The organism is Marinobacter sp. BW6, assembly GCF_008107725.1.
Taxonomy (GTDB): Bacteria; Pseudomonadota; Gammaproteobacteria; order Pseudomonadales; family Oleiphilaceae; genus Marinobacter.
The window spans coordinates 461374-519044 of record NZ_VIRN01000061.1; the positions used below are offsets into that span (position 1 = coordinate 461374).

The window sequence follows — 57671 nt, forward strand, 5'->3', positions numbered from 1 at the left end:
CTTCAGCAGGAGCTGCTTGAGGTTATCCGCAAGTATGTCCAGATCAGTGACGACATGGTTCAGGTTGAAGTGGACCGAAACGAGAGTTGCTCGGTTCTGGAACTGAACGTCACGTTACCGGAGCGATAAACCCCGTGGTCTGTCCCTGAGCGGACAGGCCATGACTTACCAGCGGGCGAAGTGGTCCTCCATCAGGCCCCTCAGGTCCTTTACCTCAATTTTTCCGCCAGTCGCATCCGTCACCGTTCCATTAAACGTGCCCACGTACTGCCGGAAGTTGGATGCCAGCACCCAGGCGTTCAGTTTTTCCTTGCGAACACCAGCCGGGACAAAATGCAGATCAATCCGGCCATCCTCCGTGGTCACATGCCAGTCACTGCCCGGCTGATAGCGATCAAAACGGAACCTTGCTGCGCCCAACTTATGGCAGACGCCTTCCAGCCAGAGCGCATTTTCTGTCATCCCCGTTTCATTGACCCCGGCGGCCAGATTCAGCCCCAGAGATCTGCCATCCGGAAGCTGCCCGGCCAGGCAGGCCCAGTTCCAGGCGGTTTCCCGGCGCATGAAGCCGCAGCTCCAGTCAATGGTTCCCCGGGTCTGCTCGTCGCAGCGCCAGATACGGTGATCCCATCTCACTTCCCCTTCCACCGGCAAGCCCGCCGACTTGCGGGTAAACACCCAGCCATTGTAGCCGGCCGGGCAAACCAGCCGGAGCGGATCCCGATCCTCTTTCAGGGTAAGTTCGATACGGATACCACCGGGGGCCGACACCGTGATCGTTCGGCCATCAGCGGAAGGCGCGATGCGCACGGCAACCTCGCCCTTGCTGAACGTCGCCACACCTTCCTCCGGCAGTGGCTCGATGCGGGTTTGCCTGGCCAGTGGCTGGAGGAACGATTGCTCCATCATCTGGCCGGTCTCGAAGTCGTAGAGATAGAAAAACCCGCTTCCCAGCAGCTTTAGATCCACAACCGCCAGGCCAAAAACCCAGCCCGGGCCCATGGCGCTGACAAACTGAAACTGGTTGAAACGCCAGCGCCTGGCCAGCCTCGAACGGGGGCGATCCATCACCGTGCGCAGGTCATAGTCCAGGTAGTTGATCTCTTCTACCGCTTCATCAAGAAGTCCGGCAACCACCTGCCCTTTGCCGTTGATCAGTTTTTTTATGCTCATAGTCGTCGTCAGATCAGGCCAATTTAAGGGACGGATTCAACAGGTCGCTACCTGGTTCACAATCCACTGTTTCCGAAGCCATGACAGTAAAAGCCTCATGCTATGCTCGGCCCACCATCTGCAAGGGAGTGTACCCTATGAGAAAGAGCATGGCCCATGGCATTACGGGCTGGGCCTCGGTCATCAGCGGGCTTGTCTGTGCATTGCTGGTCTTTGCTGTTGCCGCCAGTGCACGGGCTGAACTGCCCAATGAAACCGACGAGGAATGGACGCTGCGCAAGGAAGCCGATCATATCCGGGTCTATACCATCGACCAGCCGAACTCCAGCTTCAAGGCCTTCAAGGCGGTGGCGGTGCTCGATGCCCCCATCGAAAACCTGATGGCCGTCATGGCTAACCCCGGTTCCTGTGTCGAGTGGGTGCATAACTGCACCGAATCCTATGCTTTCGGTGATGGCGAGTTCCATGATCGCTTTGCCTATTCAGTAAACGACATGCCCTGGCCAGTCACCGACCGGGACTATGTACTGCGTATCCAGACCCGCGGAGATCAGGCATCCAGTGAGATTGTCATGAACCTGAACGCCATGCCCGATCAGCGGGCGGAAAACAGTAGCCGGGTGAGAGTCGACCGGTCCGACACCCTCTACCGATTCACGCCGGAGGGTGACAAGACCAGGATGGTCTGGGTTCAGCACACGGATCCCAATGGTGCGCTACCGGGATGGCTGGTGAACTCCCTGCTGGTGGATATTCCCGTGCGCTCCATGGAAGAACTGGAACGCGTGGCCAGGACAGAGAAATACCGGGGATACCGGCTGGTTTACGACGAGCAAGGTCAACTGACCGGCATTCGGCGGGCCTCTCCCTGAGCCGCGCTACTTATGAAGGGATGACGTACGCGGTATCACGCGCTAAGCTTTACGAAAGGACTCTAGAAGGCAGCCCAGATTAATGACCGTTCTCGCTTACGAGATCATGACACCCAGCATAAAGGCCGTCCCCCAGTCCTGGACCATGGATCGGCTGGCTCGTTTTCTCACCGACAACGAAATAACCGGCAGCCCCGTCACCAATGACGAGGGCGAGATTGTCGGCATTGCCACTCTGAAAGACATCACCGAATTCCGCTGGAACGCCACTCGCTCCGATGCCGACAGGCATCTGACACCGGAGGAACGCGAGGAAGCCCGGCGTCTCCGGATGGTGATCTTTGAAGAGATGGGGAAGGTACCGGTAGAAGTCCGCGACATCATGACTCCCATCGTTTTATCGGTTGACGAGAAGACGCCGGTGCGCGACATTGCCAATATCATGATGCGCGAGCACCTGCACCGGATCTTTGTCACCAGTGATTCAAAAATTACCGGCATCGTAACGACTTACGATATGCTGAAAGTGATCTCGGATGAGGAACTCACGCAACGCTGCGCCGATAACGACTGAGCCACCAGAGAGGTAGCGCCACTTATGCCCAGAGCACCGCAAGCTCGCCGAAAGATGTACGTCCTCGATACCAACGTCCTGATCCACGACCCGAACGCCCTCCTCAACTTTGAAGAACACGATGTCATCATCCCGATGACGGTCCTCGAAGAACTCGACAGCCTCAAATCCGGCAAGCAGGCCGTGGCCGCTGACTGCCGTCAGGCCATTCGCAACATCGACAAGTTGTTGGGCGATGCCAGCCCGAAGGTTATCGAAAAGGGTGTCCCCATCGTTCGAGGCAAGAAGGCGGAGCCACTGGGAAGTCTTTCTATCCTGATGAGCACCGGTGACAGTGGCAATCATTCGCTGCCCGAACACCTGAACGACAACAAGATCATCAACACCCTGGCGGCACTCCAGAACCGCCATAAGTCCCGGGATATCATCCTGGTGTCCAAAGACATCAACATGCGCCTGAAGGCGCGCGGCTTCGGTGTGGAGGCTCAGGATTACCACAACGACCAACTGCTCGACGACATCGATCTTCTGCCCAAGGGCTACCGGGAGTTCCCGAACTCCTTCTGGGACACCATCGAAAAGGTAGAAACCGTTCAGCGGGAAGGCTCGACAGAACACATCCTGAAACGGGAAGGCGAACTGGCGAAGCTGAACATCAACGAATTTGTCGTGGATGAAATGGGCTTCGTCGGCAAGGTAGTGGATCTCACCGACACCCAGGTGATTATCAAGGACCTGCATCAGCACGACCTGATGAACGAGGAAGTCTGGGGTCTGGTACCCCGGGACATCTACCAGGCCATGGCCCTGAACCTGCTTCTGGACCCGGACATTCACCTGGTCAACCTGACCGGTTCCGCCGGCTCGGGCAAAACTATCCTGGCCCTCGCCGCCTGCATCGAGATGACCGTGGCCAGCAAGCTGTACAAGCGCATCATCGCCACCCGTTCCACCCAGGGACTGGATGAGGACATCGGGTTCCTGCCCGGTACCGAGGCCGAAAAAATGGAGCCGTGGCTGGGCGCCATCGTCGACAACCTGGAAGCACTCCATGAAGATGACGAGAACATGACCGCCAGCGTCGACTACATCCTCAGCAAGGTGCCCCTGCACTTCAAATCCATGAACTACATCCGGGGCCGCAGTTTCCAGCACAGTCTGATCATCATCGATGAATCCCAGAACCTGACGCCACACCAGATCAAAACCATTATTACCCGGGCCGGTAACGGCTCAAAGGTGATCTGTCTGGGTAACCTTGCGCAGATCGACACCCCCTATCTGAGCGCCCTGAGTTCGGGCCTCACCTACATGACCGAGCGATTCAAGCGTTTCCGCCACGGCGCCCATATTCATCTGCAGGGCGTTCCGCGTTCGCTGCTGGCGGAGTTTGCCGAGGCCAATCTCTAACCCCTCTTTGACCCCGTCGACGTTCGCCGGGGTCTGTTCAGCCATCGCCTAACATCGCTTGTGCGAATAACTTGAAGCACGTCACACAAGCAAACAATCCGAACAAGAATCAGAAAGGCGATGCTATGAAGAGGTCAATGCTATGCTCAGTTGCCGGCTTCGCGGCGATAACTCTGGTCGGCTGCGGGGGTGGCTCCCAGGAGACATCCATTCCACCAACAGCGCAGGCACAACAGGGGCCGCAAACAACCGAAATGGATGCCCCCGAGTTGTCCGCAACACAAACCAGTCGATCTGGCCGCCCATTGCCAACAGGCATTGCAGAGGCCACCGCCGCATCCTGTCAGGACGGCCAGAACCTCTCCGGAGGAAGAAGCTACCGGGTGGAAATGCCCTCCCGCGTTGACGGGGCAGCCATTGTATTCCAGGTGTTTGAACCCACTCTTTTTGACTGTCAGACCCGTCACCCACTCATTCTCCAGGGACATGGCTTCAGCGGCTCGCGCTCCACTGAAGCAGGAACCGACCCACTGGCCCCCATAGAACCGCTGGTAGACGCCGGTTACGCCGTCATCAGTATCGATCAGCGGGGACACGGAGAGAGTGGCGGCACGATCAGAGTGATGGACCCTGACCTGGAGGGACAGGATCTGGTGCAGATTGTCGACTGGGCAGAAGCCAACCTCGACTATCTCAAATACCAACAGAACAATCTGGTTCTGGGAAGTGTAGGAGGAAGCTATGGCGGGGGATTTCAATATCTGCTCTACAACGTTGACCCGGACAAACGCATTGATGCCATGGTTCCTCACATCACCTGGCACGATCTGACCTACAGCCTCAACCCGGGCGATGTAACCAAAAATTACTGGCTGGCTTTCCTGTCCACGGCCGGGGACAGCAAGTCAGGGTTAAGCATGGACCCATACCTTCGATCCTCTCTACTGGAAGGTATTGCTACCAGTCAGTTCCCTCAGGGAGCTCTGGATTTCCTTCACTACCATAGCCCGAGTTATTTCTGGCAGAACGAACGCAATCTGGAGCTGCTGGACAGTAGCAACACCGATAGCTATCTGCTCGAGCCCATCACCGCTGAGATTCCGCTGACGGCCGATGGCCGATACCTCGTAAAGACACCGCCCCGGGCTCCCTACCCGGTGGATGTCCTGATGTTCCAGGGGATGCGGGACAGCCTGTTCCCATTTAACGAAGCCGCGGAGAACTACCGCATACTTTCGGCTGCAGGGGGCGATGTGAGGCTACTTACCTACCCATATAGCCACCATTACCTTGCACCAAACGTTGGGCTTATTCAGGAGACGCTTGCCAACCTTGCCTTCTACAGTGGCGAGCTGCCCACACTGGCAGGCGCGGACCTCAATCCGCTCGCGAGCTGCGGCTCCATTGATGCAACCCAGGCCACGGTTGCCTGGTTCAACGAAAAACTTCTGAGCCGCGGAAATGCTGACAACGTTATCACCACAGGCCAACAGATTTGTTACACCCTGGCCCCGGGGGATGCCGTCTCAACACCGGATATCACAGTGGGTGGCATCTCCTATCCGGTCGGCCTCGATCTTCTGGTCACCAACACTCCTGTGTCCGTTCTGTCAGGTCCGGCCGGCACACTCCCAACCATCGTTCCTATGGCAACGCTGGATTCAGAGGCTGTCCTGGCAGGCATTCCAACTGCCACACTCACTGTGAGCACCGGTCTGCACGAGCTGGATTCGCAGTGTCTGGAAAGCTCTGATCCCGTCCTGCAGGCAGGAACATGCGATGCCATTGTGTTTGTCGGCGTTGGCGTCATCCGGGCAAACCAGCCTACCCCCGAACTCATCGACGAGCAGGTTCTGCCCCTACGTGGCCTTGGCGACCATGAAGTGGAGCTGACCGGGATTGCCGAGCGGCTTCAGTCGGGCGACCAACTGGTCCTGATGCTGTACGGGCAACATCCGACGTTTGCGGGAGCGTTCTCAAGGGATCTGGCGGTACCGGCAGTCCAGGTCTCAGGCAGTGCAGCCCTGCCGCTGCTAAGTGCCGATGGACAGCGCCCTTTACACTGATTTGATGAATGGCTGGACAGGCTCAATCCTTGAACTGGGCCTTGTCCAGCCCGTGTTTTCGCATCTTGTCGTACAGGGTTTTTCGGGCGATACCGAGCTGCACCATCGTGTCCTTGATACTGCCGTGGCAAGCGTTGAGGGCGCTGATAATAGCGGAGCGTTCAAAACCGTCCATCATCTCTGCCAGAGTCTGCCGGCCTGAAACATTAGCGGTATCCGAGGGCTCATTTTCATCCAGGGCTGCAGGCCCCAATAGCACATAGCGCTCTGCCAAATTCCGGAGTTCTCGGACATTACCCGGCCAGGAATGCTGCATCAGCCGGGCGGCCTGGCCGGCATCCAGAGGAATACTCTCGCGGTCATAGCGGGCCGCCGCGATAAGAACGAAGTGGTGGAACAGCATCGGTACGTCTTCCTTGCGTTCCCGCAACGGCGGAATGTCCACCTTGACAACGTTCAGCCGGTAGTAGAGATCAGACCGGAACTCGCCCTCGTCACTGAGCTTTTTCAGGTCGGCCTTCGTGGCAGCAATGATCCGCACGTCCACTTCCTGAACCTGATTGCTGCCCAGGCGCTCCACCCGTTGCTCTTCGAGCACCCGCAACAGTTTTACCTGCAACGGCATTGGCATGCTTTCCACTTCATCCAGGAACAGTGTGCCCTTGTGGGCATGCTCAACTTTTCCGATGCGGCGTTTTTCCGCCCCGGTGAAAGCACCGGGCTCATGTCCAAACAGTTCACTTTCGATCAGGTTCTCTGGCACCGCACCGCAGTTGATCGCCACGAAATTGTGGGTGCTGCGCCCGCTGTTCTCGTGAATGTAGCGAGCCAGCGCGTCCTTACCCGACCCGGTCTCGCCATGCAAAAGAATATTGGCGGAGATATCGAGAATCGGATCAATGGTGGCCATGACTTTGCGCATGGATGGCGAATCGCCAAGCATCCGGGGGCCGGGCCTGGCCAGGTGGCGAAGCTGGGCCTTCAGGCGCCGGTTTTCCAGGGCAAGGTGTCGCTTTTCGAGGGCGTGGCGGAGCAGCTCAATCAGTTCATCATGATCAAAGGGCTTTTCAATGAAATCGTAGGCGCCTTGCTGCATGGCGGTTACTGCCGTGCTTATGTCACCTTGCCCGGTAAGGATGATCACCGGGATGGTGTCATCTATGGCACGGATTCGATCCAGCATTTCCAGGCCGTTCATCTCCGGCATGTTGTAGTCACACAGAACCACACCGTCATAGTCTGCATCCATGTGTTTGAGCGCCGACGGCGCATCCTCAAAACAACTGACCGGCAGGTCCTCCAGGGTCAATGTTTGGGCAATGGCCTGGCGGATGTGTGGATCATCGTCCACAAAAGTTACCGAGGATCCTGTCATTCCGTGGCCTCCCGTTTCTTGAGGGTTAAGACAAATTCGGCGCCCGGGCCATCCATTCGGTTACGACCAATCAGGCTGCCACCGAGCGCATCGACGATCTGGCGTGAGATAGACAACCCCAGGCCCAGACCCTGTTTGACCGACTTGGTGGTGAAAAACGGCTCGAAGATCTGTTCGGTGTTGCCCTGCAACCCTGGCCCGTTATCCCGCACCAGGCACTTCCAGCAACCCTCCGTCTCCTCAATATCAATTCGCACTTGGGGATTTCGGGTCCCCTCCACGGCCTGCACCGCATTGGCGATCAGGTTTACCATGACCTGTTCGATCCGTATCAGGTCACCATGACATATCACCGGATGTTCCGGTCGATTCCATTGGATATCGATATCGGCACTGGATTTTTGCGCCACGATGATCTTGAGCGACGCGTCCACCGACTGCCGGAAGTCCACTAACGCCGGCGGCCCTTCGGATTTGCGGGCAAACACCTTGAACTGGCGGGTCAGCTCGGCCATTTTGTCGCACAGCGCGATGATCTCAGAGAGGTTAGCATCCACCATGTCTTCAGCACCCTTCTCCAGGAATCGCCGGCTATTCCTCGCGTAAGTCTGGATTGCCGTCAGGGGCTGATTCATTTCGTGGTTCAGACCCGCGGACATCTGCCCCAGTACAGCCAGCTTGGCCGCCTGAATCAGTTCCTGCTGGGTTTCCCGAAGCTCGGTCTGGGTGCGTTCACGTTCCTTGATCTCTTCCAGCAACTTGGTATTTGAGTTCTCAAGATCCGCTGTTCGCTCGGCCACGCGTCGCTCCAGTTGCTCCCCCCTCAGGGCCAGCTCCGCTTCCCGGCGGTATCGCTCGCGCAGGTAAAGCCAGGTCAGAAGACCTCCGAAAAACAGCGCAGCGCCACCAACCAGAAACCCAAGCCGGGTCCAGACCACAGATCGGGTGCTCACCATAACCTGAAGATTCCAGTCCAGCCTCGGCAACGGCGTTCGAACGCTGAGATATTCCTTGGCCTCTCCGTTTTCACGAATGCTGATGGCAGTGGAGCTCTCCGACACACCCCAGGGCTTACCCAGGCTATCGAAGTCGATGGGGTTCAGGTCCCGGTCCGGATACCGCTGACGGGAAGCTGCGTTCGCGGCCAGACCCCGATCTGAAAAGTTGCGGTACAGCCAGTTGGTTTTGCTCGCCAGAAAACTGATACCAGTATCATCCAGTACAACCATCTCCGCTTCCCGGAGAGAGGCTGGCCGGTCCCACTGGGACTCCAGTTGGTGAACCAGAATTTTCACGGCAACCACTCCCAGCAGACGCCCAGCATCGTCAATGACAGGGTGGGAAAAATACAGGCCCCGAACCCCGGACATCAGCCCCAGGGCAAAATAGATGGCCGAATCCCGGTTAGACACGGCTTCTGAAAAATAGGGGCGGAAAGCGTAGTTGCTACCAACAAAGCTGTCAGCCTGTTGGTAGTTGTTGGCAGCGATGGTGAGGCCGTTTACATCCATCAGGTAGACGTCGGAGCTGCCCACAATCGTGGCCATGCGTTGCATCTGCTCGTTCGCCTGCAAGATAACGTCCGGATTGTCCGGCTCGTTCAATGCCCGCTCAAGCAGAGGATGCTCTGCCATCAACTCCGGCACCGGGAGATACCGGTTCAATTCATTGGCAACCAGTTGCCGGTACCGAAAAGACTCTTCCAGACTCTCCTGTTCCACCTGCCGGTATCCGACCCAGCCACCAAGCAGCCAGGACACAACCAGTGTGGCAACGAAAACGAGAACAGCACCGATCCGGTAGGACATAGCATCCGGTTCCTGAAAAACCGTTGAAAGCCGCTAGAGTATAGCCAGGCTCCGGGCAGAACAACCGTACCATGAGCCCATGGCACGGTTATCCCACCGAGGATCCTCGCAGGCCCGGTCCTTTTACAGGGCACCTGCCGTTGCAAGGCGAGTTTTACGCTGCTTCTGGATGACAAACGCGAGGATTGCCAGGGCAATACCCGTGAGGTCTGTCCAGAGACCTCCCTCGATCATCAGCAACGCAGCCGCAATCAGGAGAACCCGGGTTATCCAGGAAGCGGAAATGCTCGCAAACCAGCCCAGCACTCCACCAGAGAGCATGTACACGCCAAAGGTTGCGGTTACCAGTGCCCTCGCGATCTCGAACCAGCCGGCTTCCATCAACAACGCGCCATTGTAGAAGAACATGAAAGGCACGATGAACGCCGCGATGCCGATTCGGAACGAGGCCACAGAGGTTTCCATCGCGTTGGCGCCGGAGATGCCAGCCGCGGCATAAGAGGCCAGCGCTACGGGCGGGGTGATCGCGGATACCACAGCGAAATAGAACACAAAGAAGTGTGCCGTAAGAGGTTCAATGCCCAGCTGGACCAGGCCCGGCGCTACCACAGAGGCAGCAACCGCGTAGGCCGCCGTGGTAGGCATGCCCATACCCAGCAGAATCGAGATGAACATGGCGAAGATCAGCGCCAGCAACTGGCTGGTAGCGGCAACATCCAGCAACAACACGGAGAAGCGTGCGCCGACTCCGGTCAGGGAGATAACGCCAACGATAACGCCGGCCGCAGCGCATACCACGATAATCTGGATTGCCATGTACGACGCAATTTCCAGCGCCTGCAGGATATGCCTAAGGCCCATCTTGTTGGGGGAGAGCCAGCTCACGACGGCGGCAGAAACGGTAGCCAGAGTGCCGGCCCGGATCACCGAGTAGCCCATAAACAAGGCAACAATCAGGATAATGATCGGCACGAACAGGTAGCACTGCTTCATCATGGTTCTGAGCTTCGGCAGCTCATCTTCACGCATGCCGCGCATGCCAGTCTTGGCGGCCTCAAAATCCACCATGAAGTAGACCGAGGCGAAATACAGGATCGCCGGAATGATGGCGGCAATGGCAATCTCGGTGTAGGGAATGCCGGTAATCTCCGCCATGATAAAGGCGCCGGCGCCCATGATCGGCGGCATGATCTGCCCACCGGTTGAAGCGGCAGCCTCGACTGCGCCGGCAGACTGTTTGCTATAGCCCACCTTCTTCATGAGCGGAATAGTCAACGAACCGGTCGATACCACGTTGCCCGCACTGGTGCCGTTAATCATGCCCATCAAACCCGATGCGAAGATCGAGACCTTGGCCGGGCCACCCCGGGAACGGCCGGCCGCCGCAAAGGCAAAGTTCACGAAGTAGTCGCCCACCTTCGAGGACTGCAGGAAGGCGGCAAAAATGATGAACAGAATGATGTAGGTGGAGGACACCGCCGTGGTCGGCCCGAGAATGCCGGCGTCGGTGTAGACCTGACTGAAAAACCGCTGCACCGAGAGGCCCGGGTAACCAAGAAAGCCGGGCAGGTAGGGACCAGCAAACACGTAGGCCAGGAATACCAGACCTATGATCACCAGGGCCATACCGGCGACGCGCCGGGTCAGCTCCATGATCAAGGCCGTGCCGGCAATCGCCGCGAACGAGATACCCACCGGCGCGAAGGAGGTGCCGGTCGACATCCGCATGGAGGTGTTATAGACGACAAGGAAATAAGCCGCTACGGCCAGGGAGCAGACGATCAACACAAGATCGGGAACACTGAAAACCGATCGCTCCCGTTGATGGAACCAGCTCATGACAATGCCGATACCGGTCACCGCCAGCAGCGGCCAGCCAAAGTGCCACACCTCCAGCTCGACCGGAATCCGCATGGCTCCGTCCTGGACCATCTGCCAGAACGAAAAAGTCTGATAAAGCACATAGAGGGCCGGCAGCATGGCGCCAGCACTGATCCAGGTTGTCCATCGGTGGCGGGCGCCGCCCTCTTCCGACGACACGAACCGGGCGCCGGCAAACAGCACGAACCCCAGCACCAGGGCGCCGGCAATATGAACAATCCGGAACGACCAGGTTTCCAGCGGCGCTATGTTCAGGGAATAAAGGTGGAAGGCTGAATAGGCGATCGCCAGCATGGCGACAAATTTCAGCAAGCCGCCTTCAAACAGCCGGCGGTTGGCTTCAACCGGTTCATCGTCCACGTTGTGTGCGAGTACATGGTCCTCGCCCACTTCGATATCCGGAAGATCTTTGGAGTTTTGTTCGTTAGTCATGACACACCCTGCTTGCAGGCAAATCGGGGCCAGAACCCTGCTGGCCATCATGTGCGGGGGACCGCCTGGCAGTCCCCCGCTTGAGCCCTGTTACTTGATCTGGCTGTCTTCGATCGGGTAACCGTTCTCGTTGAACCAACGCGCAGCGCCCGGGTGCCAGGGCAGGACGTTGTTCTTCGTGTAGTTCTCGGGTACCGAGTTACGGGCCGCCTTGTGGATGGAGACCATCTTGTCGTTGTTCTCCATGGTCAGCTTGGTGATCTCATACACGAAGCTTTCCGCCACGTCACAGTTGACCATCGCGAAGTTCCACATGGACACCACGCGGGACGGCTCTTCCAGAGACTGGTAGGTGGACGCCGGAATGATGAACTCGGAAACCGGGAAGTTGTTGATAATGGTCTCGGCCTCCGCATCGGTCATGCCGATGATGTTCACGTCGGTCTGGACTTCCAGCTGGCTGACCGCCGGAATGGGAATACCTGCAGCGAAGGCGACCACATCAATCAGGCCATCCTGGAGCTGACCGCCCAGATCGGACCAGCTGCCGTTGCGGCGTTCGAAGTCCACACCCAGGGCTTCCATCATGCGCGGAAAATAGGTGTCAGACGTTGAGCCCGCCGGGCCAAAACCGATGGTGGCACCATCGGGAATGTCGTCGATCGAGGTGATGCCGGAGCTGGAGAGCGCGGTCACCGAGAACGGCGTTTCGTACATCGGGAACATGGCGCAGACGTTGTCCATCTTCATCCCCGGAGCAAGCGGGCTATTACCCTCCATGGATTCCCGGGCCGGCCCCATGGTGGTCAGGCCGAACTTCAGGTCACCCGTGTGCACGAGCGCCATGTTCTGCACCGGGCCGCCGGTAATTTCGGCACCACCAGAGACGCCCAGGTTTTCAGCCACAAAGTTGGCCCAGCCGGAACCATAGGCAAAGTAGGTCCCACCCTGGCTGGCAGTACCAACGGTAAAGTTGCTCGGCCAGTCTGCACGGTCCTGAGCTGTTGCGGGGGTTGAGACGGCGAAGGTGGAGGCGAATGCGACCGCCATTACGGCTTGGGTTTTCATAGAGAATGCTCCCGTTTCATTTTGTTTGTTGGGTGCTCAACGAAGCCAAGACAGCTTCGGTGGGCAACCCAATCAGCAAGGAGCAGACCAGTTCTAAATTAACCTTTTAAAACAGAGCATTACTGAAATTAGGAGAAGGTTCAGGACAATAAAATGGGTGGATACCCACCCATCAGGACAAACCAATGGGTGAAGGCCGACACGTGGCAAAACAAGGGAGGATTACCTGTGCAGCGTTACCAACGCCCCTGCAACGTTGCCACAATACGCCGGCGACCGGCCCGGTCTCGGTGCTCACAGAGGTAAAGCCCCTGCCAGGTTCCCAAAGCCAGACGTCCGTGACTCACCGGCAGCGTCAGGGACGGGCCAATCAGGATGCTCTTGATGTGGGCCGGCATGTCATCGGGGCCTTCCATCACATGCTCGTAGTGCGGCGCGCTCTCCGGGACCATGACATTGAAGTGGCGTTCCAGATCGCCCCGCACATCCGGGTCTGCGTTTTCATTCACCGCCAGGGAGGCAGAGGTATGCTGGATGAACAGGTGCAGCAGCCCAACCTCGCAGTTGGTGAGATCTGGCGCCTGGGCAAGGATTTCATTGGTGACCAGATGAAAGCCCCGTGAAAGCGGCGCCAACTCGATAAACGACTGATCCCAGATCATGGTTTTCCTCTCGCTTATTTCTGTCGGTCATCCCAGGGGTGCACCGGAACCACATCGTCACCGACATCCCCTTCGTAGCTGCTACGGAAATAATCCATGGCTTTTTCCGCCTCACTGAGTTCGTCAAACCGGGCAACGTGGTAAATCGCCTCGCCTTCATTCACCAGTGGCAGGTTGTTCACGCAGATAACGATGCCCGAGCAGGGTGACACCACCGCCGTTTCCGACTCACCGAAGGGATCCGCCACCATGGCCAGCCGCTGCCCCTTACGGACCTTCTGGCCCAGGCGGGCAACAGGGCGCATGATGCCATCAATGTCCGCTCGCACCCATTGGGAGTTCGCGGCTGTTTCAGACCGTTTTCTCGGCGCCTTGGGTCCTTTTTTCGCCGGGATCATTTCGAGTTCACGCATCACCCGGATCACCCCTTTGACACCACTACCGATCACGACGTCGTCGAATCGCAACGCCTCACCGCCTTCGAAGGTGATCACCGGAATATCCTGTGAATCGGCATAGGCCCGGAGGCTGCCTTCACGCAACCCGGCATTGATAATGATCGGAGCACCAAAAGCCTCGGCCATACGCACGGTTTCCGGGTTTTTCAGCTCGGCCCGGATCTGCGGCAGGTTGAATCGATGAATCGCACCGGTGTGCAAATCGATGATGTGGGTCACCCGCTCCATGATCTGCGTGCGCAGCAGGTAGGCAATGCGACCGCCCAGGGAGCCGGTTTCGCTGCCGGGGAAACAGCGGTTAAGGTCCCGCCGGTCCGGTAGGTAACGAGTACGCTGCACAAATCCGAAGATATTGACGATAGGCACCGCAACCAACGTGCCCCGAAGGTGCCTAAGGGCCGAATTGGTCAGTACCCGACGGACGATCTCGACGCCGTTGATCTCGTCTCCGTGAATGGCGCCGCACACCATTAACACCGGACCATCCCTTCGGCCGTGCACAACCTCAACGGGTATGTGCAGTGGCGTGTGGGTGTAAAGCTTGGCAACCGGAACCTCCACGGTTTGCCGGGTGCCGGCCTTTACCTGGGTGCCGGCAATTTCATAAGGAGCGCGGGCCATGTTCTAGCCTCTCCCCTTGGTCCGGGTTTTCCAGGGCTTCTGATTTTTCTCGGTCCAGTTGATGATCATGCCGGCAACGTTCTTGCCAGTGGCATTCTCAATGCCCTCAAGGCCGGGGGATGAATTCACCTCCATCACCAGCGGGCCACGGCTGGAACGCAACAGATCGACGCCAGCCACGTTTAACCCCATGGATTTAGCGGCGGTAATGGCCGTACGACGCTCTTCCGGTGTAATCCTTACCAGAGAGGCGCTGCCACCCCGGTGCAGATTGGACCGAAACTCGCCTTCGGCACCCTGACGTTTCATGGCGGCAATCACCTTGTCGCCAATGACGAAACAACGGATATCGGCGCCGCCGGCTTCCTTGATAAATTCCTGCACCAGAATATCGGCTTTCAGACCCATAAAGGCCTCGATCACGCTCTCAGCGGCCTTGCGGGTTTCCGCCAGCACCACGCCGATGCCCTGGGTGCCCTGAAGCAGCTTGATCACCACCGGTGCGCCGCCCACCATTTGCAACAATTCCGGCACATTGTCCGGCTTGTTGGCAAAACCAGTCACCGGCATCCCGACGCCTTTTCGGGCCAGCAACTGCAGGGAGCGTAACTTGTCCCTGGAGCGGGTAATCGCAACGGATTCATTGACGGGGAACACACCCATCATCTCGAACTGACGCAATACCGCCGTACCGTAGAAGGTGACCGACGCACCGATTCGGGGGACCACCACATCAAAATCCTCAAGCACTTCTTCGTGGTAATGAATCTGCGGATTGGCGGAGGTGATGTTCATGGAGCAGTGAAGGCAGTCGATGACCTTTACTTCGTGGCCTCGATTGATGCCCTCCTCCACCAGACGGCGGGTCGAATAGAGGTGACGGTTTCGCGACAATATCGCAATTTTCATTTTTCAGTCCTTAGGGCCGGCTTACCGGCAAGATAGGAAGCTTCGGGATAGATGACGGAGCGCCCTGACATAGCGGTACGGCCCAGCAACATCCGGAACCGCATGGAATCTCGGTTGGTCAATGTCATTTCAATGGGCCATTTCTCGCCGCCAATCAGCAGCGTGGTTTCGATAACCAGGCGCATTTCCTTGTGGCCGCCGGAGTCGGAGACGTTCCGCTCATCCAGCACCTTCGCGTCGCACTCCACTACCTGATGCAGATCGTTCTGCACTGGATGGACCCAGAAACGCACGCGCCGTTCGCCATTTTCAGTATAGGGCTCGGTACGGAACGTGTGGAGGCAGGAAGTTCTGGCTCCGGTATCGATTTTCGCCTTGATACGGCTGATATCCAGCTCCGGCAGCGCCACCCATTCACGCCAGCCAAGACTCATTTTGCTCTCAGCAGGGGTCGGGGCAATGGTTTTGATAACTTCAGCTGTCTTTGTCGACATCCGGGAGATCCTTTTCAGTGATTTGTTCCGGCCCCAACAGCTGAACACGGAACGGCTCTGAATGGCTACCCGCATAGACGCTGGTGTGGGGGAACGGAATTTCAATGCCTTCCCGATCCAGGGTTTTCTTGATCGCGACCATCATGCCGCTTCGCCCCTCGAGCACTTTCTCTTTGGGCACCCAGTACGAGAACTGCAGATCCACAGAGGACGGGCCAAACGCTGTTACCAGCGTGAAGGGCTTGGGTTCTTCGAGACAAACCGGGTTTTTTTCCGCAAGACCCAACAACAGGCTCTCTACGCGCTCTACATCTTCAGCGTAGGCAATCCCCACGGTCAGGTCGAGCCGGCGTATCGGAAACCGGGAACGGTTGACCACCCGCGTCTTGATCAGAGTCTCATTGGGGATCCGCACGTACAGGTTGTCAGGTGTACGTAATTTCACGCTGAGCATATCAATGCCGACCACCTCGCCGATGGTGGCGTCTACCTCAATGAAGTCACCGATTTCGAAGGGCTTTTCCACCAACAGGAACAGGCCACTGATCATGTTCGATGCCGAGGTCTGAGAGGCAAAGCCGATCGCTACGGTGAGGATACCCGCGGCGCCGAGCACCACATCCAGGGAGAACCCGGCCTCCCGCAGGGCCGCCACAAAGAAAAGAGCCACAATGACATAAAACACCAGCCGCCGAACCATGACGGTATGGTGGCGAGACGTACGCTGCGCCATGAAACGGCTGACACTCCGGGCCGCCAGGGAACCGAGAAAAAGTCCGAGCACCACCAGAAAAGCGGAACTGATCCACTGCCCCCAGGCGATATCAGTGAATACCTTCATCACGCCTGTTTCTATTGCTTCCAAAGCATCGACTCCGTCAGATTCATGTCATCCAAACATCCGGTCAAAAGCACGTACCAACCGGCCACGAGCCATCTTCTCCCGGGCATCGGCCACGTGCCGGCAATTACCCGCAGCGGAAAGCAATGACTGCTCCACATGAAGGCTGGCCGAATTCATGTCGGTCTCCACCTCGACCGTCACACCGGGCGTCCACAACTGACCACGGTCGTTCTGGTGCAATGAAAGCAAAGGTGTTGGCAGACTGAACCGCTCGAGAAGCAGGGGCTGTTCCCGTTGGTTGATCAGGGTCACCGGCGTAACCGCTCGCCAGGGCCGCTTGGGCACTGCCTCAAGCACCAATCTGGCAAAACTGGGAGAGGTATAACAGAGCTCCCCCTCCATGGTATTGCGGCCCACCCAGGTCATGGACGGCGATGCCAGGGGGATCTCCGTCAGCACAGTGTGATGGTCGCCCACGCAGACCTTCATCCACACCAGGGTGCCCACATAGATCGTGCAACGGCCACCGGCCGGAATGGTCAGTGGCTGGAAAGGGCGAATCACGGTAGGCAGATCGGCGAGAGCCGGCAAGAACGTAAGCGTGGATGACTGATTTTCCCGAATGAACCGCTGCAGCGGCACCGACGCCGACGGCAAGGTGTGACCAATGGTTTCTGTCCAACTGGCCGGATCCGTGTCCAGGTCAAGCGCTTCGGAACGAATCTGCCATTCCTGATCCAGCAGGGTGGCCCACAAACGAATGTGACCGAGTTGATGAAACTGGGTTTGCCCGGAAGCCAGGGAATATGGTTGAGCCCATACGCCATCACGACGACCTTCGGTATTGTTCTCCATTCCCGCCACAGAACTCCCTTAAGATCGGCCGGCTGAATTGCTGTAAAAGTGCATTAACTATAATCCAATCAGCCTGCCCGGGCGAATACCCAAGTAGGTGATTTTATTGAAACACCGGGCTGTAATTACACTTACATCAATCCCTCAGACAACTATGGATTACGGATGACACAACTGGTCTGGTTCCGAAACGATCTCCGGGTTGCCGACAACGCCGCCCTCACAGCCGCATGCGAGAGCAACGAGCAGGTGCGAGCCTGCTTCATCCTCACGCCAGACCAATGGCAGGAACACGACTGGTCGCCGGCCCGGGTGCAATTCGTCATCGCCCACGCCAACGCGCTTGCCGAAGATCTGGCCAAACTGGGCATACCGTTGTCCTTCATTCACGCAGAGCGCTTCGAAGACAGCCTTGGCGCACTCCAGAGCCATTGTGAAGAGCACAAGGTGGCCACTCTGCACTTCAACGAGGAGTACGGCGTCAACGAGCGCAAACGCGACAAGGCTGTGAAGCACTGCTTTGACGAACTCGGCATTGCCGTTCGCAAATACCGCGATCAGACAGTTGCACCGGTAGGCGAGATCCTCACCCAACAGAACGAACCCTATTCCGTGTTCACCCCCTTCTCGAGGCGCTGGCGCAGCTGGATAGAAGAGACCCATCCGGGTCTTTTCCCCGCCCCCAAAGCCAGGGGTAACGCAGTAAGCCCCGAACAGATAGACACTATTCCTGAAGCTTTTCGAGATGCCCCCGAGCCTCTCGTCGCCACCGGCGAAAGCGCCGCCCACGACCAGCTTGAGCGCTTTCTGGAAAAACGGGGCGGTGCGTACAAGGAAAAGCGGGACTTCCCCGCCATCGACGGCACCAGCCAGATATCCCCTTACCTCGCCAATGGCGTGCTCTCTGGCCGACAATGCCTGATAGCCGGCAGACAGGCACAGGGTGCAGGCGGCAACCCGGAAGGCCTGGGAACCTGGATCACCGAAATCGCCTGGCGGGATTTCTACATCAACATCCTGTACCACTTCCCGAGGGTCAGCATGCACCGAGCCTTCAAGCCGGAAACCGAGGCCCTCGCATGGAACACCCCGGGCGACAAGTTCGAAGCCTGGAAAAGCGGCAACACCGGCGTCCCCATCGTCGACGCCGCCATGCGCCAACTCAACCAGACCGGTTGGATGCACAACCGCCTGCGCATGATCACCGCCATGTATCTCACCAAAAACCTGTTCATCGACTGGCGCCTGGGCGAAGCCTACTTCATGTCAAAACTGATCGACGGCTTCCTGGCCTCCAACAACGGCGGCTGGCAATGGAGCGCCTCCACCGGCACCGACGCCGCTCCCTACTTCCGGGTCTTTAACCCGGTCACCCAGAGCGAACGTTTCGACCCCAAAGGCGACTTTATCCGGGAGTGGATTCCTGAACTGGCCAAACTGGACAGCAAACGGATTCATGATCCGGGGGCGAAAGGTGGTGTTATTCCGAAAGGATATCCACGGCAGATCGTTGATCTGAAAGAGAGCAGGAAAGAGGCGATCGCAAAATTTCAGGAATTGAAAAACTGAGGTACACAACGAGGCAGGCTACTCCGAGGCTCTGACGCAGTGCCGGGGATGGCCTTCCCAAAACTGTGCGGAGCCATGGATGGCGGAGCCCAAGCGCCACAGGGATGTGCCGCAAGGAGCGTGTTTTGGGAAGGCCATCCCCGGCACTGCAGCCCGAAAGCTCGCAAGCCCACCTGCTCCAAAGTCAGCCAGAACAGACCGGACAAGAAGGATCCCTGGCCAGCTTCATCTCCCGCCACTGCATCTCCCAGGCATCCAGAATCAACAACCGCCCGATCAACGGCGTCCCCACCCCGGAAATCACCTTGATGGCCTCCATCGCCTGAGTCGCCCCGATCATCCCCACCAGCGGCGCAATAACCCCCGCCTCTGAGCAGGTCAGATCCTCATTGCCCTGCTCCGGATACAGACAGTGATAGCACGGGCTTTCTTCCTGCCGGCTGTCGTAAACGGAAACCTGCCCTTCGCCCCGAATGGCAGCGCCGGACACCAGCGGCACTTTCGCCGATACGCAGGCCCGGTTCAGAGCAAAACGAGTATTGAAATTATCCGTGCAATCCACCACCAGGGTCGCCTCTTCCACCTTGCGTGCCAGGGCGTCACCCTCAAGGCGCTGGTTCAAGGCAGTCACGGACACCAGCGGATTGATCCGCCGAATCCGGTCGGCGAGGCTTTCCGCCTTCGATTCACCCAGCTGCCCTGTATCAAAACCGATCTGGCGCTGAAGGTTGGCCAGCTCGATATTGTCGTCATCCACCAGGGTCAGGGTCCCGACACCTGCAGCGCCAAGATAGAGAGCGACGGGGCACCCCAATCCGCCAGCACCAATCACCAGAACCCGGGCCGACTGCAGTTTTTCCTGGCCGGAAATATCGAACCGCGGCATCAGGATCTGCCGGCTGTAGCGCAATAATTCGTCGTCACTGAGCATCTGCATCTCCCCTGTTAAACGCCGGGTCAATGACCTCGGCGCCGGAACACCATCTCCCGAGCGTCATGCGATCCCGGTTGCCATAATCCTGGCGGGTCTCAACGTCTTTAAAACCGCGAGCATGAAACAACCCTGCCACCGCCTCCGCCTGGTCAAAACCATGCTCAACCAGAAGCCATCCGCCTTCAACCAGCCAGGCCGGCGCTTGGTCTGCAATCAGCCGTATATCGTCCAGACCATCACTGCCGGATACCAATGCCGAGGCAGGCTCGAACCGAACATCGCCCTCGGTCAGGTGATGATCATTATCCGGAATATAGGGCGGGTTGGAGACGATCAGATCAAACCTGCCGGACGTGAGCTCTGAAAACCAGGAGCTCTTAACCACAGAAACTGTCAGGCCAAGCGCATCGGCATTGTCACGGGCAAGCGCGACTGCATCAGCCACGGCATCGCATGCGGTGATCTGCCACTCTGGGTGCTCACTGGCGAGCGCCAGGGCGATGGCACCGCTCCCCGTCCCCAGATCCAGCACTCGGGCCTGCGGCGGTAGTGGCAAATCCAGAGCAACTTCCACCAGGCATTCGGTATCCGGCCTCGGGATCAGGGTGGAGGCACTGACCTTCAGAGGCAGAGACCAGAACTCCTGCTGCCCCAGCAGGTGTGCCACGGGTCTGCCAGCCACCCGTTCCTGCACAAGCGCCTCAAAGGTCTCGGCGTGAGCATCAGTAACCTCACGTTCCGGCCAGGCGCGGAAACTGGTCCGGCTGAGCCCCGTGATATGGCTCAGCAGGAGCTCGGCATCCAGCCTTGGCGAATCACTATCAATCCGGGTTGATGCCTTCGTCAAAAGGGCTTCACAGGTCAGTGAGGATTTACTGGTCATCGGCAAGGGAGGCGAGCAGTTCGGCCTGGTGCTCCTGCTGCAAAGGCACGACTACGGCGCCCAAGTCACCGGCAATGACTTCGTCGAGCTTATAAAGGGTGAGGTTAATACGATGGTCCGTAACCCGCCCCTGGGGAAAATTGTAGGTGCGGATGCGCTCGGAACGATCACCGCTGCCAACCAGGCTCTTGCGTGTCTCTGCCATGGACTTCTGCTGCCGCTCAGTCTCGGCATTCTGCAGGCGCGAAGCCAGCAGGCTCAAAGCCTTGGCCCGGTTCTTGTGCTGCGAACGCTCTTCCTGGCACTCCACCACAATGCCCGTTGGCAAGTGTGTTATACGAATTGCGGAGTCGGTCTTGTTGACGTGCTGACCGCCAGCACCTGATGCGCGGAATGTGTCCACCCGCAGATCCGCCTTGTTGAGCTCAATGGCTTCGGCCTCATCGGCCTCCGGCATCACCGCAACGGTGCAGGCTGAGGTATGAATCCGGCCCTGGGATTCGGTTTCTGGTACGCGTTGCACCCGGTGGGCACCGGACTCAAACTTCAGGGCACCGTATACGCCATCACCCGCCACGCGGGCAATCAATTCCTTAAAGCCCCCGTGCTCACCCTCGCTCTCACTCAGCACTTCGACTTGCCAGCGACGGCGCTCGGCGTAGCGCAGGTACATCCTGAACAGATCGCCGGCGAAGATAGCGGCTTCGTCGCCCCCGGTGCCGGCGCGAATCTCGAGGAATACGTTCTTGCCGTCATTCGGGTCTTTCGGCAGCATCAGGCGCTGGAGCTCTTCATCCAGCTCCTCGCTTTTATGCTGGGCAAATTGCAGCTCTTCTTCAGCCATCTCGCGCATATCGGCGTCGCCATCTTTCGCCAACTCTCGAGCGGCCTCAATGTCATCCAGCGAGTGCTGCCAGGCCTGGAAGCACCGAACAATAGGCTCAATCTCGGCGAACTCCCGGGAAAGATCCCGGAACTTATCCTGCTGGGAGATAATGGAAGAATCACTGAGCAAAGCGCTGACTTCCTCGAAGCGGTCGGTGAGCTGCTCGAGGCGGGATTGGATCGATGGCTTCATAGTTTTTCCGGGGTAGTCGTCGTGTCCGCGTCCAGTGCATCCAGCTGGTGCAACTCACGCAGCCACTCTGTCACCTCGGTGCGACCTTCTGTGGTGGCCTTGCGAACCTGCACAGAGGGTTCGTGCAGGAGTTTGTTTGTGAGGCCGCGTGCCATACTGCGCAGCACGGTTTCAGGATCTGTACCATTACGCAGGGCGCGCAAGGCTTTTTCGGTCTCTGCATCGCGCAACACTTCGGCGCGCTGACGGAACTGTTTGAGCGTGGACACCGCATCCAGCGCCCGTAGCTGGTTCAGGAAATCCTGAACCCCGGCCGCCACCAGATTCTCCGCTTCCCGGGCCGCGCCCTCGCGAGAGCGGATGTTCTCTTCTATAACCTGGCGCAGGTCGTCAACCGTGTATAGATAGACGTCGGCCAGCGAGGCCACTTCCGGCTCAATGTCACGCGGCACGGCGATGTCCACCATGAAATAGGGCCGGTGCTTGCGTTTCTTCAGGGCGCGTTCAACGGCGCCTTTGCCCAGAATCGGCAATGGGCTCGCCGTGGACGAAATAATGATATCGACATCGGCCAGATGCTCGGGGATCTCGGACAGAACAATGCCCTTGCCGCCACGGGATTCTGCCAGTGCCTGTGCCCGTTCAAGGGTACGGTTGGCCACCAGGAAATCCTTCACGCCGGCATCCGCAAGGTGCCTGGCCACCAACTCAATGGTTTTGCCGGCACCGATCAGCAAGGCCTTGTTGCGGGACATCTCGGCGAAGATATGGTGGGCCATGCTCACGGCTGCATAGGCAACGGAGACCGGGTTTTCACCGATGGCGGTTTGTGTCCGTACGCGCTTTGCGACCGAGAACGTATGTTCGAACAGCCGGGACAGGAAGGAGCCACTGGCGCCGTGTTCTCTGGCCAGGGAATAGGCATCCTTCAGCTGCCCGAGAATCTGCGGCTCGCCCAGCACCATGGAATCCAGGCCGGCGGCAACACGCATGATGTGCCTCACGGCATCACCATCGCGGTGCACGTAAAGCGCCTCTTCGAGCTCCGCGGCGTCCAGACCATGAAACCCGGCCATCCAGCGAAGCACCATGGGTGCGCAATCGTCATCGCCGGCCAGGTATAATTCGGTCCGATTGCAGGTAGACAGGATCGCAGCCTCGGTGGCGCCCGAGGTCGCCCGCAGCTCGGCAAACGCCTCCGCCATACGCTCGGGCGTGAACGCCACTCGCTCCCGTAATTCAACGGGGGCCGTGCGATGATTGATTCCCAGCGTTACCAGTGCCATTTCGTGGTTGTACAACCTTTTGCCGATGAGCGGTTCATATACGCGCAACTAGTAGACATTTTAACGGTCAGCGGCCTTAGCTGCCACCCAAAAGCGCCTTAGCTTCGGCAAGTGCGGACAGGTTGGGCAAGATCAGACGCTTATGCCATTATAGGGATTCGGCCGAGGCCGGGACCCGATCTACCTCAAGAAAGGGGCTGGAGCGTGGTTATTTTTGATGCGTTTTCGACAGACCATGGGAAGTTGCATGCACAAGTCCGTACCGTTTCTTGTTACCTGCCTGCTTGGCCTCACACTGGCAGGGTGTGCCAGCCTCACCGGCACTGAAGAAGCGCCTACTCCTGGCGAAACAGCCGCAACTGTGAAAAAAGCGGAGGCAAAGCCACCGGTTGAATACGCCGATTTCGAGCCTGAAACCCTCTATCTGCTCCTGTCTGCCGAAATCGCAGCCCAGCGCGGCCGCTACGATATTACCCTGGTGAACTACCTGAAGGCTGCCAAGCAGTCCCGGGATCAGGTAGTTATTGAGCGGGCCATGAGAATTGCCCAGTCGTTGAATGGAGACAACGCCCAGAAACAGCTGGCTGAACTGTGGCTGGAGATCGACCCGGATAACCTCCAGGCCCACCGGATCTCTGCAATTCAGGCCGTTAAAGGCAACGACCTCCAGACCGCCATCCAGCACATGGAGCGGATCATGGATCAGGGCGGCGACGCTGACTTCGATAGCCTGGCCGCTATGGCTGCCAACCTGCCATCAGAACAGCAGCAGGAGCTGCTGGCCCTCTACAATGAAATGTCGGCCCGCCATCCCGACACGCCGGAACTGGAATACAGCATCGCGCTGCTTTTAAAGGTAACCGGGCAGCCGCAGGAAGCCCTCGACAGACTTGAACCACTGCTGCGGGAAAATGCGAATTTCCAGCCGGCGATTATCCTCAAGGGCGACCTGCTCTACCAGACCAATCAGAAAAGCAGCGCCCTGGATTACCTGCTGACAAACACCCGCCGCTTTCCCGGCAACCGGCAGATGGGCACGCTCTACGGCCGAATGCTGATCAATGAGGGCGAATTACAGGCGGCCCAGGACGAATTTGCCAGGCTGGTCAATCGCTACCCGGACACCCCGGGCCTGCGGCTCTCCCACGCGCTGGTCGCCCTTGAGAACGGCCAGACCGATCTGGCCCGGGAGGAACTGACTCGCCTGGCTGAACAGGGCCACCATACCAGCGAAGCCAACTACTACCTGGGCCGCATTGAGGATCAGGCCGGCAACACAGAGCAGGCCATCGGGTACTATCAGAGTGTGGAGCAGGGCAACTACTACTTTCCGGGTCTGGCCCGCGCCAGCTCCCTGCTGGCCGAAAACGGCCAACTCGAAGACGCCATCGACCGCATCCGCAGACTACGCGAGGCCAACCCCCGGCAGGCCGAGAACTTTTGGCTGCTGGAGGTAAACCTGCTACTGGATCAGGAGCGGCAACAGGAAGCCCTAAGCACCGCCACAGAAGCTCTGGAAGAACACCCGGACAATATCGAGATCCGCTACGCCCGGGCAATGCTCTACGATGGCGTCGGTCAGCCTGCTGATGCAGAAGCCGATCTGAAGCAGATTATCGAGCAGGAGCCGGAAAACGCCGTTGCCCTGAACGCCCTGGGTTACATCCTGACCACCCGGACGGACAGGCTGAGAGAAGCCCGTAGCTATATTGAGAAAGCACTCAGGCTGGACCCGGACAACCCGGCCATTCTCGACAGCATGGGCTGGGTCCTGTTCCTCGAAGGCCAGATCGAGCCCGCGCTCGACTACCTCTCCCGTGCCTGGGCCGCCTTCCCGGATCCGGAAGTTGCCGCCCACTATGGCGAGGCGCTCTGGATGAACGGCGCCGAAGAGCAGGCCCGGATTATCTGGCAGGAAGGCCTGGAGCAGGACAGCGACCACCAAGTGCTCAGAGAAACCATAGACCGGCTGACCAACGGCGGTGAGCCGGAATGAAACTGGTCCGAACCCTGGCAGCACTTATGGTGCTTGCCACCCTCGGTGCCTGTACCACGATCCAGATCGATCCATTGCCGGAGGGCATGACAGACCAACCCCCGGCGAACTGGACCACCCGCGCCGCCAGTCTGGGCGAGCTTGATCACTGGAAGCTGACTGGCAAGCTGGCCGTCCGCCAGCCATCCGACAGCGGAACCGCCATCATCAACCACTGGATTCAGGACGGTGAAGCCTACGACCTGGCCCTCTCCTCGTCCTTTCTCGGCATGGGCAGCACGACCCTCAAAGGGGTTCCCGGTTTTATCGAGTTGACCCTGCCGAACGGCGAAACCTATCGCTCGGGCGAGCCGGAAGCTCTGGTCGAGGCCGCCACGGGCTGGCAGCTCCCCCTGGAGAACCTGACCTGGTGGATTCGGGGCCTGCCATCACCGGCCAGCGATTACCGCCTGCTGTTTGATGACCAGGGCACCCTGGCCATCATCCGCCAGAACGGCTGGGAGATCCGCTACGACCGCTGGCAGAGCTTCCTGTCCAGCTATCCTGCACTTCCCGCGCGCATTACTGCCCTTAAGGAAGAAAAGCGGGTCCGGCTGGTGGTCAGCGACTGGCAGGAGCAGCCTGAATGACACCTGACCTGATATTGCCGTCACCGGCCAAACTGAATCTGTTCCTGCACATTGTCGGGCGCAGGGACGACGGCTATCACGAACTTCAGACCCTGTTTCAGTTTCTCGAATACGGCGACGACCTGAGCTTTACCTTCACACCCGGCGAGCCCGGCGTGAGGCTCGCGGAACCTGTTCCGGGCGTCGACGATGAAGACAATCTCATCATTCGCGCGGCCAGCGCTCTCCTGGAAAGGGCTCGGGGCGATCTGCCCGGAGTCATCATCGGCATCACCAAACGGCTGCCCATGGGCGGCGGCCTTGGCGGCGGCAGCTCCAACGCCGCAACCACCCTGCTGGGACTGAACCACCTCTGGCAGCTAGAGCTGAGCACCGATGAGCTCGCCGAAATCGGCCTGAGCCTGGGCGCCGATGTTCCAGTGTTTGTCCGTGGCCACGCCGCGTTCGGCGAGGGAGTTGGTGAAACACTGACCAACGCAAATCCGCCGGAAGACTGGTTCGTTGTTCTCAAGCCTGACTGCAACATAAACACTGGCAAGATTTTTTCCGAGCAAGGGTTGACAAGGAACACCCCGAGAATCAAAATAGCGCCCGCTTTTGAGGGAGACGCCTCGAGGTACCGAAACGACTGTGAGGATGTAGTTCGAAAACTGTATCCTGAGGTTAACCAGAGCCTGGAATGGCTTTCACAATTCGGACCAGCAAGATTAACCGGAACCGGGGCTTGCATATTTGGACGTTTCCCGACAGAATCCGCAGCCCGGATCATCTGGGAAAGCAAACCCTCCGGCGTCACGGGGTTCGTAGCTAAAGGGGTGAACACATCACCTCTACACAAAAAGCTAACAGAGCTAAAATGATGCCAAAAAAGCACGATACTGGGGTGTCGCCAAGTGGTAAGGCAACGGGTTTTGATCCCGTCATGCGCAGGTTCGAATCCTGCCACCCCAGCCACCTTTCTCCCGCTTCTTCTGAATCAAACGCCGATACTGAGAAGGATGCCGTCGTGTCCAAACTGATGATCTTCGCTGGTAACGCCAACCCTGAACTTGCCCAGGCGATTGCCCGCAAACTCCACATTCCCATGGGTCAGGCCACTGTAGGCCGCTTCAGCGACGGAGAAACCACCGTCGAGATCAATGAGAATGTCCGCGGCCATGATGTATTCATCATCCAGCCGACCTGCTACCCCACCAACGACAACCTGATGGAACTGATCGTGATGGCCGACGCACTTCGACGTGCTTCCGCTACACGGGTCACCGCTGTTATCCCCTACTACGGATACGCGCGCCAGGATCGCCGGGTACGCTCTACCCGTGTTGCCATCAGCGCCAAGGTGGTCGCAGACATGATTTCCAGCATCGGCGTGGACCGCGTTCTGACCGTCGACCTGCACGCCGACCAGATCCAGGGCTTCTTCGATATTCCGGTGGACAACATCTACGCCACACCGGTCATGCTCGAAGACATTTTCAAGCAGCGCTTCGAGAACTTTGTAGTGGTCTCTCCGGACGTTGGCGGCGTAGTTCGCGCCCGCGCGGTAGCCAAGCGCCTCGACGATGCCGACCTGGCTATCATCGACAAGCGTCGCCCGAAAGCGAACGTGTCCCAGGTCATGCACATCATCGGTGATGTCAAAGACAAGACCTGTATCCTGGTGGACGACATCATCGATACTGCCGGCACGCTGTGCAAAGCGGCCAATGCCCTGAAAGAGCACGGCGCTGCCCGCGTAGTTGCCTACATCACCCACCCGGTTCTCTCCGGCCCGGCCATTGATAACATCAATGCCTCACAGCTGGACGAACTTGTGGTCTGCGATACCATCCCGCTAGGTGACAAAGCGCATAATTGTGATAGAATCCGCGTCCTCGGAATGGCCGGGCTGCTTGCAGAGTCTATTCGCCGCGTAAGCAACGAAGAGTCCATCAGCGCCATGTTCGAGAATGCCTGAGTGACCTTCCGGTCGTAATATCAAGGCATTACAAGCAGTTACCGGGTCGGGAGCCTACATAGGCTCCCGACTCTTTTAGTCAGCCGGAAAAATCCGGCTTTTCAGAAACATCACCTGATCCAACGCCTGGTCGCGGGCAGTTCAGGTGACGATTGAGGTTATTACCATGTCTCAGGAATTTGTTATCGAAGCATTTCCTCGTGACGATCAGGGGAGAGGTGCGAGCCGCCGCCTGCGTCGTGAGGAACGGAAAATCCCAGCCATCATCTACGGTGGCAACAAGGATGCAACTCCGATTGCCATCTGGCACAACGAGCTGAAGAAAGCTCTGGAGAACGAAGCATTCTTCTCCCACGTTCTGACTGTTGAGCTGAACGGCAAGAAAGAAAGCGTGATCCTGAAGGATCTGCAGCGTCACCCGTACAAGCCGATCCTGACCCACGCTGACTTCCTGCGTGTTGACAAGGACCACGAGATCCACGTCAACGTACCGCTGCACTTCATCAACGAAGACACTGCACCGGCCATCAAGCTCCAAGGCGGTGTAGCGAACCACCAGATCAACGAAGTTGAAGTGATCTGTCTGCCGCAGAACCTGCCCGAGTTCATCGAAGTGGATATGACCACTGTTGAGATGGACCAGGTAATTCACCTGAGCGACCTGAATCTGCCGAAAGACGTCAAGATTGCCGCCCTGCTCCAGGGTGAAGATCACGACCTTCCGGTTGTGGCTATCCACAAGCCGCGCGGCGCCAAGGCTGATGATGAAGCCGAAGACGGCGAAGAAACTGAAGAAGGCGGCGAAGACAAGGAGTAATCACTCCTGTACTGAGGAGGGCAACGGCGAATGGCGCAGGATATTGTCATGGTGGTTGGTCTGGGAAATCCCGGGGCTGACTACGAGAATACCCGCCATAACGCCGGCGCTCTCTTCGTCGAAGCTCTGGCCCGCGCTGCGGGCCAGACGCTCCGCCCAGAAAAGAAATATCACGGACTCTACGCCCGCATTCAGTGGCAGGGCCTGGACCTGCACCTTCTGAACCCCACCACCTTTATGAATCGCAGCGGCCTCTCCATCAAGGCGCTGGCAGACTTCTTCAAGATTCAACCACACCAGATTCTGGTTGCCCACGACGAACTCGATCTGCCCCCGGGTACCGCCAAGCTCAAAAAAGGCGGCGGCCATGGCGGACACAATGGTCTGCGTGACACCATCGCCCACCTGGGCACCAACGATTTTCAGAGACTGCGCATCGGCATTGGCCACCCCGGCGACAGCCGCAGGGTAACCGGCTACGTTCTCGGCCGCCTGGGCAAACAGGAAACCGAAGAGCTGAACGCGGTAATAGATGAAATCATGCGGGTACTGCCGGATGCGGCCAGCGGCAAACTCCCTGCCGCCATGAATCGCCTGCACAGTTTCAAACCGGTATAATCCGCCCAAATTTTCCAGTACCAGCAGAGGCATTCCATGGGATTTAACTGCGGCATCGTCGGCCTTCCCAACGTCGGCAAATCCACCCTGTTCAACGCACTGACCAAATCCGGCATTGGCGCGGAGAACTTCCCGTTCTGCACCATCGAGCCTAACGCCGGTGTTGTGGCCATGCCGGACCCGCGCCTCAACAAGCTGGCCGAGATCGTAAAGCCCGAACGGGTCGTTCCGACCACCATGGAATTCGTCGATATCGCTGGCCTGGTGGCAGGTGCCTCCAAAGGCGAGGGCCTGGGCAACCAGTTCCTGGCCAATATCCGCCAGACCGACGCCATTGCCCATGTGGTGCGCTGCTTTGAAGACGGCAACGTCATTCACGTGGCCAACAAGATAGATCCGGCCTCAGACATCGAAGTAATCAATACCGAGCTGGCCCTGGCCGACCTGGACACCGTTGAGAAAGCCATCAAGCGCGTTCAGCGTGTTGCCAAGAGCGGTGACAAGGAAGCCAAGGCCCAGCTCGAGATGTGCGAGAAGCTGCTGCCGGTGCTGAATGAAGGCAAACCCGTGCGCAGCATGAATCTGGACAAAGACCAGATGGCCCTGATCCGCGAGCTCTGCCTGCTGACCGTCAAGCCGACCATGTACATTGCCAACGTCAGCGAAGACGGATTCGAGAACAACCCGCATCTGGACACGGTGCGCAAGATCGCCGAGTCAGAAAATGCCGTGGTTGTGCCCATCTGCAACAAGATAGAGGCCGAAATCTCCGAACTGGAAGACGATGAGAAATCCATGTTCCTGGAAGAAATGGGCATGGAAGAGCCAGGCCTCGATCGGGTAATTCGCGGCGGCTACGGCCTGCTGGGCCTGCAGACCTACTTTACCGCCGGCGTGAAGGAAGTCCGCGCCTGGACCGTGAAAATCGGCGCCACAGCGCCTCAGGCGGCCGGCGTGATTCACACCGACTTCGAACGCGGCTTTATCCGGGCAGAAGTGGTGAGCTACGACGATTTCGTACAATACAACGGCGAAGCCGGGGCCAAGGATGCCGGTAAATGGCGCCTGGAAGGCAAGGAATACATCGTCAAAGACGGCGATGTTATCCACTTCCGCTTCAACGTTTAATTTTTCCGGAAAAACTGGCCCCCAAGCCTTGACAGAAAGGGCCCAAATACTGAAAATACGCGCCTCGTTTGGGGCGATGCCCGAAACGAAATGGCAAGGTAGCTCAGTTGGTTAGAGCACAGCACTCATAATGCTGGGGTCGGCGGTTCGACTCCGCCCCTTGCTACCAGTATTCTGAAAAGCCCGACGTGAAAACGCCGGGCTTTTTCAGTTTCTGGGGACGACCCCACCCTTCCCGGGCAGTGAACGCGGGACGACCCGCCTTCGTACTACGTCTGCTATGAGATCAACCAAAGACAGAGTTCGCCAGGCCATCTCTTTCGAGCTGATCGGCCTCCCGCTTTCCGTTCCCCTCGCTGCGGTGACTTTCGGCTTCGATATGGGAAGAACCGGAGTCCTTGGTGTGGTTGGCGCCACCATCGCGACTATCTGGAATTACCTGTTCAACCTGGGGTTCGATCACGGACTCAAACACTTTACCGGTTCAACCCGAAAATCCCTGCGGATTCGCTTCCTCCATGCGGCGAGCTTCGAGCTGGGCCTGATGCTGATTTTCCTGCCGATCATTGCCTGGTGGATGGGCATCGGTTTGCTGGAAGCGCTGATCGTGGATGTGGCGTTCGTGGTGTTCTATCTGGTGTATGCGTTCGTATTCACCTGGTGTTACGACACCCTATTTCCTGACACCGACGCCAAGAAAACCAACGTCACTTAAACAAACTTTGACAATATTGAGACCAGGAGTCGGATAGGATAGGCACTTCTCCTGGATGCGTTTTAAGGCTGTATCGCATTATGAAATCTCACCACGCACTCACGGTGTTCCTGGCCGTTGTTCTGGTACCTATTGCCCTCGGATTCGCTGGCGCGAGTATCAAGGCGGCGGTCCTGTCAATCGGCGTGTTCTGGGTTTGCATCGGGATATTCTTTTACCCATCCATCAGTGACTATCTCAGGGCCGAAAAGAGACAGCGCAACGATTAGCGCCGGATACTCCTCGCCTCCATCAGTTTCGCTTTCTGCCAGGTTCGGACGATCCTCTCACGACAAACTCTGTGGCATACTCACGGGCTGAACCCACAAAGAACAACACACCAGCAAGGACCGTTGACATGAAACCGGAAACCCTCGCGCTGCACGCAGGCTTTAAAAGCGATCCCACTACCCGGGCGGCAACCACGCCGATTTACCAGACCACGTCCTATACCTTCGACGACACCCAGCACGGTGCCGATCTGTTCGATCTGAAGGTTCAGGGCAACATATACACCCGCATCATGAACCCAACCAACGCGGTTCTGGAAGAGCGGATGGCGGAACTGGAAGGCGGCGTCGGCGCCCTGGCCGTGGCATCAGGCATGGCGGCTATTACCTACGCCCTGCAGACTATCTGCAAGGTAGGCAACAACATAGTAAGCACAAGCCAACTGTACGGCGGCACCTACAACCTGTTCGCCCACTCGCTGCCAAACCAGGGCATCGAGTGCAAAATGGTGCGTCATGATGATTTTGATGCCGTGGAAAAGGCCATTGACGCCAATACCCGCGCCCTCTTTTGCGAGTCCATCGGCAACCCGGCGGGCAATGTGGTCGACATCCAACGCTGGGCCGAGATTGCGCACAAACACGGCATCCCGCTAATGGTGGACAACACGGTTGCCACGCCGTTCCTGTGCCGTCCGATTGAGCACGGCGCCGATATCGTGATCCACTCGCTCACCAAGTACATCGGCGGCCACGGCACCACTGTAGCCGGCGTTGTGGTGGATTCCGGCAAGTTCGACTGGAAGGCCAGCGCCGACAAGTTCCCGATGCTGAACCAGCCGGATCCGTCCTACCACGGCGTGGTCTACACCGAGGCGCTGGGCCCTGCCGCCTTCATTGGCCGTTGCCGCGTAGTACCGCTGCGCAATACCGGTGCCGCCCTGGCGCCGTTCAATGCTTTCCTGATCATGCAGGGTCTGGAAACCCTGGCGCTGCGTATGGAGCGTCATTGCGAGAACGCAGAGAAAGTCGCCAACTTCCTGCAGGACCACCCGTCCGTGGAGTGGGTCAATTATGCGACCCTGGCCAACAGCCCCCACAAAGCCACCTGCGACAAGATTTGCGGCGGCAAAGCCTCCGGCATCCTGAGCTTCGGCATCAAGGGTGGCCGGGAAGCCGGGGCAAAGTTCATTGATGCCCTGGATCTGATCCTGCGTCTGGTCAACATCGGTGACGCCAAGTCCCTGGCCTGTCATCCTGCAACCACGACGCACCGTCAGCTGAACCCTGAGGAACTGAAGAGTGCCGGCGTGAGCGAGGATCTGGTGCGGCTGTCTATCGGCATCGAGCATGTCGACGACATCATTGCCGACATTACCCAGGCCCTGGACAAAGCCCAGGCTTGATGACGGTCAACCGGGTACGACCAATGTCGTGCCCGGTACCCCCGTGATTGCCCCTATCCGTCTTGTAACTCCCCCGCCAGCCCATTACTCTTTAGGGTTCCCCATGCCCGAATCGAGAGTCCGGTTGCAATGAGCGACAGCGCAAAAACCCGCATTACCAGTGGTTCCAAATTCCGCAATGAACATGGCTTCTCAGCCATCAAGGACGGCGTCAAGCGGTCATCAAAGCAGGAAGCCACAACAGCGGAGAAGCCTGAGCGAAAGCCCAAATGGCTGCGGGCCCGCATGCCCGGCGGCGAGCGCTATGAGGCTGTGCGCAAGAACGTCAGTGAGCATCGGTTGAGCACCGTCTGCCAGGAATCCCATTGCCCCAACATCGGTGAGTGCTGGACCGCCGGCACTGCCACCATCATGGTGATGGGCTCTGTATGTACCCGGGCCTGCAAATTCTGCGCGGTAGACACCGGCAATCCGAAAGGCTGGCTGGATCATGAAGAGCCGGAGAACACCGCCAAGTCCGTAGAACTCATGGGCCTTCGCTACATTGTGCTTACCTCGGTAGACCGTGATGACCTCGACGACGGCGGTGCTGCCCACTATGCCGCCTGTGTCTCGGCCATCAAACAACGCACGCCGGAAGTCGCTGTTGAAGCGCTGACGCCGGATTTTGATGCGGTCATGTCGGACGTCGAGAAGGTTGTGGATTCCGGGCTGGATGTCTTCGCCCAGAACGTGGAAACCGTCAAGCGGCTGACCAGTCGGGTCCGTGATCCGCGCGCCGGGTATGAAAAAACCCTGCAGGTTCTGGAGCACGCCAAGAAGCATCGCCCGGATGTGCTCACCAAGACCAGCCTGATGCTGGGCCTGGGTGAAACTGAAGAGGAAATCCTGGAAACCATGGACGACCTCCGAGCCATCGGTGTGGATATTCTGACCCTTGGCCAGTACCTGCGCCCCACCCCGAATCACTTGCCGGTGGAACGCTACGTAACCCCCGAGGAGTTCAACCGCTACCGGGAAATCGGTCTTCAGAAGGGCTTCATGGAAGTGCCATCCGGCCCCATGGTTCGCTCCAGCTACCGGGCCGACAAGGTATTCGATAAAAACAATCTTGGTCTCGCCGTGCCAGAGGTCCCCCAGACCTCCAATGCCATGCAGATTCCGGTGAAGGCCATCGACTGAGAATCTCCATGCTGACACTGCTGCGAAATGCCCGGCTGAAGTACAAATTCTGGTTGCTGAACATTGTCGTTTTTGCAGTTCTCTGCTTGCTCGTTCTCTATGCCATGCACACCATCGCCGGGCAGACCGGCAATACGTTCGATCAGGTCTTCGCCGATACCGCGCCCGGCTTTGCAATGGTGGTGGCGGTACTCATGGCACTTGAAATGGCTGGCTCCCAGCTACTGATCTCGTTTATCGAGCGCCACGTGAACCGTCTGAAAGACACCATGGTCGACGTCCAGGCCTCAGGCAATCTGAGCCAGAGAGCGGTGGTGGATTCCACTGACGAAATCGGTGAAATGGCCAGCGCCTTCAACGCCATGCAGGACCGCACCGTGGGCGTGGTCCGAAGCATGAAGGAAGCCACTGAACGGCTGCACCGGGAAGTCGAGGAGCTGACCTCGGCCGCCGAAGCCCGCCGGGATGACCTGGGCCGCCAACAGCAAGGCGCCGATCGCTCCGCGGAGGTCATCGAAACCATGCTGCAAAGCTTCACCGGCATCGCCGAGCAAGCGGGGATTGCCAAGACCCTGTCCCACGAAGCCAGCGATGCGGCCCGCGACGGCAGCACCCGTGTCGGCCAGAGTGCCGACAGCATCCGCAAGCTTGCCGATGTGGTGCGCAATTCCGCCAGCAGCGTCGAAGCCCTGGCCGAAAACAGCCATGAAATCAGCCACGCCATCACCGAGATCCGGGGCATTGCCGAACAGACCAATTTGCTGGCCCTGAACGCAGCCATCGAGGCGGCCCGGGCTGGCGAACAGGGCCGTGGGTTTGCCGTGGTTGCCGATGAGGTCCGTAAACTGGCCCAACGAGTCCAGGACTCCACCGATCAGATTCAGGGCACCATCGATCGTCTACTCAATGCCATGAACACGGCCGTGAACCAGATGACCGGCAGCTCCGAGGATGCCACACGCTGCGTTGAGGAATCTGAGGAAGGCCGCCGCGCGTTGGAAGCCATTAACGAAGTGGTCAGCCGGATCGATCATACCAACCAGGAAATCGCCAACGTGTCGGCGGACCAGACCGCTGGCACCGACGACGTGCTGGCCAATGTGCAGGGCATTCGCGAAACCACCCAGAACATGGTGACCCAGCTCGCAGAAAGCGCGGAAATGAGCCGCCGCCTGAAAAAGCTGATCGATTCCCTTGAGGAAGCCTCGTCAAAGGTCACGGTTCACTGAGGTTTATGGCACACTCTGCACTCGTTTGAACTGGCAGAGTAGTTGTTCATGAATCGTCTTCACGCCCTGTATGATCGCCTGATTTTTCCGCATCCCTTTATTATCCTCACGGCTTTTGCCCTGTTGCTGGCCCTCGCCGCCATCAAGTTCGGCGAATTCCGTCTGGATGCTTCCGCCGAATCCCTGGTGCTGGAAAACGACCGCTCCCTCGAACAATACCGCCAGGTAAACCGCCGCTTCACCACCTCCGACGATTTCCTGATCGTCACCTACACCCCAGAAGGTGACCTGTTCTCTGAAGATGGCCTGGCAAGACTGGGCGCATTGCGCGACGAACTGCAAAGCCTGAAAGCCGTGGGCTCCACCAACAGCATCCTGAACGTGCCCCTGCTCCACAGCCCGGATCTGACGCTGGATACCGTGGACAGCGAGATCAAGACCCTTGACCAGCACGATGTAGCGCCGGACACCGCCCGCCAGGCGCTGCTGAACAATCCGCTCTACCCGAACCTGCTGATCAGTGAAGACGGACGTACAACCGCGATACAGGTCAACCTGCCCACGCCGGATCGATACTTTGAGCTGCTGAACAAACGAAACGATCTCAGAGACAAGGCCGGCGCCGGCAAAGCCTCCGAGGCCGAGTTGGCTGAACTGGAAAAGGCAAAACAGGAGTTCATCGACTTTACCGAAACCCTCGGGGTCGAGCGCGATGCCACCATCCGAACCGTTCGCTCCATCCTCGACAAGTACCGGGATGGCGCCGACATCCACCTGGGTGGCGTGCCCATGATTGTGGCGGATATGATCCGTTTCATCGAAAACGACCTGTCGACCTTCGGGCTCGGCGTACTTGCGTTTCTGCTGCTCACCCTGGCCGTCATCTTCCGACAATGGCGCTGGGTGCTGGTGCCACTGTTGTGCTGCGGCTTTACGGTCTGGCTGATGATCGGGTTTCTCGGCTGGGCCCAGTGGCCAGTGACGGTCATCTCATCCAACTTCATTTCCCTGCTGCTGATCATGACCCTGTCGCTCACTATCCATTTGATCGTGCGCTACCGGGAGTTCCAGCATGACGAACCGGATGCGGGTCCCAGAGACACCCTGCGCAACACCGTAATGGCCATGATCAAGCCCTGTTTTTACATGGCCATCACCACCATCGTCGCCTTCGGCTCCCTTACCTTCAGCGGCATTCGCCCGGTAATCGACTTCGGCTGGATGATGACCCTGGGCCTGACGGTGGCTTTCCTCATCACCTTTATCGTTTTCCCGGCCCTGCTGACCCTGTTGCCACCGCCCCTGGACAGCCGCGTGACCTCCGACCGGATTCCCTTCACCGATGCCTTTGCCAGGTTCACGGAACACTTCGGCAAGACGGTTCTGGTCGGCTCCGGCGTGATTGCGGTGCTCTGCGTGGTCGGCCTGAGCAAACTGACGGTGGAAAACAGCTTCATCGACTACTTCAAATCCTCCACCGAAATCCATCAGGGCATGATCACCATGGACAACCGCCTGGGCGGTACTACGCCACTGGACGTGGTGATCACCGACGATCCACCGCCGGAAGGCGCCGGCACTGGCGACCCGTTTGCCAGCGACTGCGACCCTTTCGTGGAGGACTGCGGTGCCGGAGAGGAATATCGGGATACCTGGTACACCTACCAGAAAATGGAAGAGCTGGAAGCCGTTCACGAGTACCTGGACGGATTGCCGGAAACCGGCAAGGTGCTGTCCATCAACACCACGCTGGATATCCTGGCCCAAATCAACCAGGGCGCCCCTCTGGATGCCCTGGAGCTGGCGTTTGTGCCGGCTGCCGTCCCAGATGATCTGAAGGACACCCTGCTGACCCCCTACATCTCCGAGGAGCATGACCAGGCCCGCTTCAGCATTCGGATCCTGGAAACCATGCCGGAACTGCGTCGACAGGAGCTGTTAGACCGCATCCACAACCACCTGACCACGGAACTGGGCTACGGCCAGGATCAGGTTCTGTTCGCCGGCATGACCGTGATGTACAACAACATGCTGCAAAGCCTGTTCGATTCCCAGATCAAAACCATTGGCGTGGTCTTCGCTGCCATCATGGTGATGTTCCTGATCCTGTTCCGCTCCCTGAAACTGGCCCTGATCGGTATCGCCCCCAACCTGATCGCAGCAGGCTCGGTGCTCGGCCTGATGGGCTGGCTCGGAATCCCGCTGGATATGATGACCATCACCGTGGCCGCCATCACCGTCGGCATCGCCGTCGATGACACCATCCATTACATTCACCGCTTCAAAACCGAGTTCCAGAAAGACGGCGACTACATCGCCACCATGCACCGCTGCCACCGGAGCATCGGCCAGGCCATGTTCTTTACCTCGCTGACCATCATCTCCGGGTTCTCGATACTGGTGCTGTCCAACTTCATCCCGACCATCTACTTCGGGTTGTTTACGGGGTTTGCCATGTTCATGGCTCTGGTGGGGGCGCTTACGCTGCTTCCCCGGCTCATTGTTCTCGTTAAGCCCTTTGGCTTGGGTGGGGCTTCGGGCTTGGGCTCCTAGCCTTCCGGTTTCGGGGGTGGCTCCACACCCCTGTTCCTCCCGCCAAACCAGCAGGCTACAAAAACAAAAAAGGGCCACACCAAAAGATGCGGCCCTTCTCCAACCCAGCTAAAGGGAAGTCAGGATTACTGCATGCCCTGACCTTGCCCCTGCTGCATCTGTTGTTGCATCTGACGACGCTGCTGCATTTGCTGTTGCATCTGCTGCATACGCTTATCCAGCTCGTCGCGCTGCTCTTGGGTAAACACGCTGTCTACCTTCGCCTGCATCAGGGTGGACAGAGCCGCGATCTCGCCAGTCACTTCGCCAAGCTCCTTGGCTTGCTCGCGAATGGCCGCCTCATCAAAGTCTGATTTGATCTCACCCTGCATCTGCTGCTGCAGTGCACGGGCTTCCTGGCGGAGTTCGCCGATTTCGCCCTGCATCTCGTCGATGATGGCACGGATTTCAGTTTGCTGATCTTCGTTAAGCCCTACCATCTGGGCCAGTTGATCAACTTGATCCGGCTGGCCACCGGATTGCTGGGCCACGGCCGGGACCGAAAGGCTCAGGGCGACCAGCGCAGTACCAAACAGTTTTGCAAGCTTCATAACACTCTCCGTTAATCAGGGTGGCCACAATCGGAATACCACCGACATACATTGATTTCATCGTTCAGGGCCTACACCCTAAAACATACGGATACGGTTTTTCACCCCGACCAGCCCTCTTTTTGTACATACTTCTCAATATCCCGCGCCAGAAGCCGCCACACACGGGGATTCAAACAAATGTGAAAGTTTGGTCATTCCCCTTCATAATGGCGCCGTTTAACCCTATCCGGAGCAGAAACGATGGCCATTAACTGGTTTCCAGGGCATATGCATAAGGCCCGCAAGGAGATCAAACAGGTAATGCCGCAGATGGACCTCATCATCGAAGTGGTGGATGCGCGTATTCCTTTCAGTAGCGAAAACCCGCTGGTGCCGGCTCTCCGTGGCGAAACGCCATTGATCAAAGTGTTGAACAAGCGTGACCTGGCAGATCCGGCAATTACCGAACAGTGGCGAGCCTGGCTCGAGAAGGAGCGCGGGGTACGCGCCATCACTCTCACTCACAACCAGCGCAATGAGGCACTGTCCATCCTCAAGTTGGCCGAGGATATGACACCAGACCACGATCGCCAGAAGAGCGCCTTGCGGGTGATGATCCTCGGCATTCCCAATGTCGGCAAGTCCACCCTGATCAACACCCTGGCAGGGCGCCCTGCAGCCAAAACCGGGAACGAGCCGGCGGTTACCAAGGCCCAGCAGGCCATCAAGCTGCCCAATAACATTCTGCTTTACGACACCCCTGGCTTCCTCTGGCCGAAACTGTCCCCCGAAGCCTGTGGTTACCGTCTGGCGGTTACCGGAGCCATTCGAAGCGCGGTTCTGGATTTCGAGGATGTTGCCATGTTCGAGGCCGAGTACCTGCTAGAGGCCTACCCAGAGCTTGTCCGGGCCCGCTACGGTTTTGAAGAACTGCCGAAAGACGCGCTGGCGCTGATGGACGGTATTGCCGCAAAGCGCAGGTTTTTCGGGCGCGGCGGCATCCCTGACCTGCATAAAGTGTCGGAGGTGCTACTCAACGAATTCCGGGCCGGAACCCTGGGGCGCATCTCCCTGGAGACTCCGGAGATGGTCGAGCGAGAAGCTCGGGAAGCGGCCGCAGCCGAGGCCGAGAAGGCTGCCAGGGAAGAAGTCGACGGTAAAAAGAAGGGCCCCAGGAAAGGCCGGGGCAGCAGTCGCTGATTCGGCTCTAGACTCAATCCGCCCCTCGCCCCTTACCAAGGTCAAATATCGTATCCGGGCCAAAGCGCCTAGACTGTTAAATAACGTTATTGATCGCAAGGTCGGCCATATCGGCCGGTCGGGAAGGAGGAATTTATGAGACGCGTCGTCGTCACCGGCATGGGCATTGTTTCCTGCCTCGGCAATTCACTGGACGAGGTCACCCAGAGCCTGAAAACCGGGAAGTCAGGCATCCGCTTCAACGAAACCTACAAGGAAATGGGTTTTCGCAGCCAGATCGCCGGCTCGGTGGATGTGGACACATCCGTTATCGACCGCAAGATCCGTCGATTCATGGGGCCATCCGCCATGTACAGTTTTCTGTCCATGGAGCAGGCCATTGCCCAGGCGGGGCTGACCGAAGACCTGATCTCCAACGACCGCACCGGCCTGATTGCCGGCTCCGGCGGCGCATCCTGCTCCAGCCAGGTGGAAGCCACCGACATCATGCGAGAGAAAGGCGTGAAGCGCATTGGGCCTTACATGGTTCCCCGCATCATGACCAGCACAGTTTCCGCCTGCCTTGCCACCGCCTACAAGATTCGTGGCGTGAACTACTCCATGTCTTCGGCCTGTGCCACCAGCGCCCACTGCATCGGCCACGCCATGGAGCAGATCCAGGCTGGCAAACAGGACATTGTGTTCGCCGGCGGCGGGGAAGAAGAGGACTGGAGCCTGACCATGATGTTCGATGCCATGGGAGCGCTATCCACCAAGTACAACGATGCCCCTGAAACCGCCTCCCGCCCCTTCGATGCCGGCCGGGACGGTTTCGTGATCGCCGGTGGTGGCGGCATGATGGTACTGGAGGAGCTGGAACACGCCAGGAAACGGGGCGCCAACATCATTGCCGAGCTCACCGGATACGGCGCCACCTCTGACGGCTATGACATGGTCGCCCCCTCAGGCGAAGGGGCCCAGCGCTGTATGAAGCAGGCCATGGCCACTATCCGGGGCAAGATTGACTATATCAACGCCCACGGAACCAGCACCCCGGTTGGCGACGTTGCCGAGATGGGTGCGGTACGGGCCACCTTCGGTTCCGGCATCCCGGCCATTTCCTCAACCAAATCGCTGTCTGGTCATTCGCTGGGCGCTGCCGGTGCTCAGGAGGCCATCTATTCGCTTCTGATGCTGCAGAATGGCTTCATTGCCGGCACCAAGAACCTGGCCAATCCAGACGAAAAAATCAGCGATATTCCTCTTGTAGGCCCTGAAAGTCGGGAAGCATCGCTGAACACCGTGATGTCCAACAGTTTCGGGTTTGGTGGAACCAACGCGTCGCTGGTATTCGAGAAACTCTGAGACAAAGACAAATAAGGGCCCACGGGCCCTTATTTTTTTTCAATATATTCTAAGATCATTCAGCTTGATTATTGGCAAAGACAGTCATCCGTATTAAGGTACATAGTTGACATGGATCAAATCGGACGGATTATCACGTATGGCTCAAGCAATTCCGTTTCGTCAGGCATCTCCTCTCAAAGCGTCCTGCCACCAGTGCAGTCTTAGCAACCTGTGCCTGCCTCTGGCGCTTGAAGAGAATGACCTCGACCGCCTGGAAGACATTGTCCAGCAGGGGCGGATCTTCAACCGCGGCGAGCACATCTTTGACCAGAGCACGCCCTACCGCTCCTGTTTTGCGGTGAAAAGCGGCTCCATCAAGACGTCAATCATTACCGAAAATGGCGAGGAACAGGTGACCGGCTTTTTCATGCCCGGTGAACTGGTGGGCCTGGACAGCATTGGCAGTGAACACTACGCCTGCACGGCCAAGGCTCTGGAACGGACCAGCGTATGCGAGTTTCCGATCGACAAACTGGAGGAACTGACTGGCAAACTGCCAGAACTGCAGCATCACATGTATCACCTGATGAGCCAGGAGATTCAGAACAGCCATCAACTGGCCATGCTACTGAGCAAGAACACCGCTGAAGAGCGCATTGCCGCATTGCTGCTGTCGCTGTCCAGCCGATTCCAGCGCCGCCGGATGTCCCCTACCAACTTCAGCCTGCCCATGGCACGCAATGACATTGCCAACTTTCTAGGGCTTGCTGTCGAAACCGTGAGCCGGGTGTTCACCCGCTTCCAGAATCAGGGAATCATCAAGGCCAGGGGCCGGGAAGTCGAACTTCTGGATATCGAAGCCCTGCAAATGGTCAGCCGGGAATTCTCCCGTCAGTGCAATAACTGAGAAGCTGACTCGGACCCGCCAGTAACCTTACCCGGCGGGTTCACTTGCCATTTCACGGCCATTATTCTGCCTCAGCATGGCCAGTTCATCCACCAGACCCGAGCGCCATGGCATCTGTTTAATACCGAAGGTATTGCGGATTTTGGTGCATATCAGGGTGGTATTAACCGGCTCAAGATGGCCCCACTCCGGCACCTCATCCACCACCCGAATACCTTCGGGAATCCCCGGAAGACCGGCAATTGCGAGCCCCAGCTCGTATAGATTGATTTCCTCGGCACCGGCGTACTGATACGTGCCCCACACCTCGGCCCCGCAATCAAGTTGCAGAACCACCGCCTCAATCACCCGGGCCAGATCCCGAACCGCCAAAGGCTGGCCGCGGCATCGCCCCGGCAATGACAGTAACTCGTCGGCACCGGTACTGGCTTGAACCTTTCGAATAAACCGCGCCAGGCTCCAGCCCGTCCGTAGAATTATGTGCCTCGGTAACAGGGTGCGCAGTGCCTGCTCGCACTCCCATTGCCAGTTGCCCAGCTCATTCACCGGCTGCCCCGGGTTGGAGGTGATGTACCCGCTTTGCTTGCGGCCATCGAATACATAGCAGGAGGATAGCTGGAACAGCGCCATGCCACGATCGCGGGCAAACTCCGCAATGGCCACTGGCAGTGAGAACGCCGCCATGTGGACGCCCTCAGGGTCTTTCTCTGCGACTTCCGGATCGGCCATCCAGAGTGCGTTCACAATCAGGTCGGTATCTTCAGGAATCCAGTTTTCCAACGCATCCAGGTCCGCATTGGAGGGGTCACTGACGAGCAATGGGCTGACGTGCAGGTGTGTTTCCCGCAGGCGCTCCAGCAAGAGCTTCCCCAAAGGGCCGTAATCGTGAACAACAAGTACATGCACGAGGATTCAATGCCTCCGGATATCACTGATGTGACGGTATTTCCGAACCAATCTGGCCAATGGCTTACCCAGTCCGGTCCCTACACTGTGGTGCAGTCTGAATTTAATGCTTCGCTATTTCTTTCAAGAGCATACAACAACAGGAACTCTCATGCTGAAACAACAGAGCCACATTGTGGCGCCGATCCCCGATGAGTTGCGAACCCGAGCCCTGTATACCGTCGGCGAACTGCGCGCACGGGGCAAGGCCGACAAGGAAGCCATCGACAAGCTCTTCAACCTGATCGTGGACATGACCGAGGAAGGTCTGGACTTCTTTTTCCTGGAGCCGCTTCGGCGATTGCATGCCAGTAACATGATGATGGGCATGGCCAAGATGGGCATCAGCAGCATGCTCAAGGGCAGCAAGATGGTCGTGCACAAAGTGCTCAAGAAACTGGACGACCGCAGCCTCGCTGCCATTCTCGACTTTATCGAGGAAATCATTCACGAACCGGAACAGGGCTAGCGAAACGCCCTGCAGTGCTACCGGTATTGCCTTGGCACCCGCCCGGTGATGCCGGTCATAAGCTCATAGGAGATGGTACCAGCGCACGCGGCCACCTCGTCGACACCCACGGTGCGACCCCACAGTTCAACACTGTCGCCTTCCTTTGCATCCGGTGCATTGGTCAGGTCAACGGCCAGCATGTCCATGGAAACCCGACCGATGAGCCGGATTCGCTGACCATTGATGGCGGCGGGCGTGTTGGTTCCGGCATGCCGGGGGTAACCATCACCGTAACCAATCGCCACCATTCCCATCCGGGTGTCGCGGTCGGCAACCCAGCTGGCACCGTAGCCAACCGACTCGCCCGCTGGCACCACACGGGTACTGATCAATGGCGCCTCCAGTGACATCACCGGCTCCAGGCCAAGCTCCGGGCCGGTCTTGCCAACCATTGGCGAACCGCCGTACAACATGATGCCCGGACGACTCCAGTCAAACATGGGCTGGTCTGGATGAAAATGGGCAGCCGAATTGGCAACGCTCTTCATCAACCCCGGAAACGCAGAGGTCGCTTGCTCAAACACCGAGGTTTGCTTCGCTGTCATGGCGCTATCGGGATCGTCGGCACAGGCAAAGTGGGTCACAAAGCCCAGCAGCTCTTGATCAGCGTTCATGGCCTGCAGCCGGCTCATTACCCCAGCCAGCTCGTCCGGATGAAAGCCCAGGCGGTTCATGCCGCTGTTCAGCTTCAGCCAGAACACCGGCGGTGTTTCCAGGCGCTCCAGCCAGGTCAATTGCTGGAAACTGTGAAAAACCGGTTCAAACCCATGCCCGGCGCACTCGTCGATATCAGCTTCGGCGTGCACACCTTGCAACAGGACCACCGGCTGTACGAGCCCTGTTTCCCGAATGGCCCGCGCCTCTTCCAGGCAGGCCACCGCAAACTTTGGCGCCAGGCTGTCCAGAGCTGAGACCACCGGCCCGATACCGTGGCCATAGCCATCGGCTTTAACCACGGCCATCACCTGCGCTCCGCCGGCCCGGCTTCGAGCAGTCTGGAAATTCCGCCGAAGGGCGTCGAGATCAATCCGGGCAACCGTACTGCGGGGCATCAGTACTCCCCGCCATAATCGCTATAGTCGCCGTGAGCCAGATCCTCGAATTTGGTGTACTTGCCGATAAATGCCAGGCGGATCGTGCCTATAGGACCGTTCCGCTGCTTACCAATAATGATCTCGGCAATGCCTTTGTCCGAGGTATCCTCGTTGTAAACCTCATCCCGGTACACGAACATGATGACGTCGGCATCCTGCTCGATGGCACCGGATTCACGCAGATCCGAGTTGACCGGGCGCTTGTTGGGCCGCTGCTCAAGACTCCGGTTGAGCTGGGACAGAGCCACCACCGGGCAGCTCAGCTCTTTGGCAATACCCTTGAGCGACCGGGAGATTTCCGAGATTTCGGCAGTCCGGCCTTCGGTGTTCCCGGGCACTCGCATCAACTGCAGGTAGTCGACCATGATCAGGCCAATCTTGCCGTCGTTTTCCCGGGCAATACGCCGGGCTCGGGAACGCATTTCGGTGGGGCTCAGGCCGGGTGTATCGTCGATATAAAGAGGCTTGTCCTTGAGCAGACTCACCGCCGAAGTCAGCCGGGGCCAGTCGTCCTCTTCGAGCTTGCCGCCGCGGACCTTGGTCTGGTCGATGCGCCCGAGGGAAGAGAGCATACGCATGGCGAGGGCATCCGCTGGCATCTCCATACTGAACACCAGAACCGGCGTGCCGGTGCTGATCAGAGCATTCTCAACAATATTCATGGCGAAGGTCGTCTTACCCATGGAGGGCCGCCCCGCCACAATGATCAGATCCGAGGGCTGCATGCCCGAGGTCTGCTCGTCCAGATCCTTGAAGCCTGTGGTCAAGCCGGTGGTCTGCTCGCCAGACTCAAACAGTTCCTCAATCCGGCTCAGAGTCTTGGCCAGAATGGGATTGATTGCCTGCGGGCCGGAACCTTCCTTGACCCGTGCTTCGGCAATCTGGAAGACGCTGCGTTCGGCTTCGTCCAGAATTTCATTGCTGTTCCGGCCGAGTGGATTAAAAGCCGAATCGGATATCTTGCCGGACACCTCCACCAGCTGTCGAAGAATGGAGCGCTCACGGACAATATCGGCGTAGGCGCGAATGTTGGCGGCACCGGGAGTTTTCTCGGCCAATTCCGCCAGATAGGACAAACCACCGGCATCTTCAATATCGCCGGCCCGCTCGAGGAATTCCGCGAGGGTCACCACATCCAGGGGCTCGCTCTCACTGGCCAGGCGTTCTACGGCACCAAAGATCAGGCGGTGGTCCTGCCGATAGAAATCTGCGGCTGAAATAACCTCGGAGATTTCGTCAAACCGGCGGTTGTCCAGCATCAGGCCGCCCAGCACCGCCTGCTCGGCTTCCACAGAATGGGGAGGAACCTTGATACGACTGGTTTCGAGATCGGTACTCGCGGGCTTCAGATTCGGCTTGGCCATGAACACATCTTCAGTTGGACATCATAACCACGACAGTTTAAGCGACCTGCCGCAGCAATGGGAGAGGGTTACAAGGACTTAACAGCATACCAGAAAGCAACAGGCCCGAAAGCCGCAAGATGCGGTTCGGGCCTGTTGGGTTGGCCAGAACGCAGCCTCCGGAGAGGCCACGTCGGCCACCAGCGTATTAGCAGAGCCGGGGAACCCCCGACGCCGTTTTCAAAGAAAACAGCTTACTCTGCAACAACCGCCAGCTTGACCGTTACTTCAACGTCGGAGTGCAGCTGAAGCTCGATCTCGTACTCGCCAGTCACCCGGATCGGGCCTTCCGGCAAACGAACTTCGCTCTTCTCAACTTCGGTACCACCGGCAGTGATCGCGTCAGCAATGTCGCGCACACCGATAGAGCCGAACAGCTTACCTTCTTCACCAGCCTTGGAGCTGATGGTGAAAGCAGCACCCTCGAGGGCCTCGGCACGAGCCTGGGCAGCAGCCTGCTTCTCAGCAGCCGCTTTCTCAAGCTCGGCACGACGCTCTTCGAACGCCTTCAGGTTTGCTTCAGTGGCAGGTACAGCCTTGCCATAAGGAAGCAGGAAATTACGACCGTAACCGGCCTTAACCTTCACCTTGTCACCCAGGGAGCCAAGGTTTGCAACTTTCTCGAGCAGAATAACTTCCATCTCGTTAACCTCTTCGTGCTTTATTCAGCCGGCCCGGCAGGGCTTATACGCCTCCGGATATCCAGCCAGCTATCCACAAAAGCCAGAACCACTAACAGAATCATCAGACTTGGGCCCAAAAGGATCAGCGCGACATAGAACATCGCCAACCAATTCCCACTGAGCTTTTTCAAACCAACAACACCGTGCACCAATGCCAGACTGGTCAGGAACAACGGTGTTCCCGCAGCCCAGGCAAGCAACATGGAATTGAGCCCCAGGAACGGGCCAACCACCATGGTCACCGCACACAACACCGCAATGGGGGGCGACAGCCGCAGGCTATGGAATTCCTTCCGGAATCCGCCGGGGTTATAAAGCCCCGCCTGCCAGGATCGCGCCAGCATGGTCATGCCCACACCCGTTGCCAGGTAGGTGCCGGCCATGCTCGCATTCATCGTGTCCCGGATAACCCTATCGAGGTCATCGCCAAGACTCTGCGCAATTTCGGCATTGTACTGTTGGTAAAAACTCACCCCGGCCTGGACCAGATCCTCCAGCAACCCCGGGTAGACCACAGGCAACATCAGGCCTGTGACGATTGCGAGAAAACTTCCCGCAAGCAGAGCTTTTTCCCAGGACAGCGTGGTTCTGATCAGCGACGCCATGAGCATAACCTGGAGCAACACAGCCAGAGCAGTCGGGTCCTGCCCGAAAATGCTCCAGCCGAGCGCCGGAAGTAATGCCCAGAGCCCGATGTTGAGCCCCTGGCCGATGCCAAGCCTGAGAATAACCAGGCCGACAACGGCTGCGCCAATCCAGAACAACAAGGGTACTGCAGTCGTGACTGCCGCTACCCCGCCGGCCTGGAAGGGACCGCGCATTACATACTGTGCAAGTGCACGCATGGTCCCAAGTCCTGTGTTTCTGTTACTTAGTTATCGTGGCTGTCCGAGTACGGCAGCAGTGCCAGGTAGCGGGCACGCTTGATAGCGGTAGCCAGCTGACGCTGATAACGTGCTTTGGTGCCGGTGATGCGGCTGGGCACGATTTTGCCGGTTTCAGTGATGTAGCCTTTCAGGGTGTCCAGATCTTTGTAATCGATCTCCTTAACACCCTCTGCCGTGAAGCGGCAGAACTTACGACGTCTGAAAAAACGAGCCATAACTTAACTCCTCAACTCCGGTTAATTACTCTTCTTCGTCCTGGGTTTCAGCACGCTGACGTGGCTCGTCAGATTCGGCTGAACGACGCGGGCGATCATCGCCGCCACGACGGTCTTCACGGGACTCGGAAGCTTTCATCGGGGACAGGTCTGTATCCGCACCATCGCGGCGCAGGATCATGTCGCGGATGATTGCATCGTTGAAACGGAAGTTGTGAGTCAGCTCGTCCATCGCGGCCTGTGAACATTCAACGTTCATCAGTACGTAGTGAGCCTTGTGAATCTTGTTGATCGGGTATGCCAGGTGACGACGGCCCCAATCTTCCAGGCGATGTACCTTGCCGCCATCTTCAGTGATGACGCCGGTATAACGCTCGATCATCGCGGGCACCTGCTCGCTCTGATCCGGATGTACCATAAAAACGATTTCGTAGTGACGCATGAGTTCTCCCTACGGTTTAAACAGCTTCCTTTTTACCGGCACGGCTTGTAAATCCGCGACCGACAAACATGAAAGCAAGGAGTTGACAGCAGCAGCTGCCGGTTTCTTTTTGCTTTATCAATAAGGCTTTACAAGAAAGGCTTGATCAAAAGCTCGGTCTCGGATTGCCTACATTCAGGCAACACAAAACCACCCCTTAAAAAAGGGGTCACATATTCTAGGCGGGGACGGGCCTGTGTGCAAGGGTTAACCGAGCCGTTGACGCAGGGCTTCGTATAGGCAAACACCCGTAGCCACGGACACGTTGAGACTGTCCACATGGCCCAGCATGGGGATATTGATGAGCTGGTCGCAGTGCTCCCGGGTCAGTCGGCGCATACCCTTGCCTTCAGCCCCCATCACCAGTGCCACCGGCCCCTTGAAATCGGCCTGGTAGAGCGTTGCGTCCGCCTCACCGGCGGTGCCGATCAGCCAGACTCCCTGATCCTGCAAACTCCGCAGAAAGCGGGCGAGATTGGTGACCCGCACCAAGGGCACCGTTTCCGCAGCACCACAGGCAACCTTGCGCGCAACCGGTGTCAGCGATGCGGATTTGTCCTTGGGCACAATGACCGCCTGGACACCCACCGCATCGGCGGTGCGCATGCAGGCGCCAAGATTATGAGGATCGGTGACACCATCCAGCACAAGCAAAAACGGCGGTTTGTCACTGCCCGCCAACTGAGCAAGCAGATCGTCTTCCGTCCACTCCCGGCTTTCACTGACGGCCGCGACAATACCCTGATGCACTCCGGACACGCGCTCGTCGAGCTCTTTACGATGCACAACTTTCCAACGCACACCCAGGCTATCCAGGGCATCGGTAATGCTCTTGACCCGCTTATCCTGCCTGCCGGTCTGAATCCAGACCTGCTGCAAACGTTCAGGCTCGCGCTTGAGGACAGCCTCAACCGCGTGCCAGCCAAACACAAATTCTCCGGACACTGATTCTGCTTCCTGTTACTTGCCTGATTTGCGCGGCTTGGCTTTCTTATCGCCTTTGCCAGCGCCACTGCTTTTTTTGCCTTTCTTCAGGGCAAGCTTTGCAGCTCGGGCTACCAGTTCGTCCCTGGCAGAGGGAGTTTCATCGTCATCAAAGGCCTCGGGGCCCGCCTTTTTCTTCTGCGAAGCCGGGCGCTTCCTAGGGGTCTTCGGGCCAGACTCGCCAGTTGATGCGCCTTTCTGACCAGGCCTGTTTCTGCCGGGCGGCTTGCCACCTTTGCCAGCGCCGCGCTTGCCCTTTCCTCGCTCGCCTTTATCTGGAACCTTGAGCGCGTCACGATCTGCCTGTCGATGCACGGGCTCGCTGATCAGCTCCAGGTCGATCTTGCGATCTTCCATTCCAACCCGAACGACTTTCACACGGACCTCATCGCCAAGCCGGAAACTCATGGCCGTGCGCTCACCAATGAGGCGATGCTTGGCCGAATCGTGATGGAAGAAGTCACCGCTGAGCGTCGACACGTGCACCAGCCCCTCTATGTAGACGCCAGAAAGCTCCACAAAGAAACCGAAGGGCACGACTGACGCAATGACGCCGTCGTATTCCTCACCGACATGATCACTCAGGTACTCGCACTTCAGCCAGGCCATGACATCCCGGGTGGCATCATCGGCACGCCGTTCTGCCATGGAGGTATGCTCACCCAACTGCTCCATCCGGGCCATATCGTAGGGGTATTCGGAAAGCTCCGGATCCGCTTTCGGGGGCACGATAACGTCTTTGGACGCCTGCCCTCCGTGGATTACCGATTTAATGGCCCGGTGATTGATAAGGTCCGGGTAACGTCGGATCGGCGATGTGAAGTGGGCATAACCCGCATAACCAAGACCAAAATGGCCACCCTCTTCCGGGCTGTAGACCGCCTGACTGAGTGAGCGCAGCATAACCGTCTGGATCACGTTGGCATCCGAGCGGTCCTTGATACTGTTCAGCAGTTCCTGGTAGTCCGCAGACGTGGGGTTATCACCGCCACCCAATTGCAGGCCCAGCTCGCCCAGGAACAGCCGGACCGCATTGAGGCGCTCTTCTGAAGGGCCATCATGCACCCGGTAAAGGGCCGGCAGTTTATGCTTCTTCAGGAATCGCGCTGTTGCTACGTTCGCGCACAGCATGCACTCCTCGATAATCTTGTGGGCGTCGTTCCGCTGCACCGGCACGATCTCTTCTATCTTCCGGTCGGCGTCAAACACGATCTTGGTTTCGGTGGTTTCGAAATCAATCGCACCACGCTCGGTACGGGCCTTGCGTAGCAACTGATAAAGCCCATAGAGATTATGCAGCTGCGGGAGGACATTGGCGTATTGCTCACACAGCTTGTAGCCCTGCTCGGTGTCCGGATGCTCCAGCATGGTGCTTACCTTGTTGTAGGTAAGCCGCGCATGACTGAACATGACCGCCTGATAGAAGCTGTAGCTGCTGATGTTACCGGCGGCGCTGATGGTCATATCAGCCACCATGCAGAGGCGATCCACCCCGGGGTTCAGCGAGCAGAGGCCATTGGACAGTTTTTCCGGCAGCATTGGCACGACGTGATCCGGGAAATAAACCGAAGTACTGCGGTTTACCGCCTCTTCGTCCAACGGCGTTCCGGGCCGCACATAGTGGGAAACGTCGGCGATCGCGACCAGCAGACGATAACCGCCACGAGGCCTTGGCTCGCAGTACACGGCATCATCGAAATCACGGGCAGTTTCGTCATCGATGGTGACCAGCCGGAGATTTCGGATATCCTTCCGGTTGGCCTTGTCTTTTTCGGTGACTTCTTCCGGAATTTGCGCAGTCTGCTCACCGACAGCGGGCGGCCAGCTATGGGGAATATCGTAGGAACGAATGGCAACATCGATCTCCATCCCCGGCGCCATGTGCTCCCCGAGAACCTCGACCACCTTACCCAATGGCTGGGTGCGCACGGTGGGCTGACGGACGATATCCACCACAACGTACTGGCCGTGGCGTGCATTGCCGCAATTCTCCTGGGGAATCAGTACTTCGTGGTTGATCCGCGCATTCTCCGGCACCACGAAGCTGATCCCGCTTTCCTGGAAAAAACGTCCCACCGTCTGACTGGTCCGATATTCCAGAACGTCAACGATCACACCTTCGCGCCGGCCGCGATCATCGACACGATCGACCCTCGCAGCCACCCGATCGCCATGGAACACCTGGCGCATCTGCCGGGCGGTGAGGAACAGGTCACTGCCTCCGTCGTCAGGGATCAGGAAACCGAAACCATCCTTATGACCAACCACCCTGCCGGCGACCAGTTCGGCCTCTTCAATCGGCAGATAGGCCCCACGGCGGTTACAGATCAACTGCCCGTCACGACACATGGCAATAAGACGCCGACGCAGAGCCTCGATACCCTCCGGGGAATTCTGTCCGAGTTCTTCACAAAGCGTCTCGTGTGTTGCCGGGGCACCACGCTCCTTGAGGTGCTCAAGGATGAACTCCCTGCTCTGGATCGGATTGTCGTATTTTTCTGCTTCACGACCTGCGTGCGGATCTCTGTCTGTCTTTTTTCTCGAAGCCATTCGTGTCCTTGTCCTGGTACCGTAATGCGGTGTGTCTTAATTGAATTTGATCCCGAGTATAACGCCGGTGCAAAGGAAGTGCCTAACCACACAAAGAATATAGGCACAAATACCACTCAAGGTTTTTGATAAAAAACGTTTGACACCGTTTTCCGGAATTATTAAAGTACGCGCCATCGGTTGAGGGGCAATACCTCAGCTGCGGCAGAACTGCTAAGTTTTCAACGAACTAAAAGCAGAACTGCAAATCACCTGCCGAGGTGGTGAAATTGGTAGACACGCTAGCTTCAGGTGCTAGTGGGGGCAACCCCGTGGAGGTTCAAGTCCTCTCCTCGGCACCACTTTCTTCCTCAGGAAGTGGTCAGACAGCCAACCGGCCAGATCTCGATTTTCTCTGAATAACGCTCAATTCGTTCTACTTCTTTGCTGTCAGACAGCAACAGAAATAGACTTGCCTCCGGCTATTCCAGCAACCCTACCAGATATTCAGACAACCTCTGGTAGCTATACTCCACCCGCGCATAAGCGGAATTGGGGACACCCTCGAACTCTCGACCACAATCACCAGCAGCGCTGTAGCTTTTCAGGTAGGCATCACGGATGAGGTTCGGCTGTTCAGCAACAAAGCCCGGCCCATCTGCTGCAGGGTAGTTCATAGCCCATTCGAAACTGCCATCACCCGTCACCCGGGCCAGCAGGAGCAGATCGGGATCGAGGAATCCATAGCGCAACAGTCGAAGATTCGGTTGCTCATTTTCGGAAAACGCCCTTCGATCGAACTCAAGAACCGGATCGGTAAAACCGGAGGGCTGTGGGTCATGGCCGGCAAACTGGTACGGCTGAACACCTGTTACCACCTGACTTGCTTCCAAGGCATCGTCCTGTGGCGTACAACTGCTGATGCCGACCGCAAAGGTTACGGCCTCCACCTCACTGCCCTGCTCTGCAATCCGGTAACCGGGAAACACCGACGACGAATTTGCGGTTTCCGGAACCAGCGTACGGGTTGCGCCACCGCTTGTCGCTGCAACCAATGCCACCAGATCACCACTGTCCCTGGTCCAGCTGTAGGTAACCTCGGGGTTCCCGCCGAGCTCCGATGAGCCCGCTGCAACCCCGCGGTGCTGATGACAGGTGGTACTGGTTTCGAAATAGGCTCGGCGGTTGTCCCAGTCGAAAACCAGACGCTCATCCGTTCCCTCTTCATCGAAATTCAAGCGGCTCTGCTCCGACAGTGCGGCGGAGGGCAACCACTGGGTTTGCAGGTTCGCCATATAGCCATTCACGCCGATCAGCCGCGCTAACTCCGGCATGGAAGGTGACAGACAGCCATTCGCCGAGACGGATAGCAGGCGCCCGCTCTCACTGTAATCGAAGGCCAGCTCGGCGGAGATCTGAAGGCCGGAACGATTGGCAGGCAGGGTGTTCTGACTGGAAGGCTCGGCGTAGATTTTCTGACTGGTCAGCAGCACCGGGTCGCTCAGCTCCACATCCACTTCAGGCAGGGCCAGGGCATCGACATCAACATTGGCAAAATCACCCTGGGCCGTGGCATCAACCACCGCAATGACATCCGCGGCATTCTGTACCAGCGATACGCCCAGCAGAAACGCCGCTTCCTTACTCAGGAATCGCTCCGTGCCGTCACTGTCTCCGGCTGCCAGCAGGTCGTTATAGGCAGCAGGAATCTGGCTGGCCATAAACCTTGCCAATGCCCTGGCATAGGCGTGTGAGCGATCGTCCCGGGCGAGGATATAATCGCGCACCAGATTCAAATCGGCCAGGCTGGCAGCGACGCTGGACGGCGTTTCCAGGAACGAACCCAGACCGACAATGCCCCGATAGCGGGCCAGTGTTGTCAGTGGCGTGATATTGCGGACACCGGGAGGCGCCGACATCAGATAGGCACTGGCCACCGGCACTTCTCCAATGCGCGTTTCCTCAAGGGTTTTACCCGGCAGGGCTACGGCATGCAGCGAATAGTCCCGTGGATCAAGATCGGGGCCGACTGCAGGGTCGAGAACCAGCTCCGAAATATCCATTACAAAACGACCACCGGCGCCACTCATTGCGGTGGGTTCACCCGAGGCAAGGGTGACTTCACTGCCGTTATCCAGTTCGATGACCAGAGGCCCCGGCGTAAACTGACTGTCACCATCCATATCCAGCCAGACCCGGGCGTTCTTCAGGTATCCGTCGATGACCTTGCCGGTATAGGGTGCCGGCTCACTGTACTCCACGCCGTCGAAATCCCGCCCGTCCACGGGCAGTTGGTCGGATTCCTCACCGCAACCGGCCAGGATGAGGGAGAAAGCAGTAACAGAGAGACCAATGAGGCGTTTCATCGCGGCAACCGTTTATCCTTGTTAGAGGTTGTGCCGCTACTTTAGGGGATGTGGTGATCGGAGACCTTGATAGGTTTGGCAATTTGTAAAGTTTGGTAACAGGTCAGGACGAACAGCTGTAATGGGAAAACCCTCCGAGATCGAACAGCTCGGAGGGCTTCAGCCGGTAGTAGCGATGCTCAATCCCATGCGATTGCTCGGCATAGGGTTGAATCAATACTTTTTGCAGTTCCCTCAGTGGCAGGTAATCACCTTCGGCAGCTTGCTGATAGGCGGGAACCACGAACCACTCTCGCATGGTGTATTTCGGGTTCACGAGTTTCATGTTTCGGGACAGTTCCTCGCGGAGCTGGGATCCGTCGCCAGCCCCGTCGACTTCAATCTGTGATTTCCACTTGGCAAGCCATTCGGACCAGCGCTTGAGCAGCCCTTCCGAATTAGCCACTCCTGCTTCATCCAGTGACCTGTAAAAGCTCTTTTTTATTGGCTCAATGTCGTCGGGTATCGACGAAAGCTCACGAAAGAGAATTGTGTAATCGACCGGAGTTCGGGTCATCAGCGCTATCAGCTCCCTGAAGAGCTCAGCGTCAAAAGCCTCAAGGCCCAGCTTCGCTGCCCACATCTTCTCCATTTCCGCCTGCATCACCTCCGGGAAACCGTCATGAATCTCTTCAAGTTGAGCCAGTTCTTCCTCGTGAGCGTGTAACAGAGGCCTCAGGGCCGAACAGAAACTTTTAAAGTTCCTCTCCGCAGCCGCAGGTTGATTCAAGAAAGCGAAGTGTTGCCCACCGCCGGTCCACGGTTGGTAAAAAGGCTCAAACACTTCGCAGAAGCCGAAGGGGCCGTAATCCAGTGTGAAGCCGCCTGCGGCGCAGTTGTCACTGTTGAAATTCCCCTGGCAGTAACCAACCCGAATCCAGTTCGCAACCAGGGAAGCAAGCCGGCTGCGGAACTCCCGCGCGAGCATCATGATTTTTGTAGGAATATCGAGTGACTGATCAATGACCTCGCTGTATTCCCGATCAATCAGATGCAATACCAACTGCTCGAGTTCTTCAATCGCTCGGGGGTGCTCATGCTTTCGGGCCCTGCGCCCGAAAAGTTCTAGCTGGCCAACCCGAATGAAGGACGGGGCTACGCGGGTGGATATGGCAACCGGCTCCGAAATGAGCTGGTCCGGATCCCGGGAATGGGAACCCTCGGAGTACCAGGGGCGCCGCACCCTCTCCGTTTTCGAGACATAAAGACTCAGTGACCGGGAGGTCGGCACACCCAGGGCGTGCATGTGCTCTTGCGCCAGGAATTCACGGACGCTGGAGCGCAGAACGGCCCGACCATCGGCACCACGACAATACGGCGTCTGCCCTCCACCCTTGAGCTGCATTTCCCAACGTCGACCGTTTAGAACAGCTTCCAGTACCGAAATGGCACGGCCGTCGCCATAGCCATTGCCGGTCTGAAACGGGCATTGCTGGGTGTACTCGGTGCCGTAGATGGACAGCGCGTAGCCAGAGGCCCAGCCCACTTTTCGCATCGGCTCCGGAACGAGCGAGAGGTCGCCGGAGAACATCCGGATAAAGTCGTCGGATTGGGCCAGGCTGTCAGCAAAGCCCAGCTCGCGGAACAAACCTTCGCTGTGGGTGACGTATTCAGGGGTCTCGATGGGCGTTGGCCTGACCGGCACATAGTGCCCCGAAAAGACCTGCCGAGGCCGATGGTCAACACCATCGGGAGTGGCATCAGGATCAGGGCTCAGACGATCCATCAGCGAATAGTCGGTCATCGGTGCAAGTTCTTCGAGATTGGTCACTTCGAAACTGGTTTCCAGCGACAACGGCTGTCTCATCTGTGCCTCTCCTGATCAAAGGAAACGGGCAGTGCCAGCACTGCCCTCAGCCGCCCTTATGACCAGGCCCCGGGCCATGCTCAGAATGAGCGGGCAACGATTTCCTTCATGATTTCATTGGTGCCGGCGTATATCCGCTGCACCCGTGAGTCTGCCCAGGCACGTGCAATCGGGTACTCCCACATGTAGCCGTACCCACCATGAAGTTGAACGCACTCATCCATCACCTTGCACTGCAGGTCTGTGGTGAGCTGCTTCAGCATCGCAGCGGTAGGAATGTCGAGTTTTTTGTCCAGATGCAGTTCCAGGCAACGATCGGTGAATACCCGGGCCGCGGTGATTTCCGCTTTCATTTCGGCCATCTTGAAGCGGGTATTCTGAAAAGCAATCACCGGCTTGCCGAAGGCGTTGCGCTCCTTGACGTAATCCAGGGTCCACTCCCAGGCGGCTTCAGCAGCGGCTACGGCCCCCAGAGCAACCTGCAGACGCTCGGCCGCCAGTTCCTGCATCAACTGGAAAAAGCCCTGACCCTCTCCCGGGCCGATCAGGTTTCCTGCAGGCACTTTCACGTCCTGGAAGAACAGCTCGGAGGTGTCCTGAGCCTTCATACCCACCTTGTTCAGGTTCTGACCTTTCTCGAAACCTTCCCACGCGGTTTCCACCATGAACAGACTGATACCCTTGGCGCCTTCCTTGGGATCCGTTTTGGCAACCACAATAACCACGTCGGCAAGCTGGCCATTGGTAATAAAGGTTTTTGAACCGTTCAGAACGTAATGGTCGCCGTTCTTGACTGCCGTGGTTTTCACGCCCTGCAGATCGGAACCAGCGCCTGGCTCGGTCATGGCGATAGCACCGATCATCTCACCGCTGGCCAGCTTCGGTAAATAGTGGTTTTTGAGCTCGTCGGAACCGTAGTTAAGCACGTAGGGCGCAACAATATCAGAGTGCAGGCCCCAGCCTATTCCGGTCAAGCCCGCCCTGGCCACTTCTTCGATCAACACCGCGCTGTACCGGAAATCCGCGCCTACACCGCCAAACTCTTCTGGCAGGCAAGGGCAAAGGAAGCCCAAGTCGCCGGCTTTCTGCCAGAGTTCGCGGCTGACCTGGCCGTCTTTCTCCCACTGATCATGGTAAGGCGCTGCCTCCTGCTCCAAAAACTTGCGGACGGAATCGCGGAAGCCTTCAAGGTCGGCATCGAAGAGAGTACGTGGAATCATGGTGAACCTCGGTGAATAACCTGTGTTGTGATTGTGGTTCACCAAGTCTCTGCCCGGAGCCCGGTTTGCTCAATGATGAAAAGCATCAATCGCGCTGACCAAAACCATCGCCCAGAGCGGCCTCAGCCCTTGCGCTTCTCCTCAGCGCGGGCTTCGCCCCAGCGGGGCATCAGGTCCTGGGGCAGGTTCAGATGATCGAGGATGCGGGCAACAATGAAATCCACCAGATCCTCGACTGACTGGGGCTTATGGTAGAAGCCGGGGCTGGCCGGCATGATGACGGCACCCATGCGGGTCAGTTTCAGCATATTCTCCAGATGCACCTCGGAGAAAGGCGCCTCTCTGGGCACAAGAATAAGCGGACGCCGCTCCTTCAGGGCAACATCACCGGCGCGCTCGATCAGATTATTGCTGGCACCGGTCGCCAGGGCCGAGAGCGTTCCGGTGCTGCAGGGGCAAACCACCAGCGGCGCTTTTTCCCCGGAGCCGGAGGCCGGCGGTGCAAACCAGTCTTCCCGACCAAACACCAGAACCTGCCCCGGTTCCGCGTCGGCATAGACAGACAGGGTTTCCTGCATCGCCGGCGGGGTTCCAGGCAGCTTGAGGTCGGTTTCGGTAGCGATTACCACCTGCGCGGCCCGACTGACCATCACATTCACCCGGCAGCCGGCCGAAACCAGGCACTGCAGCAGGCGCAGGCCATACTGGGCACCGGACGCGCCGGTGAACGCCAGGTTAACGGTTGATGGCC

Annotated in this window: 52 protein-coding genes and 3 tRNA genes (2 of these 55 only partly in view); 26 read left to right on the forward strand and 29 right to left on the reverse strand. The window is 58.0% G+C overall.

The window, feature by feature from the left end; genetic code table 11:
• On the forward strand, positions 1–129 hold the 3' portion of the coding sequence (gene minE, locus FMN52_RS07830; protein ID WP_064227083.1) for a cell division topological specificity factor MinE. The gene continues 123 nt to the left of window position 1, outside the view; the window shows 129 of its 252 coding nt (coding positions 124–252); the start codon falls outside the window, past its left edge; its stop codon occupies positions 127–129.
• A gap of 36 nt (positions 130–165) precedes the next feature.
• On the opposite strand, the gene FMN52_RS07835 is transcribed toward minE, so the two are convergent.
• Positions 166–1173, reverse strand: a complete 1008-nt coding sequence (locus tag FMN52_RS07835; protein ID WP_148608103.1) for a DUF2804 domain-containing protein — start codon at positions 1171–1173, stop codon at positions 166–168.
• A 137-nt stretch (positions 1174–1310) separates the two neighbouring features.
• Between FMN52_RS07835 and FMN52_RS07840 the strand changes: the two genes are divergently transcribed.
• The 4 genes from FMN52_RS07840 to FMN52_RS07855 all read left to right on the forward strand — a co-directional run bounded on the left by FMN52_RS07840 (position 1311) and on the right by FMN52_RS07855 (position 6095).
• Positions 1311–2045 carry an START domain-containing protein gene (locus tag FMN52_RS07840; protein ID WP_148608104.1) on the forward strand — a complete coding sequence of 245 codons (735 nt, stop codon included), beginning with the start codon at positions 1311–1313 and terminating at the stop codon, positions 2043–2045.
• An 82-nt stretch (positions 2046–2127) separates the two neighbouring features.
• A complete protein-coding gene (locus tag FMN52_RS07845) occupies positions 2128–2619 on the forward strand; it encodes a CBS domain-containing protein (RefSeq protein WP_148608105.1) in 492 nt (163 codons plus the stop codon).
• Positions 2620–2673: 54 nt separating this feature from the next.
• Entirely contained in the window at positions 2674–4029 is a 1356-nt protein-coding gene (locus FMN52_RS07850; protein WP_148608267.1) for a PhoH family protein, read from the forward strand.
• A gap of 125 nt (positions 4030–4154) precedes the next feature.
• Positions 4155–6095 (forward strand): alpha/beta fold hydrolase, encoded by a 1941-nt coding sequence (locus tag FMN52_RS07855; RefSeq protein ID WP_148608106.1) that lies wholly within the window; start codon positions 4155–4157, stop codon positions 6093–6095.
• Between the two features lie 22 nt (positions 6096–6117).
• Here FMN52_RS07855 and FMN52_RS07860 read toward each other — a convergent pair whose 3' ends face one another.
• The 10 genes from FMN52_RS07860 to FMN52_RS07905 form a co-directional block, all read right to left on the reverse strand.
• Positions 6118–7470 (reverse strand): sigma-54 dependent transcriptional regulator, encoded by a 1353-nt coding sequence (locus FMN52_RS07860; RefSeq protein ID WP_148608107.1) that lies wholly within the window; start codon positions 7468–7470, stop codon positions 6118–6120.
• Positions 7467–9278, reverse strand: a complete 1812-nt coding sequence (locus tag FMN52_RS07865) for an ATP-binding protein (protein ID WP_148608108.1) — start codon at positions 9276–9278, stop codon at positions 7467–7469. The genes FMN52_RS07860 and FMN52_RS07865 overlap by 4 nt, the downstream gene beginning before the upstream one ends.
• A 123-nt stretch (positions 9279–9401) precedes the next feature.
• Positions 9402–11591: a TRAP transporter permease gene (locus FMN52_RS07870; RefSeq protein ID WP_148608109.1), complete on the reverse strand. Its 2190-nt coding sequence runs from the start codon at positions 11589–11591 to the stop codon at positions 9402–9404.
• Positions 11592–11681: 90 nt separating this feature from the next.
• The gene (locus FMN52_RS07875; RefSeq protein ID WP_148608110.1) at positions 11682–12659 is read right to left on the reverse strand and encodes a TAXI family TRAP transporter solute-binding subunit; all 978 of its coding nucleotides are present in this window, start codon (positions 12657–12659) and stop codon (positions 11682–11684) included.
• A gap of 236 nt (positions 12660–12895) precedes the next feature.
• Positions 12896–13321 (reverse strand): secondary thiamine-phosphate synthase enzyme YjbQ, encoded by a 426-nt coding sequence (locus FMN52_RS07880; RefSeq protein WP_148608111.1) that lies wholly within the window; start codon positions 13319–13321, stop codon positions 12896–12898.
• Between the two features lie 14 nt (positions 13322–13335).
• Positions 13336–14400, reverse strand: a complete 1065-nt coding sequence (locus FMN52_RS07885) for a succinylglutamate desuccinylase/aspartoacylase family protein (RefSeq protein ID WP_148608112.1) — start codon at positions 14398–14400, stop codon at positions 13336–13338.
• Between the two features lie 3 nt (positions 14401–14403).
• Complete coding sequence (rimK, locus tag FMN52_RS07890; protein WP_148608113.1) at positions 14404–15309, reverse strand: 30S ribosomal protein S6--L-glutamate ligase; 906 nt, start codon at positions 15307–15309, stop codon at positions 14404–14406.
• Positions 15306–15803: an ATP-dependent zinc protease gene (locus FMN52_RS07895; RefSeq protein WP_148608114.1), complete on the reverse strand. Its 498-nt coding sequence runs from the start codon at positions 15801–15803 to the stop codon at positions 15306–15308. The genes rimK and FMN52_RS07895 overlap by 4 nt, the downstream gene beginning before the upstream one ends.
• Entirely contained in the window at positions 15784–16644 is an 861-nt protein-coding gene (locus FMN52_RS07900; RefSeq protein ID WP_148608268.1) for a mechanosensitive ion channel family protein, read from the reverse strand. Before FMN52_RS07900 ends, FMN52_RS07895 begins: the two co-directional genes overlap by 20 nt.
• Positions 16645–16692: 48 nt before the next feature.
• A complete protein-coding gene (locus FMN52_RS07905; protein ID WP_148608115.1) occupies positions 16693–17502 on the reverse strand; it encodes a hypothetical protein in 810 nt (269 codons plus the stop codon).
• Positions 17503–17667: 165 nt separating this feature from the next.
• On the opposite strand from FMN52_RS07905, the gene phrB reads away from it, so the two are divergent.
• A complete protein-coding gene (gene phrB, locus FMN52_RS07910; RefSeq protein WP_148608116.1) occupies positions 17668–19071 on the forward strand; it encodes a deoxyribodipyrimidine photo-lyase in 1404 nt (467 codons plus the stop codon).
• Between the two features lie 184 nt (positions 19072–19255).
• On the opposite strand, the gene FMN52_RS07915 is transcribed toward phrB, so the two are convergent.
• Genes FMN52_RS07915 through hemA form a run of 4 tightly spaced genes read right to left on the reverse strand, consistent with a single transcriptional unit; the run spans position 19256 to position 23252 of the window.
• Positions 19256–20002: a molybdopterin-synthase adenylyltransferase MoeB gene (locus tag FMN52_RS07915; RefSeq protein ID WP_148608117.1), complete on the reverse strand. Its 747-nt coding sequence runs from the start codon at positions 20000–20002 to the stop codon at positions 19256–19258.
• On the reverse strand, positions 19992–20888 hold the full coding sequence (gene prmC, locus FMN52_RS07920) for a peptide chain release factor N(5)-glutamine methyltransferase (protein WP_148608118.1): 897 nt from the start codon (positions 20886–20888) through the stop codon (positions 19992–19994). The genes FMN52_RS07915 and prmC overlap by 11 nt, the downstream gene beginning before the upstream one ends.
• The gene (prfA, locus tag FMN52_RS07925) at positions 20878–21966 is read right to left on the reverse strand and encodes a peptide chain release factor 1 (protein WP_148608119.1); all 1089 of its coding nucleotides are present in this window, start codon (positions 21964–21966) and stop codon (positions 20878–20880) included. The genes prmC and prfA overlap by 11 nt, the downstream gene beginning before the upstream one ends.
• Positions 21963–23252 carry a glutamyl-tRNA reductase gene (hemA, locus tag FMN52_RS07930; RefSeq protein WP_148608120.1) on the reverse strand — a complete coding sequence of 430 codons (1290 nt, stop codon included), beginning with the start codon at positions 23250–23252 and terminating at the stop codon, positions 21963–21965. Before hemA ends, prfA begins: the two co-directional genes overlap by 4 nt.
• 247 nt (positions 23253–23499) lie before the next feature.
• On the opposite strand from hemA, the gene FMN52_RS07935 reads away from it, so the two are divergent.
• The 15 genes from FMN52_RS07935 to FMN52_RS08005 all read left to right on the forward strand — a co-directional run bounded on the left by FMN52_RS07935 (position 23500) and on the right by FMN52_RS08005 (position 37751).
• Complete coding sequence (locus FMN52_RS07935; RefSeq protein ID WP_148608121.1) at positions 23500–25248, forward strand: tetratricopeptide repeat protein; 1749 nt, start codon at positions 23500–23502, stop codon at positions 25246–25248.
• On the forward strand, positions 25245–25877 hold the full coding sequence (lolB, locus tag FMN52_RS07940; protein WP_148608122.1) for a lipoprotein insertase outer membrane protein LolB: 633 nt from the start codon (positions 25245–25247) through the stop codon (positions 25875–25877). The genes FMN52_RS07935 and lolB overlap by 4 nt, the downstream gene beginning before the upstream one ends.
• Positions 25874–26737, forward strand: a complete 864-nt coding sequence (ispE, locus tag FMN52_RS07945; RefSeq protein ID WP_148608123.1) for a 4-(cytidine 5'-diphospho)-2-C-methyl-D-erythritol kinase — start codon at positions 25874–25876, stop codon at positions 26735–26737. Before lolB ends, ispE begins: the two co-directional genes overlap by 4 nt.
• A 19-nt stretch (positions 26738–26756) precedes the next feature.
• Positions 26757–26831 (forward strand) — tRNA-Gln (locus FMN52_RS07950).
• A gap of 52 nt (positions 26832–26883) precedes the next feature.
• Positions 26884–27834 carry a ribose-phosphate diphosphokinase gene (locus FMN52_RS07955; protein ID WP_008176348.1) on the forward strand — a complete coding sequence of 317 codons (951 nt, stop codon included), beginning with the start codon at positions 26884–26886 and terminating at the stop codon, positions 27832–27834.
• A gap of 166 nt (positions 27835–28000) precedes the next feature.
• A complete protein-coding gene (locus FMN52_RS07960; protein ID WP_148608124.1) occupies positions 28001–28651 on the forward strand; it encodes a 50S ribosomal protein L25/general stress protein Ctc in 651 nt (216 codons plus the stop codon).
• Positions 28652–28681: 30 nt separating this feature from the next.
• Entirely contained in the window at positions 28682–29269 is a 588-nt protein-coding gene (gene pth, locus FMN52_RS07965; RefSeq protein ID WP_148608125.1) for an aminoacyl-tRNA hydrolase, read from the forward strand.
• Positions 29270–29305: 36 nt separating this feature from the next.
• A complete protein-coding gene (gene ychF / locus FMN52_RS07970; protein ID WP_148608126.1) occupies positions 29306–30397 on the forward strand; it encodes a redox-regulated ATPase YchF in 1092 nt (363 codons plus the stop codon).
• Positions 30398–30489: 92 nt separating this feature from the next.
• Positions 30490–30566: transfer RNA gene (locus tag FMN52_RS07975), tRNA-Met, on the forward strand.
• Positions 30567–30677: 111 nt separating this feature from the next.
• Positions 30678–31112 (forward strand): PACE efflux transporter, encoded by a 435-nt coding sequence (locus FMN52_RS07980; RefSeq protein ID WP_148608127.1) that lies wholly within the window; start codon positions 30678–30680, stop codon positions 31110–31112.
• A gap of 80 nt (positions 31113–31192) precedes the next feature.
• Positions 31193–31381, forward strand: a complete 189-nt coding sequence (locus tag FMN52_RS07985; protein ID WP_240339421.1) for a hypothetical protein — start codon at positions 31193–31195, stop codon at positions 31379–31381.
• 128 nt (positions 31382–31509) lie between these two features.
• On the forward strand, positions 31510–32787 hold the full coding sequence (locus FMN52_RS07990) for an aminotransferase class I/II-fold pyridoxal phosphate-dependent enzyme (RefSeq protein ID WP_148608269.1): 1278 nt from the start codon (positions 31510–31512) through the stop codon (positions 32785–32787).
• A 129-nt stretch (positions 32788–32916) separates the two neighbouring features.
• Positions 32917–33969: a lipoyl synthase gene (gene lipA, locus FMN52_RS07995; RefSeq protein ID WP_148608128.1), complete on the forward strand. Its 1053-nt coding sequence runs from the start codon at positions 32917–32919 to the stop codon at positions 33967–33969.
• An 8-nt stretch (positions 33970–33977) separates the two neighbouring features.
• Entirely contained in the window at positions 33978–35198 is a 1221-nt protein-coding gene (locus tag FMN52_RS08000; protein WP_148608129.1) for a methyl-accepting chemotaxis protein, read from the forward strand.
• Between the two features lie 48 nt (positions 35199–35246).
• Positions 35247–37751: an MMPL family transporter gene (locus FMN52_RS08005; protein WP_148608130.1), complete on the forward strand. Its 2505-nt coding sequence runs from the start codon at positions 35247–35249 to the stop codon at positions 37749–37751.
• Between the two features lie 125 nt (positions 37752–37876).
• Here FMN52_RS08005 and FMN52_RS08010 read toward each other — a convergent pair whose 3' ends face one another.
• Positions 37877–38341 carry a Spy/CpxP family protein refolding chaperone gene (locus FMN52_RS08010; protein ID WP_148608131.1) on the reverse strand — a complete coding sequence of 155 codons (465 nt, stop codon included), beginning with the start codon at positions 38339–38341 and terminating at the stop codon, positions 37877–37879.
• Positions 38342–38584: 243 nt separating this feature from the next.
• Here FMN52_RS08010 and ylqF point away from each other — a divergent pair, with 243 nt between their 5' ends.
• From ylqF to fnr, 3 genes are all read left to right on the forward strand, one after another.
• Positions 38585–39523 (forward strand): ribosome biogenesis GTPase YlqF, encoded by a 939-nt coding sequence (gene ylqF / locus FMN52_RS08015; RefSeq protein WP_148608132.1) that lies wholly within the window; start codon positions 38585–38587, stop codon positions 39521–39523.
• A gap of 135 nt (positions 39524–39658) precedes the next feature.
• On the forward strand, positions 39659–40867 hold the full coding sequence (fabB, locus tag FMN52_RS08020) for a beta-ketoacyl-ACP synthase I (protein ID WP_148608133.1): 1209 nt from the start codon (positions 39659–39661) through the stop codon (positions 40865–40867).
• A gap of 139 nt (positions 40868–41006) precedes the next feature.
• A complete protein-coding gene (fnr, locus tag FMN52_RS08025; protein ID WP_148608134.1) occupies positions 41007–41756 on the forward strand; it encodes a fumarate/nitrate reduction transcriptional regulator Fnr in 750 nt (249 codons plus the stop codon).
• Between the two features lie 27 nt (positions 41757–41783).
• Here fnr and FMN52_RS08030 read toward each other — a convergent pair whose 3' ends face one another.
• Positions 41784–42662, reverse strand: coding sequence for a sugar nucleotide-binding protein (locus FMN52_RS08030; protein ID WP_148608135.1), 879 nt, complete (start codon positions 42660–42662; stop codon positions 41784–41786).
• A 151-nt stretch (positions 42663–42813) separates the two neighbouring features.
• Between FMN52_RS08030 and FMN52_RS08035 the strand changes: the two genes are divergently transcribed.
• A complete protein-coding gene (locus tag FMN52_RS08035; RefSeq protein ID WP_148608136.1) occupies positions 42814–43170 on the forward strand; it encodes a hypothetical protein in 357 nt (118 codons plus the stop codon).
• A gap of 17 nt (positions 43171–43187) precedes the next feature.
• Here FMN52_RS08035 and alr read toward each other — a convergent pair whose 3' ends face one another.
• The 8 genes from alr to rnr all read right to left on the reverse strand — a co-directional run bounded on the left by alr (position 43188) and on the right by rnr (position 51509).
• Complete coding sequence (gene alr / locus FMN52_RS08040) at positions 43188–44264, reverse strand: alanine racemase (protein ID WP_148608137.1); 1077 nt, start codon at positions 44262–44264, stop codon at positions 43188–43190.
• Positions 44264–45670, reverse strand: coding sequence for a replicative DNA helicase (dnaB, locus tag FMN52_RS08045; RefSeq protein ID WP_148608138.1), 1407 nt, complete (start codon positions 45668–45670; stop codon positions 44264–44266). Before dnaB ends, alr begins: the two co-directional genes overlap by 1 nt.
• Positions 45671–45903: 233 nt before the next feature.
• Positions 45904–46350: a 50S ribosomal protein L9 gene (gene rplI / locus FMN52_RS08050; protein WP_148608139.1), complete on the reverse strand. Its 447-nt coding sequence runs from the start codon at positions 46348–46350 to the stop codon at positions 45904–45906.
• A 20-nt stretch (positions 46351–46370) separates the two neighbouring features.
• The gene (locus FMN52_RS08055; RefSeq protein WP_148608140.1) at positions 46371–47237 is read right to left on the reverse strand and encodes a hypothetical protein; all 867 of its coding nucleotides are present in this window, start codon (positions 47235–47237) and stop codon (positions 46371–46373) included.
• A gap of 26 nt (positions 47238–47263) precedes the next feature.
• Positions 47264–47494 (reverse strand): 30S ribosomal protein S18, encoded by a 231-nt coding sequence (gene rpsR / locus FMN52_RS08060; RefSeq protein WP_007154918.1) that lies wholly within the window; start codon positions 47492–47494, stop codon positions 47264–47266.
• A 25-nt stretch (positions 47495–47519) separates the two neighbouring features.
• Positions 47520–47936, reverse strand: coding sequence for a 30S ribosomal protein S6 (gene rpsF / locus FMN52_RS08065; RefSeq protein ID WP_008176389.1), 417 nt, complete (start codon positions 47934–47936; stop codon positions 47520–47522).
• 246 nt (positions 47937–48182) lie between these two features.
• Positions 48183–48920 (reverse strand): 23S rRNA (guanosine(2251)-2'-O)-methyltransferase RlmB, encoded by a 738-nt coding sequence (gene rlmB, locus FMN52_RS08070; RefSeq protein WP_148608141.1) that lies wholly within the window; start codon positions 48918–48920, stop codon positions 48183–48185.
• Between the two features lie 15 nt (positions 48921–48935).
• A complete protein-coding gene (rnr, locus tag FMN52_RS08075) occupies positions 48936–51509 on the reverse strand; it encodes a ribonuclease R (protein ID WP_148608142.1) in 2574 nt (857 codons plus the stop codon).
• 254 nt (positions 51510–51763) lie between these two features.
• Between rnr and FMN52_RS08080 the strand changes: the two genes are divergently transcribed.
• Positions 51764–51850 (forward strand) — tRNA-Leu (locus FMN52_RS08080).
• A gap of 120 nt (positions 51851–51970) precedes the next feature.
• Here FMN52_RS08080 and FMN52_RS08085 read toward each other — a convergent pair.
• From FMN52_RS08085 to FMN52_RS08100, 4 genes are all read right to left on the reverse strand, one after another.
• Complete coding sequence (locus FMN52_RS08085) at positions 51971–53854, reverse strand: hypothetical protein (protein ID WP_148608143.1); 1884 nt, start codon at positions 53852–53854, stop codon at positions 51971–51973.
• Positions 53855–53957: 103 nt separating this feature from the next.
• Positions 53958–55700 (reverse strand): protein adenylyltransferase SelO family protein, encoded by a 1743-nt coding sequence (locus tag FMN52_RS08090; RefSeq protein ID WP_148608144.1) that lies wholly within the window; start codon positions 55698–55700, stop codon positions 53958–53960.
• An 80-nt stretch (positions 55701–55780) separates the two neighbouring features.
• On the reverse strand, positions 55781–56920 hold the full coding sequence (locus FMN52_RS08095) for an acyl-CoA dehydrogenase family protein (RefSeq protein ID WP_148608145.1): 1140 nt from the start codon (positions 56918–56920) through the stop codon (positions 55781–55783).
• Positions 56921–57042: 122 nt separating this feature from the next.
• Positions 57043–57671, reverse strand: partial view of a flavin prenyltransferase UbiX gene (locus FMN52_RS08100; RefSeq protein ID WP_148608146.1) — the 3' portion only. The gene runs 19 nt beyond the window's last position; the window shows 629 of its 648 coding nt (coding positions 20–648); the start codon falls outside the window, past its right edge; it ends in the stop codon at positions 57043–57045.

Excerpts from the sequence above, each read along its gene's own strand:
- prmC (WP_148608118.1), bottom strand. The coding sequence starts at position 20,888 with ATGACCAGTAAATCCTCACTGACCTGTGAAGCCCTTTTGACGAAGGCA.
- prfA (WP_148608119.1), bottom strand. The coding sequence starts at position 21,966 with ATGAAGCCATCGATCCAATCCCGCCTCGAGCAGCTCACCGACCGCTTC.
- FMN52_RS07900 (WP_148608268.1), bottom strand. The coding sequence starts at position 16,644 with ATGAAGGTATTCACTGATATCGCCTGGGGGCAGTGGATCAGTTCCGCT.
- lolB (WP_148608122.1), top strand. The coding sequence starts at position 25,245 with ATGAAACTGGTCCGAACCCTGGCAGCACTTATGGTGCTTGCCACCCTC.
- fabB (WP_148608133.1), top strand. The coding sequence starts at position 39,659 with ATGAGACGCGTCGTCGTCACCGGCATGGGCATTGTTTCCTGCCTCGGC.
- pth (WP_148608125.1), top strand. The coding sequence starts at position 28,682 with ATGGCGCAGGATATTGTCATGGTGGTTGGTCTGGGAAATCCCGGGGCT.
- alr (WP_148608137.1), bottom strand. The coding sequence starts at position 44,264 with ATGCCCCGCAGTACGGTTGCCCGGATTGATCTCGACGCCCTTCGGCGG.
- FMN52_RS07990 (WP_148608269.1), top strand. The coding sequence starts at position 31,510 with ATGAAACCGGAAACCCTCGCGCTGCACGCAGGCTTTAAAAGCGATCCC.
- FMN52_RS08090 (WP_148608144.1), bottom strand. The coding sequence starts at position 55,700 with ATGAGACAGCCGTTGTCGCTGGAAACCAGTTTCGAAGTGACCAATCTC.
- lipA (WP_148608128.1), top strand. The coding sequence starts at position 32,917 with ATGAGCGACAGCGCAAAAACCCGCATTACCAGTGGTTCCAAATTCCGC.
- dnaB (WP_148608138.1), bottom strand. The coding sequence starts at position 45,670 with ATGGCCAAGCCGAATCTGAAGCCCGCGAGTACCGATCTCGAAACCAGT.
- FMN52_RS07875 (WP_148608110.1), bottom strand. The coding sequence starts at position 12,659 with ATGAAAACCCAAGCCGTAATGGCGGTCGCATTCGCCTCCACCTTCGCC.
- phrB (WP_148608116.1), top strand. The coding sequence starts at position 17,668 with ATGACACAACTGGTCTGGTTCCGAAACGATCTCCGGGTTGCCGACAAC.
- FMN52_RS08095 (WP_148608145.1), bottom strand. The coding sequence starts at position 56,920 with ATGATTCCACGTACTCTCTTCGATGCCGACCTTGAAGGCTTCCGCGAT.
- FMN52_RS07865 (WP_148608108.1), bottom strand. The coding sequence starts at position 9,278 with ATGTCCTACCGGATCGGTGCTGTTCTCGTTTTCGTTGCCACACTGGTT.
- FMN52_RS07840 (WP_148608104.1), top strand. The coding sequence starts at position 1,311 with ATGAGAAAGAGCATGGCCCATGGCATTACGGGCTGGGCCTCGGTCATC.
- FMN52_RS07850 (WP_148608267.1), top strand. The coding sequence starts at position 2,674 with ATGTACGTCCTCGATACCAACGTCCTGATCCACGACCCGAACGCCCTC.
- rpsR (WP_007154918.1), bottom strand. The coding sequence starts at position 47,494 with ATGGCTCGTTTTTTCAGACGTCGTAAGTTCTGCCGCTTCACGGCAGAG.
- rpsF (WP_008176389.1), bottom strand. The coding sequence starts at position 47,936 with ATGCGTCACTACGAAATCGTTTTTATGGTACATCCGGATCAGAGCGAG.
- ylqF (WP_148608132.1), top strand. The coding sequence starts at position 38,585 with ATGGCCATTAACTGGTTTCCAGGGCATATGCATAAGGCCCGCAAGGAG.
- FMN52_RS07960 (WP_148608124.1), top strand. The coding sequence starts at position 28,001 with ATGTCTCAGGAATTTGTTATCGAAGCATTTCCTCGTGACGATCAGGGG.
- FMN52_RS08005 (WP_148608130.1), top strand. The coding sequence starts at position 35,247 with ATGAATCGTCTTCACGCCCTGTATGATCGCCTGATTTTTCCGCATCCC.
- FMN52_RS07835 (WP_148608103.1), bottom strand. The coding sequence starts at position 1,173 with ATGAGCATAAAAAAACTGATCAACGGCAAAGGGCAGGTGGTTGCCGGA.
- FMN52_RS07985 (WP_240339421.1), top strand. The coding sequence starts at position 31,193 with ATGAAATCTCACCACGCACTCACGGTGTTCCTGGCCGTTGTTCTGGTA.
- FMN52_RS07935 (WP_148608121.1), top strand. The coding sequence starts at position 23,500 with ATGCACAAGTCCGTACCGTTTCTTGTTACCTGCCTGCTTGGCCTCACA.
- rimK (WP_148608113.1), bottom strand. The coding sequence starts at position 15,309 with ATGAAAATTGCGATATTGTCGCGAAACCGTCACCTCTATTCGACCCGC.
- FMN52_RS08000 (WP_148608129.1), top strand. The coding sequence starts at position 33,978 with ATGCTGACACTGCTGCGAAATGCCCGGCTGAAGTACAAATTCTGGTTG.
- ychF (WP_148608126.1), top strand. The coding sequence starts at position 29,306 with ATGGGATTTAACTGCGGCATCGTCGGCCTTCCCAACGTCGGCAAATCC.
- FMN52_RS08010 (WP_148608131.1), bottom strand. The coding sequence starts at position 38,341 with ATGAAGCTTGCAAAACTGTTTGGTACTGCGCTGGTCGCCCTGAGCCTT.
- FMN52_RS08085 (WP_148608143.1), bottom strand. The coding sequence starts at position 53,854 with ATGAAACGCCTCATTGGTCTCTCTGTTACTGCTTTCTCCCTCATCCTG.
- FMN52_RS07845 (WP_148608105.1), top strand. The coding sequence starts at position 2,128 with ATGACCGTTCTCGCTTACGAGATCATGACACCCAGCATAAAGGCCGTC.
- FMN52_RS07870 (WP_148608109.1), bottom strand. The coding sequence starts at position 11,591 with ATGACTAACGAACAAAACTCCAAAGATCTTCCGGATATCGAAGTGGGC.
- rnr (WP_148608142.1), bottom strand. The coding sequence starts at position 51,509 with ATGGCTTCGAGAAAAAAGACAGACAGAGATCCGCACGCAGGTCGTGAA.
- fnr (WP_148608134.1), top strand. The coding sequence starts at position 41,007 with ATGGCTCAAGCAATTCCGTTTCGTCAGGCATCTCCTCTCAAAGCGTCC.
- FMN52_RS07895 (WP_148608114.1), bottom strand. The coding sequence starts at position 15,803 with ATGTCGACAAAGACAGCTGAAGTTATCAAAACCATTGCCCCGACCCCT.
- hemA (WP_148608120.1), bottom strand. The coding sequence starts at position 23,252 with ATGGCACTGGTAACGCTGGGAATCAATCATCGCACGGCCCCCGTTGAA.
- rplI (WP_148608139.1), bottom strand. The coding sequence starts at position 46,350 with ATGGAAGTTATTCTGCTCGAGAAAGTTGCAAACCTTGGCTCCCTGGGT.
- FMN52_RS07880 (WP_148608111.1), bottom strand. The coding sequence starts at position 13,321 with ATGATCTGGGATCAGTCGTTTATCGAGTTGGCGCCGCTTTCACGGGGC.
- FMN52_RS07915 (WP_148608117.1), bottom strand. The coding sequence starts at position 20,002 with ATGCTCAGTGACGACGAATTATTGCGCTACAGCCGGCAGATCCTGATG.
- FMN52_RS07980 (WP_148608127.1), top strand. The coding sequence starts at position 30,678 with ATGAGATCAACCAAAGACAGAGTTCGCCAGGCCATCTCTTTCGAGCTG.
- FMN52_RS07885 (WP_148608112.1), bottom strand. The coding sequence starts at position 14,400 with ATGGCCCGCGCTCCTTATGAAATTGCCGGCACCCAGGTAAAGGCCGGC.
- FMN52_RS08055 (WP_148608140.1), bottom strand. The coding sequence starts at position 47,237 with ATGCGTGCACTTGCACAGTATGTAATGCGCGGTCCCTTCCAGGCCGGC.
- FMN52_RS07860 (WP_148608107.1), bottom strand. The coding sequence starts at position 7,470 with ATGACAGGATCCTCGGTAACTTTTGTGGACGATGATCCACACATCCGC.
- ispE (WP_148608123.1), top strand. The coding sequence starts at position 25,874 with ATGACACCTGACCTGATATTGCCGTCACCGGCCAAACTGAATCTGTTC.
- FMN52_RS07905 (WP_148608115.1), bottom strand. The coding sequence starts at position 17,502 with ATGGAGAACAATACCGAAGGTCGTCGTGATGGCGTATGGGCTCAACCA.
- FMN52_RS08035 (WP_148608136.1), top strand. The coding sequence starts at position 42,814 with ATGCTGAAACAACAGAGCCACATTGTGGCGCCGATCCCCGATGAGTTG.
- FMN52_RS07855 (WP_148608106.1), top strand. The coding sequence starts at position 4,155 with ATGAAGAGGTCAATGCTATGCTCAGTTGCCGGCTTCGCGGCGATAACT.